The following is a 57,671-nucleotide window of genomic DNA, read 5'->3' as shown; positions in this document are numbered from 1 at the left end:
ACTCGAGCCGCCGCACGATGCCGGAGATCATCTGGTCGACCTTCTCCGGCTCGATCTTGCGCTTCTGCATGGCCAGCTGGATCGACCGGTTCAGCTTGTCACGATCGAAGCTGACCCGCCGCCCCGATTTCTTGAGCACGGTGAGCTCGCGCAGTTGCACGCGTTCGAAGGTCGTGAACCGGGCCGCGCAGGACGGGCACTGGCGGCGCCTGCGAATGGCATTCCCGTCCTCGGCAGGACGGGAATCTTTCACCTGGGTGTCGGGATGACCACAAAAAGGACAGCGCATCGGAGTAGCTTAGGCTAATTCCGGGTAGATGGGGAAGCGGGCCGTGAGAGCCTTCACCTGCTCGCGCACCTCGGCTTCCACCTCCGCATTGCCGTCCGGGTTGTCGACCAAGGCGTCGAGCACCCGCACCATCATCTCGCCGACCTGCTTGAACTCGGCCTCACCGAAACCCCGTGTCGTCGCCGCCGGCGAGCCGATGCGCAGGCCGGAAGTGACCGTCGGCTTCTCCGGGTCGAACGGAACGCCGTTCTTGTTGCAGGTGATATAGGCGCGCTCCAGAGCGGCCTCGGCGGCATTGCCCTTGAGCCCCTTGGGCCGCAGATCGACCAGGGCCAGATGGCTGTCTGTGCCACCCGAGACGATGGCATAGCCGCCATCGATCACGGCCTGGGCCATGGCCTGGCAGTTGGCGACGACCTGGCGCACGTAATCCTTGAACTCCGGCTGCAGCGCCTCACCGAAGGCCACCGCCTTGCCGGCAATGACGTGCATGAGCGGGCCGCCCTGCAGGCCCGGGAAGATGGCCGAGTTGAACTTCTTGCCGAGATCCGGGTCGTTGGTCAGGATCATGCCGCCGCGCGGACCGCGCAGCGTCTTGTGCGTCGTCGTCGTGCACACATGCGCGTGCGGCAGCGGATTGGGATAGACCCCTCCAGCGACCAGCCCGGCGAAGTGCGCCATGTCGACCAGGAGCAGCGCGCCGACGGAATCGGCGATGCTGCGGAACTCGGCGAAATCGATCTCGCGCGGATAGGCCGAACCGCCCGCGATGATCAGCGCCGGTTTCACCTCTTCGGCCTGCTTGCGCAGGGCATCGTAATCGATCCGCGCATCGTCTTCGCGGACACCGTAGGCGTGGGCCTCGAACCATTTGCCGGACATGTTGGGCCGGGCCCCGTGCGTCAGATGGCCACCGGCATCGAGCGACATGCCGAGAATCTTGTCACCCGGCTTGAGCAGGGCCAGGAACACACCCTGGTTGGCCTGGCTGCCGGAATTGGGTTGCACATTGGCATAGGCGGCGCCGAACAGGGCTTTGGCACGCTCGATGGCCAGGGTCTCGACCACGTCGACATGCTCGCAGCCACCATAGTAACGACGGCCCGGATACCCTTCCGCGTACTTGTTGGTCAGCGGCGAACCCTGTGCTTCCAGAACCGCCCGCGAAACTATGTTTTCCGACGCGATAAGTTCGATCTGGCTTTGCTGGCGCTCGATTTCATCGTGGATGGCTTTTGCGACATCGCGATCCGATTCGACAATCGACCGCGAGAAAAAGCCTGTCTGCTTTGCGGAAATTCCAGCCTGTTCGTCCGACATCATGCAACCCTTTACTGACTTGTTCGTTTGATACGGTGAGCCCCCCCAGGACACAAGCCGCCATCTGTCGCAGGGGCGGATGGACGGCTTGAGCGATATGGATCTGGTACTATTTGAAGACAAACCCACAACACTGCACCTGATCGGTTAAATTCTTGAAAGGCGCTTGATTTGACTGGTGCAACGGAATAACCGTTTGAACATAAGACTGCATTCTCCCCAGGGCAGTCGATCTCAACTTAGCGTTGGAAGGTCCCAAAATGGCAGACGACATGAACCAAGACATCGACAAGGAAGAACTGCTGCGCATGACCACGGATGTCGTGGCCTCATACCTGTCGCACAATTCTATGCCTGCCGATCATGTGCCCGAGCTGATCAAGTCGGTTCACACCACCATGCGGGAAGTGTCCGAAACCACGACCAAGCAGGAACCCAAGAGCAAGCCGGCTGTTCCGGTGTCCAAGTCCGTGCACGACGACTACATCGTCTGCCTGGAGGACGGCAAGAAGCTCAAGATGCTCAAGCGCTACCTGCGCTCACAATACGACATGTCGCCGGACGACTACCGCCGGAAATGGAACCTGCCCTCGGATTACCCGATGGTCGCCCCCGCGTATTCGCGCAAGCGTTCGCAGTTTGCCAAGGACATCGGTCTGGGCCGGGGCAAGAAGGACTAGGCCTTGCGCCCTAGACACGTATACCGCGGCCGGGTCCCTGACCCGGCCGTTTCTTTGTCTCGTCCGGGGCCTCGCTTTGGCCTTCCAGCTGGCTGAGCTTCCAGACGATCTTGGCCCGGGCCAATTGGTCGATGTCCCGGCGCGGGGTGTTTGAAGGCACCTGGAAGACCATCTCGATGCCGGTTTCGGCATCGACCGCAGCGACCCGCAGCGCGGGGCCGACATTGATGATCTCGATGTATATTTCACGACCCGCCATGGACGTTCCCTGACCCGCACACCTGGGGGCCCAAGGACTCAGGCCCGGGCCACACCGAGCTGTTCGCTGGCCCGCGACCAGACATCGTGCAGTGCGCTGATCAGGCTATCATACATGGCATCCGTGTGCAGCGGCGTCGGGGTGAAGCGCAGTCGCTCGGTACCGCGCGGCACGGTCGGGAAATTGATCGGCTGCACGTAGATGCCGTGATCCTCGAGCAACATGTCGGACAGGCGCTTGCACAGGACCGGATCGCCGACCTTGACCGGGACGATATGGGTTTCCGACGGCATCACCGGGAAGCCCTCCTCGGCCAGGCGCGCCTTGAGTGTCGCCGCCCGTTCCTGGTGCTTTTCGCGCAGCTGGTTGGCGGATTTGAGATATTCCACGCTGGCACGGGCGCCAGCCGCGAGGGCTGGCGGCAAGGCGGTGGTGAAAATGAAGCCCGGGGCCATGGAGCGGATGGCGTCGATGACGACGCTGTCCGCCGCGATATACCCGCCCATCACGCCAAAGGCCTTGCCCAGCGTGCCCTCGATGATGTCGACCCGGTCCATCAGGTCGTCGCGCTCGGTGATTCCCGCACCGCGCAGGCCGTACAGCCCGACCGCGTGCACTTCATCCAGATAGGTCAGGGCATTATACTTGTCGGCGAGGTCACAGACTTCGCGGATCGGCCCGATATCGCCGTCCATCGAATACACCGACTCGAAGGCGATGACCTTGGGGGCATCGGCGGGCGCCGCGGCCAGCAATTCTTCCAGGTGCTCGACATCATTGTGGCGCCAGACCCGCTTCTCGCAGCGCGCGCCCTTCACGCCCTCGATCATCGAGGCATGGTTCAGCGCGTCGGAGAAGATGATCACGCCCGGAAGGATCTTGCCCAGCGTCGCCAGAGTCGCCTCGTTGGCGATATAGCCGGACGTGAAGAGCAGAGCCTCTTCCTTCTGGTGCAGGTCGGCGAGCGAACGCTCCAGCTCGACATGATAATGCGTGGTGCCGGAAATATTGCGGGTGCCACCGGCACCGGAGCCGACATTGTCGATCGCGGACTTCATCGATTCCACGACGCATGGCAGCTGGCCCATGCCCAGGTAATCGTTCGAGCACCATACCGTGACATCGCGCACGGCGCCCTGCGGGGAGCGCCAGCGCGCGACCGGGAATTCACCCTTGCGGCGCAGCAGATCGGCGAACACCCGGTAGCGGCCCTCGGCCTTGACCCGCCGGACGGCGGCCTCGAAAGCATTGTGGTAATCCATCGGGAATGGCCCTTCGCCCGCAAGTTTCAACGCGTATTAGGACGACATATAGCGCGTTGCAAGCAGCTGGGCGAAGGGACGAAGCGCCGCACCGTCCCTCTTTTGGCAGTCACTTACATGCGGAAGCGGATATGGTCCGCCCAGAAACGCTCGATGCGGGCCAGCGACACATTCATCGTCGGCAACTGGCCTTCCTCGACCCCGCCAACCGGAGCCAGGGACTTGGCCTGGCGATCGAACAGCGCCTTGAGCTGCTGGCACACCGCATGGCCGCTCTCGGTCAGGCTGACCTTGACCGAACGGCGGTCGACCGCCGAACGCTCGTGGCGGATATAGCCGGCATCGACCAGCTTCTTGAGATTGTAGGACACGTTCGAGCCCAGATAGTGACCGCGCGTGCGCAGTTCGCCGGCGGTCAGCTCCTGGTCACCGATATTGAACAGGAGCAGGGCCTGCACCGAATTGAGGTTATCCAGACCTTCGCGGTCCAGCTCGTCCTTGACCACGTCGAGGAGCTGCCGGTGGAGACGCTCCACAAGCTGCAGCAGTTCGAGATAATCGCTTTGCGGCTCTGCGTCGGGCGCCATGTTTTCTGCCATCACCATGTTGTACTCCCCGTGCGACTCTGGGTCGATCTTTGGCGCGGAGTTTATGAGCAATCGGCTAAGAAGCCTTTAATTCGAGGTGAGTGAACCGTCGAGCAACTTGTAGATGCCGGAGAAGTCGGTCCCGCCCTGCCCCAGATTGTCGAACATGGCATACAGGGCCTCGGCTTGGGCACCCAGCGGCGTCGTTGCGCCGGAGGTCTGGGCGGCGTCCTGGGCCAGCTTCAGGTCCTTCAGCATCATCGCCGTGGCAAAGCCCGGCTTGTAGCCGTTATTGGCCGGCGTCGTCGGGATCGGACCCGGGACCGGGCAATAGCTGGTCATCGACCAGGACTGGCCGGATGCCTTGGACGAGATGTCGAAGAATTTCTGCTGGTCCAGGCCCAGCTTCTCGGCCAGGGCAAAGGCCTCGCAGGTGCCGATCATGGTGATTGCCAGCAGCATGTTGTTGCAGATCTTGGCCGCCTGCCCGGCGCCCAGATCCCCGCCGTGGATGACCGCCTTGCCCATCGCCTCGAGGATCGGCCGCGCCGCCTCGAAATCGGCCTCCGAGCCCCCCACCATGAAGGTCAGCGTGCCGCCCTGGGCCGCCGCGACGCCGCCGGACACCGGCGCGTCGACGAAGCTGAACCCCTTTTCGACCGCCTGGCCACCCACATGCCGGGCGCTGTCGACATCGATCGTCGAGCAATCAAGAAACAGCGTGCCCGCCTTGGCGTTCGGGAAGATCTCGTTTTCATAGACCGCGCGCACATGCTTGCCGGCCGGCAGCATGGTCACCACGGCGTCGACACCGCGCACGGCGTCGGCCGTCGAACCGGCTGCCTTGGCCCCGGCCTCGACCGCATGCTGGCAGGCCGCCTCGCTCAGGTCGAAGGCATGCACTTCGTGCCCCGCCCTGACCAGGTTGGCCGCCATGCCGGAACCCATGTTTCCCAGTCCGATGAATGCAATCTTCGCCATCGTCATCACTCCCCTGATCTCAACCGGTGCGACCTCAGCGGTCGAGAAAACTCATTTCGTGGTCCGCGTCCAGCGGCTCGAAGGCCGCCGCGATCTCCGCCTCGTCGACCTGGCTCAGATCCTTGGCGGACCAGACCGGCTTCATGTCCTTGTCGATGATCACCGAGCGCACGCCCTCGTAGAAATCCTCGCCCTTGAGGCACCAGGCCGACAGGCGCAAATCCTGGCGCATGACGTCCTCGAAAGACAGGTCCGCGCCCTTGCGCAGGGCCGCCAGCGTCAGCTTCAGCGAGGTCGGCGACTTGGTGTGTAGGATGTCGAGCTGCTTGGTCGACCAGGCATCGTCGGCGTCCGCGATGCGCTGCATCATGTCTTCCAGCACATCGCCCTCGAAGGCCGCGTCGATCAGGCCGCGTGTCACTGCCAGCGTGCTGTCGCCCGGATCGCCGGAATGCTCTTCAAGGATTACTTCCAGAGCGTCCTCGCCGGACAGGTCCGCCGTCTCCAGCGCCTTCACCAGCGCGTCATACTGCCCGGACGGGCAGTAATGCGTGGCCAGGCCCGCGGCGACACAGTCGGCAGCCTTCAGCCGCGCCCCGGTCAGTCCCATCCAGGTGCCGATCTCGCCGGCCAGGCGTGGCAGGAAATAGGCGCCGCCGACATCGGGGTGAAAGCCGATCCCGGTTTCCGGCATGGCAAACATCGTGCGGTCGCCGGCGACCCGGTGCGAACCGTGCACCGACACCCCGACCCCGCCGCCCATGGTGATGCCGTCGATCAGCGCCACATAGGGCTTGGCATAATGGTGGATCAGCGTGTTGAGCCGGTATTCGTCGCGCCAGAACAGCCAGGCCTCGTCATTGCCGGCCTTGCCGGACTGGTAGAGCTTGAGGATGTCGCCGCCGGCACAGAAGCCCTTCTCGCCGGCCCCGTCGACGACCACGGCGCGGACATCGTCATCGCCTTCCCACGCCTCGAGCGCCTCGATCATGGCCAGGCACATGCCGTGCGTCAGCGCGTTCAGCGCCTTGGGACGGTTGAGCGTGATCCGGCCGACCTGGCCAATCTTGCGGGCGATGATTTCCGGTTCGTCTGTCATTGGTCGGGCTCCCCTACTTCATCACGTCCTTGGCGATGATCACGCGCATGATCTCGTTGGTGCCTTCCAGGATCTGGTGCACCCGCAGGTCCCGCACGATGCGCTCGACCGGATAGTCCTTGAGATAGCCGTATCCGCCGTGCAGCTGCAGCGCCTGGTTGGCCACGTCGAAACAGGTGTCCGTGGCGAAGCGCTTGGCCATGGCACAGTATTTCGCCGCCGACGGGTCCTTGGCGTCGAGCGCGGCGGCGGCCCGGTACAGCATCAGGCGCGAGGCCTCGAGCTCGGTGGCCATGTCGGCCAGCTTGAACTGGCTGACCTGGAACTGGCCGATCTCGCGACCGAACTGCTTGCGCGTGCCGACATATTCCTTGGCCACCTCGAAGGCCTCGGTGGCACCGCCCAGCGAGCAGGCACCGATATTGATGCGGCCGCCATTGAGCCCGTTCATGGCCAGGGTGAAGCCCATGCCTTCCTCGGCCAGGCGATTGGCCACCGGCACCCGGCAGTCCTCGAAATTGACCACCCGCGTCGGCTGGGCATTCCAGCCCATCTTCTTCTCGTTGGCGCCAAACGACAGTCCCGGCGTATCCTTCTCCACGACCACGGTGGAAATGCCCTTCGGTCCATCCTCGCCGGTGCGACACATGACCACGTAATAATCCGACACGCCCGCCCCGGAGATGAAGGCCTTGGACCCGTTGAGCACGTAATGATCGCCGTCCCGCACCGCCTTGGTGCGCAGGCTGGCCGCGTCCGACCCGGAGCCCGGCTCGGTCAGGCAGTAGGACGCGATCTTGTCCATCGTCATCATGGCGGGCAGGAATTTCTGGCGCTGCTCGTCGCTGCCCCACTTGTCGATCATCCAGGCACACATGTTGTGGATCGACAGGAAGGCCGCCGTGGCGACGCAGCCGCGCGACAATTCCTCGAAGATGATCGCCGCGTCGAGCCGCGACAGCCCGGACCCGCCGACATCGTCGCGCGTGTAGATGCCGGCAAAGCCGAGCTCGGCCGCCTCGCGCATCACCTCGACGGGGAAGTGCTTGTCCTCGTCCCATTGCGCCGCATTCGGCTTCATGCGATCGGCAGCGAACTTGCGCGCCATGTCGCGGATCAGGGTCTGGTCTTCGGTGAGAGTGAAGTGCACCGCAGCGCTCCTGTTGCTAATTGCGTCCGTGGACGACAGATTCTGAAGTACCGGCCCGGTCTTCCACCGGAACAGCTTGGCCGGAGCCGTAGCGCGACCATACGCGCTCGGCAAGTCGGACATGACACTCTTCGCGCCAAGGACAAGGCTGACCCATGTTTCCATCGACCCGCCTGCGTCGCACCCGCCAAGCCGACTGGATCCGCCGACTGGTGCGCGAGAACAATCTCACGCCCAACGAGCTGGTCTGGTCGATCATCGTCTCCGACACCGCCGACCCGACCGAGCCGGTCATGTCGATGCCCGGCGTCGAGCGCCTGTCGCTCAAGGCCCTGGCCAAGGCCGCCAAGGAGGCCGAGAGCCTCGGCATCCCGGCGATCGCCCTGTTTCCGCACATCGACCCGGCCCGCAAGGACGAGACCGGCGCCGAGGCCAATAATCCCGACGGGCTGACCCCGCAGGCCATCAAGGTGATCAAGGACGCCGCACCGAATGTCGGGGTGATCTGCGACGTCGCCCTCGACCCGTTCACCACGCACGGCCATGACGGCGTGCTCGACGGCGACCGCATCGACAATGACGCCACCGTGGAACGCCTGATCGAACAGGCCCTGGTCCAGGTCGAGGCCGGCTGCGACGTGGTCGCGCCCTCCGACATGATGGACGGCCGCATCGGCGCCATCCGCGACGTGCTCGAGGCCGGCGGCCACACCGACACGCTGATCCTGTCCTACGCCGCCAAGTATGCCTCCGGCTTCTACGGCCCCTATCGCGACGCCATCGGCTCCGCCGCGGCCCTCAAGGGCGACAAGCAGACCTACCAGATGGACCCGGCCAACGCGCACGAGGCGCTGCGCGAGGTCGAGCTCGACATCGCCGAGGGCGCCGACCTCCTGATGGTCAAGCCCGGCCTGCCCTATCTCGACATCATCCGCACCCTGGCCGACACCTACCCCCTGCCCATCTTCGCCTTCCAGGTCTCCGGCGAATACGCCATGATCGAGGCCGCCGCCGCCAATGCCTGGATCGACGGCGACCGCGTGATGATGGAAAGCCTGACGGCGTTCAAGCGCGCCGGGGCGAGTGGGGTGCTGACATATTTTGCGCCGCGGGCGGCGCGGATTCTCAACGGCTGAGGGAGCGCAAGACCGGACGACCATTGGCAGGCTTCCCGCCTCCCCGCGACCTGTCCCCGCCGCAAGCCGGGTCATTGCTCCAAGCCCACGGAAACAACGCGCCCCGGCGCGGAGAGACCCATTGATCTCTTGTCAGCCAGCGGGCCTCAGGGGTTCAGCCGCGTCAAGGGTGCAACCGCGGAGCGGCGCCTCCGGCGCCCTTGACGCCCCTGGGGCGAAATCCCGGCAAGAGATGAATGGAGCGGTGCGGCGCGATCGCGCCAATTCATCGACGAACAGCCCATGTCCCCCGCCTTGAAGCTCCCCCTCTCCCCACCGGGGAGAGGGACCAAGGGTGAGGGGCGGCCGCGCCAGCGGCCCACCAAAGACTCCACCCCATCCTGTAGTAAAGCCGAACCAAAACCCCAACAAAAACCCAACTACCTTGCCTTCCCGCCCCGACTCCGCCTAGCGTCACGCCACGTGTTGTGAGTTGAGTACGCGTAATTCAAGTAATCAACATGGGGAGGGACAGACATGTCTGTCGACAAGATTGTATGGGCCGTCGCGGCACTCGCGGCCATCGCCTTTGCGTTTGTGAGTTTCGAATGGGCGGCCCTGGTGCTGGCCCTGCTCGGCCTGGCCAGCGGCTTCTTCATCAGGGGCGATCACCGCCGCGCCGTCATCCTCGCCGCCATCTTCCTGATCGCCGGCGGATCCGCTGCACTGGGCGCCATCCCGGCGGTCGGCGAATACCTCACGGCGATCTTCGCCAATTATGGCGCCGTGCTGGGAGCCGCCTCGCTCATGGTCATTGTCATGGCCACGCTCGAGCGCCTCGTCCCGGGCCTGCACGCCCCGGCCGCCCAGCCGGCCTGACCGAACGACCCATCAGGACTGCAAGCAAAGCCCCGGACTTCGGTCCGGGGCTTTTTCTGTGGGCAATACGGCCAAGTGCGAGGCCCTCGCCACCCAGAGCTGGCCTGCCTGGGCGAAGCGTGATTGGTTGAGCAAAGGGCAATCTGGCGGGGCCGACCGGATCGCTTCGACGACGACCTGAACAACCTTGCAACGGACCCCACTCGATGAAGAAACCCGACACCTCGACCGACCTGACCTTCACGCGCCGGATCGACGCGCCGCGCGCCCTGCTCTGGGAATGCTGGACGACGCCGGCGCACATCAGGCACTTCTTCGTGCCCAAACCCCACACCGTGTCCGAGTGCGAAATCGACCTGCGGCCCGGCGGCCGGTTCAACACGACCTTCCTCGTCGACGGCCAGGAGATGCGCAATGACGGCGTCTGCCTGGAAGTGATCGAGGGCCGCCGCCTCGTCTTCACCGACACCTATACGGAAGGCTGGAAGCCGGCCGCCGACCCGTTCATGACGGCGATCATCGACTTCGAAGATCACCCGGACGGCGGCACGACCTACACCGCGACGGCACGGCACCGCTCGCCGGAAGCGCGCCAGCGTCACGAGGATATGGGCTTCCACGACGGCTGGGGCATGGTCGCGACGCAGTTGGAGGATTATGCCCAGCGCCTCGCCGTCAGCGCTGGCCAGACCGGGTAGTCCGCTGCTCAGTCATTCAGCCTTATAGGCTCCAGCGTCCAGTTGAACATCATGGCACAGCCGCGCAGCACGAAGGCCAGGCCGGCCGCGCCGAGCGCCACCGCGCTGGTCGGCCAGCCCAGGGCGATGCCGCCGACATAGGCCGCCGCCCCGGCCATCGCCGCCAGCGCGTAGATCTCCTCGCGCAGGATCAGCGGCACGTCATTGACAATGATGTCGCGCAGCACGCCGCCGAAGGAGGCCGAGATCATCCCCATCAGGATGGCGATCGTCCAGTGCGCCCCGGCGCCCAGGCCGGCCACCGCGCCGAGCACGCAGAACACCGACAGGCCGGCCGCGTCGGCCCAGGCCAGGAAGGCGCGCCGCGTGGCGATCGATTGCGCCCAGGGCGAGGTGTAATAGCCCAGCACCGCCCCGATCACGGCAATCACCAGATAGGCCGGCTCGTCGACCCAGTAGACCGGGAGCCGACCGAGCAGGAGGTCGCGCAGCGTGCCGCCGCCCATGCCGGTGACCGCGCCGACAATGACCGCGCCGAACGGGTCGAGCTGCTTGCGCGCCGCCAGCATGCCGCCGGAATAGGCAAAGAAGCCGATGCCGGCGAAATCCAGGACGACGAAGAGCATGGCGACACTCATGCCGGCCTCACGGAGTTGAAACCGGGCTGACGACCGGCTGGGAGCTGAGGAAGACGGCGAGACTGGTCAGGGCGATGATCAGCGCCGCCCAGACCGCCAGGTTGATGTAGACCGAGCGCTTCGCCGAACGACGCTCCAGCCAGGTGCGCGGCCGGATGCCCTTGGTATAGAACACCAGCAGGGCCGCCAGGTTGACGCTGACCACATTGATGAACAGCAGCAGGCCGGCACGGAACGCCAGCGTGCCCTCTCCCGCGCCCAGCAGCAGCCCGGTCGCCGCCGCCGGCGGCAATAGCGCCACCGCCACCATCACCCCGACCAGGGTGGAGGACAGGCCGGTGGCAATCGACAGCGCTGCCGCCGCCCCGGAGGCCAGCGCCAGCGCCGCACTGTCCGGCCCCACCACGGTCCGGCTCGACAATTCGCCCGACCCCATGTCGGCCCCGAATCCTATTCCGATCAGCACCGATACGGAGAATCCCAGCAGCAGCCCGGCCAGCGCCGTGCGCGCCGAGCGCAGCATCAGGTCCAGGTCACCCAGCGCCGAGGCGAAGGCAAAGGCGAGGATCGGACCCAGCAGCGGGGCGATCACCATGGCCCCGATCACCACCGCGACATTGTCGGCCAGCAGGCCGAACACCGCCACGATGGTCGAGAGCACGGTCAGCAGCAGGAAGTCGCGGTGCAGCTTGGCGCCCGCCGCGACGTCGGCATAGACCTCTTCGCGCAGCGCCAGGAAGCGCCGCTTCTGGCTCGCCTCGATCACCTTCTCCGCCGGCTTGGGCAGGCTGGCCTCGACCGGCAGCACAATGAGGCGCCAGTCCGCCTCGCCCTCGAACAGGCCGGCCAGGGCGTCGATCGCGCTCTGCCCCTCGCCGTCCGGGAAAACCAGTCGCAGGACCCGGCGCCCGCGGGTGTTCGGCTCCGACAGGAAGACATCCAGCGGTTCGGAGCGCTGCACCGCAGTGAGCACGCGCTCGACCAGGGGCGAATCATTGAAGCTCAGCTCGATCAGGCGCATGGCACGGCCTCCGGGACGGGCCTATTCATCCGGCCGCTCCAGCCGGGCGATCAGGCTCGACGTGTCCCAGCGCGTCCCCCCCATGGCCTGCACATCACCGTAATACTGGTCGACCTGCGCGGTCATCGGCAGGCGCGCACCGCGGCGCCGCGCTTCTTCAAGTGCGATGCGAAGATCCTTGCGCATCCAGTCGACGGCAAAGCCGAAATCAAACTCACCTTCGACCATGGTCTGCCAGCGATTCTCCATCTGCCAGGACTGCGCCGCCCCCTTCGAAATGGCCCCGATCACCTTGGCCGGGTCGAGATCGGCCTGCTTGGCAAAGTGCAGCCCCTCGGCCAGCCCCTGGACCACGCCGGCAATGCAGATCTGGTTGACCATCTTGGCCAGCTGGCCCGACCCCGCCGGCCCGATCAGGCTGATCGCCTTGGCATAGGCCTGCATGACCGGCTCGGCGCGGGCAAACGTGTCCGCCTCGCCGCCGCACATCACCGTCAGCTGTCCGGCTTCCGCCCCGGCCTGGCCGCCCGATACCGGCGCATCGAGAAATCCGATGCCCAGATCGCGCGCATCAAGGTCCAGCTCGCGCGCCAGGTCGGCCGAGGCCGTGGTGTGGTCAATGAAAACCGCCCCCGCCCGCATCGCCGGCAGGGCGCGCTCGGCGACCGCGCGCACATCCGGATCATCGCCCAGGCAGGCCAGCACGAAATCCGCCTCGGCCACGGCCGCCTCGACCGTGTCAGCCAGCTCGCCGCCATGCGCCTCGCGCCACGCCTCGCCCTTGGCCGCCGTGCGATTCCACACAGTGACCGCGTGGCCGGCCGAGCGCACATGGCCGGCCATCGGGAACCCCATCACGCCGAGGCCGAGAAATGCAATGCGCGCCATGTGCCGTCTCCACTTTGCCTGAGGTCCTTGCTAGTCTCCCCGCGAACGGGGAGCAAGTCATCATGATCAAAACGGTTTTGCGTCTGGGCCTGGGCGGCCTGGCGATTGTCGCGGTGGTGGCAGCGGGCCTCGCCCTGATCATCGGCAACCGGCTTTATGCCTCGCTGCCCCAGACAACCGGCACGCTGGACATGCCCGGCCTGCAGGATGAAACCCTGATCATTCGCGACAGCCACGGCGTGCCCCACATTTTCGCCGAGCGCGACCGCGACGCCTTCTATGCCCTGGGGGTCGCCCACGCCCAGGACCGGCTGTGGCAGATGGAGATCACCCGCCGGGCCCTGCGCGGCCGGCTGGCCGAAATCCTTGGCGCCGATGCGCTGTCCAGCGACCGCCAGTTCCGCGCCCTCGGTCTCGGTCCGGCCGCCGACACCGCCTATGCCAATCTGCGCCCGGAGGTGCAGGCCGCACTGGGAGCCTATGCCGCCGGCATCAATGCGGTGATCGAGGCGCCCGGCTTCGTGCCGCCGCCGGAATTCCAGATCCTGATGTACACCCCGGAGCCGTGGCGCCCCTCCGACACCGTGGTCACATACAAGGCCATCGCCCTCGACCTGTTCGGCAATGCCTTCGAGGAAACCCGTGTCGCCGAGTTGCGCGCCCATCTGGGCGACCAGCGCGCCACGGAATTCCTCGGCCGCTATCCTGACGATGCCCCGCGCGCCCTGTCGGCCGCCGACATGAACCTGCCCACGGACCTGGCACCGACAGGCTCGACCTCTGACAGCCCCTCCATCGGCCCCGACGACACGGGCCGCGATGGTTCCAACAACTGGGTGCTGGGCGGGTCACGCACCCAGTCCGGCCATCCCATCCTCGCCAATGACCCGCATCTCGGCCTGCGCGCACCGGCGATCTGGTATCTCGCCCGACTGACCACACCGGACGGATCGGTGGTCGGGGCCACCCTGCCCGGCACGCCCTTCGTCACCCTCGGCCGCAATGACAACATCGCCTGGGGCTTCACCAATACCGGCCCCGATGTCGGCGATCTGCGCGCGGTCACCGAGGCCGACATCGTGTCGGAAACCGAGGAAACCATCGCCGTGCGCTTTGGCGAGGATGTCACCCTTACCCGCCGCATGACCCGGCACGGCCCGGTGCTCGATGAGGACCTTTTCAATGCCCGCATCGAGGGCGCCGAACTGGTCGCGCTGCAATGGATGCTCGACGAGAGCGATGACGGCACCACCGGCGTCGGCCTCGACATCATCCGGGCGCAAGGCTGGGATGATTTCGTCGGCGCCCTGCGCGACTTCGTGGCGCCGATGCAGAGCATGGTGTTCGCCTCCCGTGACGGCGATATCGGTCTCTACGCGCCCGGCCGCATCCCGGTGCGCGACGAGAATGGCGACTGGACGGCCACCCTGCCCTTTGACGCCCTGCCGCATGCCCGCAACCCCCGGCAGGGCTTCATCGCCACTGCCAACAACAAGATCGTGCCCGACGAGTATCCCCATTTCATCACCGCGGAATGGTATGGCGTGGCCCGCATCCGGCGCATCTATGAGGGCATCGAGGCGCGCAGTCGGCACAATCTGGACTCCATGGCCGAGCTGCAGGTCGACAGTGTCTCCAATATGGCCCAGCGCCTTCTGCCGGTCCTGCTCACCGCCCGCCCCGCCACCGAGGCGGGCGAGACCGCCCTGGCCCGTCTTGCCAACTGGGATGGCGACATGGCCACGGAGCACCCCGAGCCGCTGATCTATGCCGCCTGGATGCGCGAGCTTGCGCGGGCCGTCTATGCCGACGAGCTGGGCCCCCTGTTCAACACCTGGTATGCCGACCGCCGCCTGTTCATGTCCGACGTGCTGGAGGGCGCAGCTTCAGCCTGGTGCGACGACACCACAACGCCTGCCACCGAACTGTGCGTCGACCTGTTCGGACCGGCCCTCGACCGCGCCATGCAGATCACCATGGAGGCGCAGGGCGACGACATCGGCGCCTGGCGCTGGGGCGACGTGCATTATGCGGTGCACGAACACACACCGTTTTCGCAGTTTCCGGTCTTGGGCGACTGGTTCACCATCGAGACCCCGGTGCCGGGCGACGGCTCGACCGTCAATGTGGCCCACTTCTCCTACCGCACGCCGGGCTATGAGGCGGTGCACGGCGCTTCCTACCGCGCGCTCTATGATCTCGGCCAGCCCGACGCCTCGCGCTTCATGATCACCACCGGCCAGTCCGGCAATGTGCTGTCGCGCCATTACGATGACCTGGCCCCGCTGTGGGGCCGCGGCGAGTACATCGAGATCCCGTCCGGCTGGATGCCCGACACCGCGCCCGAGGACGCCCGTGTCCTGCGGCTTCAGCCGGGCCCGCCGAATGCGGAACGGTAGAAGACCAGGGCCGGGACATCGCGTGGCGTGGCGAAGCGCAGGACCTCACCGACAATGATGTCGTGGTCGCCGCCGCGGTGCACGGCGCTTTGGCGGCAGGTGAACTGCGCCACTGCACCGTCGATCAGCGGTGCCGCCTCGCCCGTCCATTCGGCGCGGCAGGCGGCCAGGTCGGCCTCCATGGCGCAGGCGTGCGCCAGGGCGGCCTGGTCGGCGGCCAGCACGTTGATGGCGTAGGTTTCGGCGTTGCGGAACAGCTTGTAGCGATCCGTGCCCAGTTCCACCGACCACAGGACCAGGGGTGGCTTCAGCGACACAGATGCAAACGAATTGATCGTCATTCCGACAGCCTGCCCCTCGACATGCGCGGTCACCACGGCGACGCCGGTCGGGTAGCGCCCCAGGGCGTCGCGAAGGGATCGGATGTCGGTCAATGGACTGCCTCTTGTGCGGATTTTCGAAACCGGACCTTAACGCTAACGGTCTACAGGAGGGAGGAGACAGGAAACAAGGCGGGACGACATGGCGGCCAAAGACCAGCCGATTGTCATCAAGAAAGTCGTCAAGGGCGGCGGCGGCGGACACCATGGCGGAGCCTGGAAAGTCGCCTATGCTGACTTCGTGACGGCGATGATGGCCTTCTTCCTCCTGATGTGGCTGATCAACACCACCACGCCGGAACAGAAACGCGGCATCGCCGACTATTTCGCCCCCGCCAGCGTCGCCCAGTCGACCTCCGGTTCGGGCGCCCCGCTGGCCGGCACCACCCCGGGCGATGACGGCGTCCAGGGATCCGGCGACAGCTCCCAGCGCCAACGTCTCGCACCGACCGCGCCTCCGATGAATGAGCAGGACCGCCAGCAGACCCCGTCCGGTTCGCCGGACGCGGCGGAAGGCGAACCGAGCGTGTCCACCTCCGCCCTGGCCGAGGCCCAGAACCGCCGCGACGCCGCCCAGTTGCACTCCGCTGCCATGTCGCTGCGCCAGGCCATGCAGGACATGCCGGAGCTGGCCGAACTGTCCAACCACATCCTGATCGACGAAACCCCGGAAGGCTTGCGCATCCAGCTCATCGACCAGGAAGGCCGTCCGATGTTCAATCCGGGTGATGTGCGTCCCAACGACCGGGCCGTGACCTTGCTGCGTGCTGTGGCCCGGATTGCCGAACGCCTGCCCAACCGTCTCTCGATTGCCGGCCACACGGACAGCGCCCCGTCCGCCGCGAGCGCTGGCGACTATACCAATTGGGAACTCTCGGCCGACCGGGCCAATGCCGCGCGGGCCTTGCTGCAGCAGTCGGGCATCGACAATGACCGGATCTACGAAGTGCGCGGCAAGGCCGGCTCGGAACCCCTCTACCCCGACGACCCGTACATGCCCGGCAACCGCCGCATTTCCATCGTCCTCCTGCGCGAAGCCCCGGTCCTGCCGGCCGGCCACCGGCTCTAGGAACGCTCGGCCACGGTCTGCCTGCGCCGACCCATTCATCTCCTGCCTGAGGCCCGCCGGCCGACAAGAGATCAATGGCGGTCCGCGCGCCCGGTGCGCGCCTCCGTCACTGAACCCGGCTGCCTTATCGCACGCATGGACCGCCAGGCACGCAGTCGGATTGAAAACCGCATCAACTCTTCCTCCGACATTTCGCGATACTCCATTTTCGACCCTGCCCGATCCTAACCCCGGTCAGGACCCGGTCGGATTATTCGCCCGTTGAAAATCTTAATCGCCTGTATTTATTGCTCAAAATTCTCAGATCGGCGGGGATAGAAAGAAATTTGTCCCCGTTTTCCGGCTTGCGCTCTGGAAGCCCACCTCCTGTTCCGGCCTTGATTTCTCCGCGCCAGCGCCCCGGCGCGCACCCCCACCGCAACTCGGGGCTTCGCAATCGCGCGCGCTGCATGCTAGCGTTCGGCAGACGGACTATCCGGATCCATAAATTCCAGAATTGGCAATGATTATAGAGACCTCGCTCGACGTATGGCAGATGTGGGCAATGCTGGGCGGGCTGGTCGTGGCCATCGTCCTGTATGCTTGGGACCGCCTGCCGCTGGAAATCGTCTCGGCCGGCATCGTCGCCGTGCTGATGATCTTCTTCCACTTCTTCCCGCTGGAGACCGACAACCCGTCGATCGCCGAACTCCTGGCCGGCTTCGCCAATCCGGCCCTGTTCACCATTCTCTGCCTGCTCATCGTCGGCCAAGGCATTTTCCAGACCGGGGCCATGGAAGGCCCGACGCAATTTCTCCTGTCCTCCTACGACCTGCACCCGCGGGCCACCATGGTGGCGATGTTCGCCTTCGTCTTCATCGTCTCGGCCTTCATCAACAACACGCCGGTCGTGGTCATGTTCGTGCCGATCCTGGTGGCCATTGCCAAGCGGATGGAAGCCAGCCCGTCCAAGCTGATGATACCGCTCAGCTATGTCTGCATCCTGGCCGGCATGACGACGCTCATCGGCTCGTCGACGAACCTGCTCGTCGCCGACGCCCTGCGCAACACGTCAGGCATCAACTTCACCTTCTTCACGCCGACCTGGCCCGGCCTCTACCTGGCCGCCGTCGGCATCGTCTACATCGTCCTCATCCTGCCCCGCCTGCTGCCCGACCGGGCCTCGATGGAAAGCGAGATCGCCGGCGGCAAGGGGCGGCAGTACATCGCCCAGCTGGAGGTCACCGCGGACCATCCGCTGATCGGCAAGAAACCGGTCGCCGGCATGTTCACCGACCTGCCCGACATGACCGTGCGCATGATCCAGCGCGGCGAGCACGCCCTGCTGCCGCCCTTCGACCAGGTGGCGCTGAAGTCCGGCGATCTGGTCATCGTCGCCGCCACCCGCCAGACCCTGACCGACCTCCTGTCCAAGCGCGCGGACTTCATGCGCGGCATGCTGGAAGCCTCGGGGCCCGGCGATAATCCGCCGCCCGGCGACAGCCTGATCATGACCGAGGCGGTGGTCTCGCCCGGTTCGCGCCTGATCGGCCGCACCATCCAGCAGATCGGCTTCCGCCACGCCACCGGCTGCATCGTGCTCGGCATCCAGCGCCGCAGCCGCATGATCCGTTCGCGCATGGGCGAGATCCGCCTCGAGGCCGGGGACACGCTTCTGCTGTTCGGTTCCAAGTCGGCCCAGCGGGCCCTGCGCTCGGACCGCGACCTCCTGCTGCTGGAATGGTCGACCACCTCGATCGCCGATCCCCGCCGGGCCCACGCCGCGCGGGTGATTTTCCTCGGCGTCGTACTCGGCGCCGCCAGCGGCGTTGTACCGATCGCCCTGGCCTCTTTCGTCGGCGCCGTGCTGATGATCGCCGCCGGCTGCCTCAACACCCGCCAGGCCGCGCGCGCCGTCGACATGAGGGTCTATCTGCTGATCGGCTCGGCCATCGCCCTCGGAACCGCCATGCAGGCCACGGGAGCGGCCGCCGTGATGGCCAGTGCCGTGGTCACGGTGTTCGCGCCCTACGGACCGGTGGCGCTGATGTCGGCCCTGTTCATCCTCATCGCCATTCTGACCAACGTGCTGTCCAACAGCGCCACGGCCGTGCTGTTCACGCCCATTGCCGTGCAGGCCGCCGACCAGATGGGCGCTGACCCGACAATGTTCGCCCTGACGGTGCTGTTCGCCGCCAACACCTGTTTCGCCACGCCGATCGGGTATCAGACCAACCTGCTGGTCATGGGTCCGGGGCATTACCGTTTCGCCGACTATCTGCGCGCCGGAGCGCCTCTGGTTGTCCTGTTCTGGCTGGCCTTCACGGCGTATCTGGTTATGCTCTACGGACTGGGCGGCGGCTGACCGGGCTCGCCCCGCCAGGATGCCATGATCTCGGAGCTCCCTTGACCCACCCGTTCGCCACGCGACAGATCCCCTTCTTCCTGACCGCGGCGGCGCCGTGCCCGTACCTGCCCGGCCGCTGGGAACGCAAGGTGTTCACCCGCCTCGAGCTGGGCGAAGGTCCGGCCCTCAATGACGCCCTCACCCATGCCGGTTTCCGGCGCAGCCAGACGGTGCTCTACCGGCCGGCGTGCGAGGGCTGTGATGCCTGCAAGTCGGTGCGCGTTGATGCCGCCCGCTTCGAGTGGAAGCGGCGCTGGCGCAAAATCACATCGCGCAATCGCGATCTCGCCGTATCCACCGACAGCGTGACGGCGACGCTGGAGCAATACGAGCTGATGACGCGCTATCTCGACAGCCGCCACGGCGATGGCGACATGGCGGGCATGTCCTTCGGCGAGTATGTGATGATGGTCGAGGACGGGGCCCAGCGTACCCATGTCGCCGAATACCGGGATACCGCCGGCAAGCTTGTCGCGGCGGCCCTGACCGATGTGCTGCGCGACGGCCTGTCGCTGATCTACAGCTATTTCGACCCCGACCAGGATCGTCGCAGCCTTGGCGCCTTCATGATCCTCGATGCGGTGCGCCAGGCCGAGGCGGCCGGCCTGCCCTTCGTCTATCTGGGCTACTGGATCGAGGACAGCCGCAAGATGGCGTACAAATCCCAGTTCTCGCCGCTGCAAGTTCTTTCACCCGCGGGCTGGCAGCCCCTCGCCGAACTGGGTAACGATGCGCGCGACGATGGGGACGACGACACGGCGTCCTGACACATACCGGGGGGAGACCAGCATGGATCGACGCACATTTCTGAGCGGCGGCGCCATCGCGGCGGCCACTGTGGCCACTGCGTGCGGCGAAACGGGCCAATCGACGGGCAGCGCCACACCGGCCGCGCCGAACATCAATCGCGGCGTCCGCCAGCTGCGTATGGTCACCACCTGGCCGGCCAATTTTCCCGGGCTCGGTACCGCCGCCAACACGGTGGCCGAACAGATCACCCGGATGTCGGCCGGACAGCTGGAAGTGCGCGTCTACGCCGCCGGCGAGATCGTCAGTGCCTTCGAGGCCTTCGACGCCGTCTCCGAAGGTACCGCCGACATGTATCACGGCGCCGAGTACTACTGGCAGGGCAAGTCACCCGCCTTCAACTTCTTCACCGCCGTCCCCTTCGGCATGACCGCGCACGAGATCATGGGCTGGGTCGAGTTCGGCGGTGGCCAGGCCTTGTGGGACGAGCTCGCCGGCCAGTTCAACATCAAGCCTTTCCAGGCCGGCAATACCGGTCACCAGATGGGCGGTTGGTTCAAGCGCGAAATCAATGCGCTGGAGGACTTCCGCGGGCTGCGCATGCGCATTCCGGGTCTCGGCGGCAATGTCCTGCGCGAGCTCGGCGGCGCCGCCGTCACCCTGTCCGGCGGTGAAATCTATCCGGCCCTGCAGTCCGGTGCCATCGACGCCACCGAATGGGTCGGCCCGTGGAACGACCTGTCCTTCGGCTTCTACCGCGAAGCGCCTTTCTATTACGGCCCTGGCTTCCACGAGCCGGGCGCCTGTCTCGGCGTCGGCATGAACCGCGCCGTCTGGGACGGCCTCGACAGCGATCACCAGGCCATTGTCCGCTCCGCCTGCCTGACCGCCAACAATCTGTCGCTGGCCGAATTCCAGTGGCAGAACGGTCAGGCCCTCGACGTGCTGACCCGAGAGCACGGCGTCCAGTTGCGCAGCTTCTCCGACGAGATCTGGAACCGCGTCGGCGAGGTCGCCGAACAGGTCGTCGCCGACACCGGCAATTCCGACGCCTTCACCCGCCGTGTCTACGAGAGCTATGTCGGCGCCCGCAACACCATGCGCGGCTGGGGCCGGATTTCCGAAATGCCCTACATGGCCCAGCGCGAACGCGTTCTGGGCGGCTGACCATGCGCCCCGGCGACCGCACGATCCTCGTCCTGCTCGCATTCGGCCTGGCCCTCGCCATCGTGGACGCGATCACCCAGGGCGGCGTCACCGCCTGGAGCCGCGAACACCTACCCGGCCTGGCCCTGCAGGCCGGCCACATCGCCGGCTGGATCGGCCTGGCCGCACTGCCGGTACTCGTCCTGCCCCTGCTGACGGGCGTCACCGGCCGCTTCGGCCGCCTGCCTGACCGCGTCTGGGACCTGCATCGCCGCGCCATCCAGGTCATCGACACGATCAGCCTGACCATTGGCGGCGCGGCGCGCTGGTTCGCCCTCGGCCTGGTCGTGGTCACCGTCGTCGTGGTCATCCAGCGCTATGTCTTCGGCTTCGCCTCGACAAAACTGCAGGAAAGCGTGATCTACATGCACGCCCTCCTGTTCCTGCTCGCCTCGGCCTCGACCCTGCTGGCCGACGGCCATGTCCGTGTCGACGTGTTCTATGCAAAGGCTGATGCGCGCGGCAAAGCCTGGACAAACCTGCTGGGGACCTATCTCGCCCTGATCCCGACCTGCCTGCTCATCCTGTGGGCCTCAACCGGTTATCTCACCTCGACCTGGCGCATCCTGGAGAGCTCCCGCGAAAGCGACGGCCTGGCCTTCGTCTACCTGCTGAAAACCTCCATCGCCCTGTTTGCGGTGATGATGATCCTGCAGGGTGTGGCCATGGCGGCCCGCGCCGTCCTGACCCTGGCTGGCCAGGCCTCCCCGCCGGGCCGCGGCTCGCTCGAGGCGGAGATCTGACATGGGCCTGCTGATCGATCTCCTACCCTTCCTGATGTTCGCCGCCGCCTTCGCGGCGCTGCTGCGCGGCTATCCGGTCGCCTTCACCCTGGCCGGCGTGGCCCTCGGCTTCGCCTTCATCGGGCTCGGCCTCGGCGTGTTCGACCCGATCCATTTCCGCGCCTTCCCACAGCGCATCTACGGCAATCTCATGGAAATGGACCGGCAGATCCTGGTCGCCGTGCCGCTCTTTGTCTTCATGGGCGTGATGCTGGAAAAATCCCGCATCGCGGAAGAATTGCTCGAAGCCATGGGCGCCCTGTTCGGCTCGCTGCGCGGCGGGCTGGGCATTTCCGTGGTCCTCGTCGGCGCCCTGCTCGCGGCCTCGACCGGCATTGTCGGGGCCACCGTGGTGACCATGGGTCTTCTGTCCCTGCCAACCATGCTCAAGCGCGGCTATGACCCGTCGCTGGCCGCCGGGTCGATCGCCGCCGCCGGCACACTGGGCCAGATCATTCCGCCCTCCATCGTCCTCGTCCTGCTCGGCGACCAGATTTCCAACGCCTACCAGGAAGCCCAGCGTGCCCAGGGCATTTTCTCGCCGGACATCGTCTCGGTCGGCGACCTGTTCGCCGGCGCGCTGATTCCCGGCCTCGGCCTGGTCCTGCTCTATGTCGGCTATCAGATCTTCATCGCCATCACCCGGCCGCACCACGCGCCCGCCGCACCCCAGTCGGACGGCGCCACCGACTGGGGCAAGCTGCTGCATGCCCTGCTACCGCCGCTGGCCCTGATCATCGCCGTGCTCGGTTCCATCCTCACCGGCCTGGCCACGCCGACCGAGGCGGCTGGCGTCGGCGCCGTCGGGGCGACCTTCATCGCCGGCGCCCGCAATGCCGGACAGGTGGGCAATCCAGCCTGGGGCAAATGGCTGTGCTATCTCGGCCTGGCGGCGCTGATCGGACTGATCGCCACCGTCGTGCTGGCCAATATCGGCCAGGAACGCCGCCTCTACATCGCCGATCTCGACGGCACCTGGCAGCTGATCGCCTGGGTCCTGGTCGTCATGTCCGTGGCCGGGGCGACGCACAGCCTGGTGCGCCTCAAGCGGTCCGGCGTGCTCGACGACGTGATGACCGCCACCGCCGGCATCTCCGCCATGGTCTTCGTCATCCTCATCGGCGCCGCCCTGTTCTCGCTCATCTTCCGTGAGCTCGGCGGCGACGCGGCCGTGCATCAGGCCCTGGAAAGCGTGCCCGGCGGCGTCTGGGGCGCCCTCGCCGTGGTCATGCTGGTGATGTTCCTGCTCGGCTTCTTCCTCGACTTCATCGAGATCACCTTCGTAGTCGTGCCCATCGTCGCCCCGATCCTGCTGATCATGGGCGTCGACCCGGTCTGGCTCGGCGTGCTGATGGCGATGAATTTGCAGACCTCCTTCCTGACCCCGCCCTTCGGCTTCGCCCTGTTCTACCTGCGCGGCGTCGCACCGCCGGAAGTCACGACGACAGCCATCTATCGCGGCGCCATTCCTTTCGTCATTATCCAGCTCCTCGCCATCCTCGCCGTGGCCGCCATCCCGGCCCTCGCCACGGCCCTGCCGGAGTGGCTCTATGGCTGAACCGCCGACCCGAAAGCTGTCGCTCGAACGCGGTTTCATCGCCGCACTGGCGCTGATCATTTCGGCCATTTTTGTTTGGATGGTACGCGATTACCTCGCCGCGCTTTTCCTCGCCGGCGTCGTCGCCTTTTTCCTTCGCGACACCGAGAACTGGCTGTCCGCGAAGCTCGGTGGTCGCCGCCAGCTGTCCGCCGCCATCCTGGTCAGCGCGACCATCCTGGCCTTCGTCGTCCCGGCCGTCATCGTCCTGGGGATGGTGGTCGAGCAGGCCGCCGACGTCACCGAGCGGGTCTCGCCGTGGGTCGAGCGCCAGGTCGACCTGATCCGCGAAAACGGGCTCGACGGCCTGCCCGTCTGGCTGCCCTTCCGCGAGCAGATCATCGAATACCAGACAGCGATCACAGCCCAGCTCGGCGACATGACAGGCACGGTGGGCGGCCTCCTTGTCGACGGCCTGCAGCGCGGCACAGGCGGTGCCCTCAAGGCGGTGCTCAATATCTTCATCCTGGTCTACGCCCTGTTCTTCTTCCTGCTCATCGGCCCGTCGACGGTGGAACGCTCCGTCGATCTGCTGCCGATGTCGGTGGAACAGCGTCGCCTGCTCTCCGAGCGCGTTCAGTCGACCATCAAGGCGACGGTCAAGGGCACCTTCGTCATCGCCGTCATACAGGGCGTGCTGACCGGGGTCGGTCTGGCTGTGGCCGGTGTTCCAGGCGCGATCTTCTGGGGTGCCGTGGCGGCCCTCCTGTCGATCATCCCGATGATCGGAACGCCAATCGTCTGGCTACCGGCGGCCATCTGGCTCTACGTTTCCGGCGACGTCGCACAGGCCATCGGGCTGGGTCTTTGGGGCGCCATCGTGGTCGGCACCTCGGACAATCTCCTGCGCCCCGTCCTCGTCGGCAAGGACGCCAAGATGTCCGACCTCATGGTGCTGATCTCGACCCTGGGCGGGCTGTCCCTGTTCGGCGCCGTCGGCATCATCATCGGCCCGGTCATCGCCGCCCTGTTCTCGTCCATCTGGTTCATCTTCGGCGAGGCCTTCGCCGGGATACTGGATGTCGACCGGGACGAGGCATGACCGCGCCCGGATGACGATCGAACCTGTCAACCTGCTGCAGGTCATCCTCGCCTCGGTGGCCGCCCTAAGCGCTTTGCTGACCATCCACCGACAGCGCCTGCGCGCCCTCACCGCGCTGATGCTGCTGGCCTGCCTGTGGATGGTCTTCAACTACCTTGAGGAAACCACCGGCTTTCGCGACATCCACCTCGTCACCCCGGCCTTCCGCCTGGCCTATCCGCCGCTCTTCTTCCTCCTGACGCGGGGCCTGATCTTCGCCGGCGCGTCGCTCAGCTGGCGCGACTGGCCGCACGCCCTGCCCTTTCTGACCGGTCTGGCCATGACCACCACTGCGCTCGACTGGGTAGAGGCCGCCGCCCGCTTGTCAGTCATCGCCTACGCCCTTGCTGTCGTCTGGCTGCTGGTCCGCTACCAGCGCACCATCCGCACGACCCGCTCCGACGCCGAGACCATCGGCCTGCGCTGGATGTACGCGGCCCTCGCCGTCTATCTCGCCGATGAGGCCTTCGACATTGCCCGCATGGACCTGCCGGGCCTGCACACGGCCTGGCCGTGGCTGGCGACGCCCGACGCCTATTTTGCCTCCCTGTTCGGCTCCCTCATTCTGACCATTGGCCTGGTTTATCTCGCCATCCGTCACCACGCCCTGTTTGATGGTCTCGTTCCAGGATCGCTGGACACCGCCACCGCGCCGCCGGACGGTACCACCGATGCCGCCGAGCCGGATTTCCGGCAACTCGACCTGCTGGTGCGCCGGGAGGCCCTCTACACCGAACCCCGCCTGACCCTGGCCGAGGTTGCGGTTGCGACCGGCCTGACGCCCCGCCAAGCCTCGACGGCGATCCGCAATGCCACCGGTCGCACGTTCAACGCCTATATCAATGCCCTACGCGTCGAAGACGTGTGCGGCATGATGGCCGGCGCCCACGACCAGCAGGGAGCCGACACCGTCCTCGACATGGCCTACACCGCCGGTTTCAGCTCGAAGTCAGTGTTCAATGCGTGGTTCAAGCGCGAGACGGGGCACACCCCGTCCGGTTACCGCGCCAGCCTCGCCGGCTGACCTCGCCGGTCCCGGCAGAAATCCGGACGTCCCGATTCACGAATCCGGACGACGGTCAGTCGTGCCGCGCGCAAGAGACGGGCTTTGGTTTCCGGAGATCCCGTCTTGTTCAATCGCCTTGCCGTCGTCATGGCTGTCTTCGCTCTCGGCGCCTGCAGTGCTCCGAGCGCCTTGTCCCGCCCCGTCAGCGCTCCGCCCGTCCTGATCCGTGATGTCCATGTTCTCGACATCGAGACCGGGTCCCTGTCACCGCGAACCTCGGTCCGGGTCGAGGCCGGCGTCATTGCCGCCATCGGCGGGTCGGAGATTCCAGACCCGGCCAATACCCGCATCGTCGACGCCCAGGGCGGGGTGCTCATGCCCGGCCTCGTCGACATGCATGTTCACGTGTTCGACGAGGTCGACCTCGCGGCAAACCTCGCCTACGGCGTCACCACGCTGCGCAACCTTGGCGGCCTCCCCTTTCATCGCTCCATGGCCGAGCGCATCGAGCGCGGTCACCTGCTCGGCCCGCGCCTGGTCACGACCGGAGCCATCCTCAACCAACGCGACGGCCGCAATGTCAACATCCTGCAGACGCTTGTCCACTCTCCTGACGCCGCCCGCCGGGCGGTCCGCCGCCAACACCGGGCCGGCCATCGCCACCTCAAACTCTACTCCAACCTCTCGCGCGAAAATTTCGCCGTCATCCGCGAGGAAGCCGACCGGCTTGGCATGACCCTGTCCGGCCACCCGATCGAGGGCAGCCCTGACGACCCGCTGGGACTGGCGGACACGCTGGCGGCGGATTTCGTCACAATCGAACACATGGAATCGCTGGTCTGGTTTGCCCTGCAGGACGACCGCGACCTGGCTCGCGGCCAGGCGCTCGCCGAGACTCTCGCCGCTCATCAGGCTCGCCTCACCCCGACCCTCATCGTGCACCACAATCTGGCCCGCATCGTCGAGACCCGCGGCGCGCATCTCGATCGACCGGGCATGGACAGTTTCAACCCGGTCGTCCGCTGGTCCGAGCAGGGCAGCTATGATTACTGGGCCGGCCATTCCTCCGACGAGCGCAGCCGCATGCAGGCCTTCTATGTCGAACTCACCGGGCTGATGCACGCTGCCGGGGTCGAGATCGTGGTAGGCACCGATGCCGGCGTCATGGCCACACCGCACGGCATATCCGTTTCGGAAGAAATCGAACTCCTCGTCGCGGCGGGTCTGACCCCGCTCGAGGCCCTGCAGGCCGCTACCCTCAACCCGGCCCGTGCGCTGGATCTGGAGACCGAAATCGGCCGTGTGGCTGCGGGCTATCGGGCCGACCTTGTCCTGCTCGACGGCAACCCGATCGAGCACCTGTCGACCCTGCGTCGCCCCGTGGCGGTAGCGCGCGACGGGGTCTGGCTCGATGCGGGCCGATTGTCCGAACTGCGCGAGGCGTCCGCCCAGCCGAGCCGTCTCCGGACCGGCTGGCGCGTCCTCAACCACCTCCTGCAGCGGTGAGGGCAATACTGGCCTCCATCACACTTCCGGCACTGCCGAGCGGCGCACCCGCCGCCGCCCGCCCGCATGCTCGACCAGCGCCGCGATGCGCTTCTCGATCGGCGGGTGGGTGGCGAACACGCCCATGAAGCCGGTCTTCGGATTCTCCAGCATCATCTCTCGCACTTCAGCCGGTGCCTTCTGCATCTCGGCCCGACCGGAAATCTTCTCCAGTGCCGAGATCATCGCGTCGGGATTGCGGGTCAGCTCAATGGCGCCGGCATCGGCCATGTATTCGCGTCGCCTCGACAGGGCAAAGCGGATCATGATCGACAGCAAATAGGCGACCACGATGAGCGCCACTGCGAGCAGGATCAGCATGCCACCATTGCGCGATCCAGAGCGTCCGCGGCCGCCCGCGCGCAAACCGCCCCACATCAAATTGCGGAACATCATCTCGGCGGCGAACGAGATGATCCCGGCGAAGATCACAGCGATTACCAGCAAGCGCACATCCTTGTGCCGGATATGCGACAGCTCGTGCGCCAGCACGGCTTCCAGCTCATCGCGCTCGAGGCGCTCGATGAGTCCACGGGTCACCGCGATCTGGTAGTTCTTCTCGCTCAGCCCGGAGGCATAGGCGTTGAGCACGCCGCTCTCGATCACCGCCAGCTTGGGTATTGCCATGCCGCGCGAAATACATAGGTTTTCCAGCAGGTTGTAGAGATCCGGCTCCTGCTTGCGCGTCACCGACCTGGCCCCTGTAGCGGCATTGATCATCGACTGGTGAAACAGCCAGGCAATGCCGAACCAGAGGCCGGCCCCGACCGTGCCGAACAGCGCGATGCGCGGCAGGAGTTGGGCTGCCGCCGCCATTGAATCCAGCAGCGTCGGTTCGCCGACCGTAACGCCCTTGGCCGCCTGTCGGGCCACATACTCGCCTTCGCCGCCAATAGCGATCCAGACCAGAGCCACGGCATAGCCGATCAGCGTCAGCAGGACCGGAAATCCGGCCAGCAACAGCACTGATTTGAGATTATTGTTCCAGATATGGGTGCGCAGGCCGGTCGCGCTGAGAAACGCCATTTAGGCCTCCGTTCCAGCCTAGAACTGCACCTTGGGCGCCCCGCGCTCACTCTCCGCGACCTCGAAATAGTCACGATGCTTGAAGCCGAAGGAATTGGCGATCAGCACGGCCGGAAACTGCTCTGTCGCCGTATTGTACTCATTGACCGCATTGTTGAAGAAGCGACGCGCCGCCGCGATCTTGTTTTCCAGATCGGCCAGCTCGCGCTGCAGGGCGAGAAAGTTTTCGTTCGCCTTGAGATCGGGATAGGCCTCGGACAGCGCAAACAGCTGGCGCAGGGCGCCGGACAGCAAGTTCTCCGCCGCCGCCAGGTCCTTCATCGACGTCGCGTCGACGGCCTGTTGGCGCGCCTTCACGACATTCTCCAGCGTTTCCTTCTCGTGCGAGGCATAGCCCTTCACGGTCTCGACCAGGTTGGGCACCAGGTCATGACGCTGCTTGAGCTGCACGTCGATATCGCCCCAGGCCTGACCGACGGTCTGCCGCAAGGCCACGAGGCGGTTGTAGATCAGGACCAGGATCAGACCGAAGCCGATCACCAGAATGAGAAGAATGACGCCGACGTCCATGAATGCTCTCCCTGCCCGGCCCATCCGGGGCACCAGTCCGCAGACTAGGCCAATTCGCCTACGGTTGAAGTGGGAAAATCCGATGGAGAAAACCGGGTCGCGATAGGAAAGAACAACCAAGGCGACGGTCAATCCGCTCGGGAGCCCCCTTACTGCGCTGCTTAACTTGTACCAAAGGAAACGACAGCGAGCCGGCTAAGTGCCCTATTCTGCCTTCGCCTGCGAAGCCAGGAATTCCGACCCACGGGGCGCGAAGCGCAGCGAGCGCGGGAAGCCGCGCGGCGCCATCTTGCCGGCCTGAGCGCGCTTGGCGGTCCACAGTTTCCAGTCATCCAGCGAGAAGCGACGCCCGGCCCCGTCAAGCCAGGTCAGGCCCTCTTCCGAGGAGAAGGTCGTGGCATCGGCCAGGCGGGCGCCCTTGCCGCCCATCAGCTTGACGCCCTTGCCACGCGACATCTGCGGGATCTCGTCGAGCGGGAAGACCAGGAGTTTCTTGTGCTCGCCGATCAGCGCGCACATGTCGCCCATGGCCGGGATGCACAGCAGTGCCTCGTCGCCCTCGGCGACATTGAGGATCTGCTTGCCGCCCTTCTTCATGGCGACACAGTCCTTTTCCTGGACCCGAAAGCCTGTATTGCCGGTCGAGGCGACCAGCAGGGTGCGCTCGGGATCATACTTGAACAGGCCGATCGGGGCCGCGTCCTCCGGCAGGTCGACATGCAGGCGCACCGGCTCGCCATGGCCGCGTCCACCCGGCAGCTTGGATGCTTCCAGCGTGTAGAACTTGCCGTCGGTGGCGAACATCAGCAGCTTGTCAGTGGTCTCGCACTTGACCGCGAAGGCCGAGCGGTCGCCCTCCTTGAACTTGAGTTCGGTGACGTCATTGATGTGTCCCTTGAGGGCCCGCACCCAGCCGCGCTCCGACAGCACGGCGGTGATCGGTTCGCGCACCACGAAAGCCTCGACGGAAACCTCGCCGGAGATATCCGGTGCCTCGCCGAACACGGTCCGGCGCTTACCCAGCGGCGTCGTTTCGGCATAGTATTCGCCGACCGATGCGACCTCGCCCTTGACCTTGTCCCACTGCAGCGCCGTCGAGCCGATGAGCGCCTTGAGCTCCTCGCGCTCGCCGCGCAGCCGGTCGTCCTCTTTGCGGATTTCCAGCTCTTCCAGCTTGCGCAGGGCGCGCAGGCGCATGTTCAGGATGGCCTCGGCCTGGCGCTCGGACAGCTCGAACGTGGCCATTAGCTTGGCCTTGGGTTCGTCCTCGAAGCGGATGATGCGGATGACCTCGTCCAGGTCGGCATAGACGATCAGGTAGCCGGCCAGCACTTCCAGCCGGTCCTCGACCTTGGCCAGCCGGGTCTCGGCCCGTCGCACCACGACCTCGCGGCGGTGGTCGAGCCAGGTCTGCAATGCCGATTTCAGCCCCACCACGCCCGGAGTGCCGTTGGGATCGAGGACATTGAGATTGAGCGAGATACGGGTTTCCAAGTCGGTCAGCTTGAACAGGCTTTCCATCAGCATGTCGGCATCGACCAGCTTCGACTTCGGCTCCAGCACCAGGCGAATATCCTCGGCGCTCTCGTCGAGCACGTCGTCCAGCAGGGGCAGTTTCTTGGCGTCCATCAGCGTGGCGATACGCTCGACCAGCTTGGACTTCTGCACCAGATAGGGAATCTCGGTGACCACGATGCGCCACATGCCGCGCCCGATGTCTTCCTTCTCCCACTTCGCCCGCACCCGGAAGCCGCCGCGCCCGCTCTCGTAGGCCTCGCGGATCGCCTCGGGGCCTTCCACCATCGTGCCACCGGTCGGGAAATCCGGCCCCTGGACGTGGCCGAGAAGGTCATCGGTCGTCGCCTCGGGATTGTCGATCAGCACCGCCGCCGCGGCGCACAGCTCGGCCACATTGTGGGGCGGGATCGAAGTCGCCATGCCGACCGCGATGCCCGTCGAACCGTTGGCCAGAAGGTTCGGGAAGGCCCCCGGAAGCACCAAGGGCTCGCGCTCCGACCCGTCATAGGTCTCCTCGAAATCCACCGTGCCGTGCTCGATGTCCTGCAGCAGCAATTCCGCTGCATGGGTCAGACGGGCCTCGGTGTATCGCATGGCCGCGGCGCCATCGCCGTCGACATTGCCAAAATTGCCCTGGCCTTCGACCAGGGGATAGCGCGACGCGAAATCCTGGGCCAGGCGAACCAGCGCCTCGTAAACCGACTGGTCGCCGTGCGGGTGGTACTTACCGATCACGTCACCCACCACGCGGGCTGATTTCTTGAATGCCTGATCGGGGTTGAGCTTCAGTTCGCGCATGGCGTAGAGCAAGCGCCGGTGCACCGGCTTCAGACCATCGCGGGCGTCCGGCAAGGCACGCTGGGTGATGGTCGAGAGGGCGTAGGCCAGGTAACGCCGCGACAGCGCCTCCTCGAACTTCTCCTCGACAATGTGCCCGCCATCGGGATCGAAATGCTCACCCATGAGTTCCGCGCCTTCCTGATTCGATGCGAACCAGTATAGGTCGCCGATTCGAGGCGCGCAGGGGCGCAGCGCAGCACCGGGCGGCAGGGCAACGCCCCAGGACGACTCCCGGATGTCTAGCGCTGGCGGCCTAGGCCCTCTAGAGTGTGGCGATGACAGCTGAAATCCGCTTTCTCGGTGCGGCCGGAACCGTGACCGGCTCGAAATATCTAGTCCGCACCGACACCACCCAATGGCTTGTCGATTGCGGCATGTTCCAGGGCGAACGGGAGCTGCGCGAGCGCAACTGGCTACCGTTTCCGGTATCACCCCATTCCGTCGATGGCGTACTGCTGACACATGCCCACATCGACCATTCCGGCTACCTACCGGTACTGGTGCGGGAGGGTTTTACCGGCCCGGTCCTGGCCAGCGCGGCGACCACCGACCTGTGTGCCATTCTGCTGCGCGATAGTGGATATCTGCACGAACGCGAGGCGGAGCTGGCCAACCGCTATGGCCACACACGCCACCGCCCCGCCAAGCCGCTTTATACGGAGCGCGAAGCCCGCGACTGCCTGGAGCAATTCGAGAAGGTCCCGTTCGGCGAGTCCCGAACACTGGCCGGCGGGCTGTCGGCCCGGTTTTTCCGGGCCGGTCACATACTCGGCGCGGCAATCATCGAGCTCACCCTGCCGGATGACCGCCGTATCGTCTTTTCCGGCGACCTCGGTCGGCCGAACTCAGAGACCCTGCCTGACCCCCACGCCGTCGAGGAGGCCGATTTCCTCGTCGTGGAATCGACCTATGGCAATCGCCGCCACGAGGACATCTCCGCGTCCGACCGGTTGGCCCGAGTGATCAATGAGACGGTCCAACGCGGCGGCACCGTGCTGGTCCCGGCCTTCGCCGTCGGGCGCACCCAAACCCTGCTCTACCTGATCCACCGGCTCAAGAAAGAGGGTCGCATCGCCGATGTCCCGGTCTTCCTCGACAGCCCGATGGCCATCAATGCCAGCGAACTGATGTGCCAGCATATTGGCGACCAGAAGCTGAACCCGGAGGAATGCCGCCTCGCCTGCAGCGCCGCCACCTTCACGCGCGACACCGACCAGTCCAAGGCTCTGACCCTCAACCCCCTGCCCAAGGTGATCATTTCGGCGAGCGGGATGGCGACGGGCGGCCGCATTCTTCACCATCTCAAGCAATACGCCCCGGATCGCCGGAACACCCTGCTGTTCACCGGGTTCCAGGCCGCCGGTACCCGGGGAGAAAAAATCGTCGGCGGAGCGCGAGAAGTCCGGATCCATGGCAATAACGTCACGATCGCGGCAGAAGTCGTGCAGCTCGACATGCTGTCTGCTCACGCCGATGCCGACGAGATCATAGACTGGCTCGGCCATTTCCGTCAGGCGCCCCGCTTGACCTTCGTCACCCACGGCGAACCCGATGCCAGCGCAGCCCTCGCCGAGCGCATTAGGGGGACGCTCGGCTGGACGTGCCAGGTGCCGGCACTGGATGATCGCGTTGCTCTCGAATGAATAACGCTCCGGACAAGCTCGGGTCCGCGTCGAAGCCCGTCCGGTCCAATCGCTCATCGCCGCTCGCCCCCCGTTTCCGACCCTCATTGCCACCGACCCGATCGGATCTGACGAGGCCAAGCCATCAAACTCGGCCTGGCAGGCCCTCGAGCCCGCGGATGGCAAGGCTTAAACGCCTCAATCCCGACCTTGCCACGCTACGACATGTCGTCGAGCAGGCCAGTGGCTGGCCTGAAGCAGCTGCGCCTCTCTCAACCGCGCGCGAAAAGGAAGGCCGCCGCAGTGCGGCGACCGTAACATGGGTGACGACCCGCAACATCTTCAAGCACGCCAGTCATGCGATCGACCTCACCGCAAGACTGTGGCCAAGTCTCGCCAAGATGACGCGGAGCTAGACCTCCGCCTTGTTCAGATCGTATGCCGCCACGCTGGCTAGGCTCACGATATCGCTCGGAGACGCCCCCAGGCGGGCAATCTGCACCGGCTTCTCCAGTCCCACCATCATCGGCCCGATCACCGTCGCTCCGCCGGCCGCCTTTAACAGGCGCACCGCGATCGAGGCGGAATGTACCGCCGGCATGATCAGCACATTGGCTGGCTCGGTCAGGCGCGAGAATGGATAGAGCGCGTGGTGTTCGGGGTCGAGCGCCACATCGGCTGCCATCTCGCCCTCATACTCAAAATCGACCCCCAGCTCGTCGAGCAGCGCGACCGCGTCCTGGATCTTGGTGGTGCGCTCGCCCGGCGGATTGCCGAAGGATGAATAGGACAGGAAGGCCAGATGGGGCGTCAGACCATAGCGCTTGGCCGCGCCGGCACTGGCAATAGCGATCTCGGCCAAGGCTCGCGCGTCGGGGAATTCGGTCACCGAGACATCACTGATCAACAGTGTCCGTCCGCGGGTCACCGCAGCCGTGATACCCACCGCGCGGCCGCCCTCGACCGGGTCGAGCACCAGTTCGACATCGCGCAGCGCCACATTGGCGTGCCGCGTCACGCCGGTGACCATGCCGTCGGCGTGCCCCATCTTGAGCATGCAGGCGGAGAATACATTGCGGTCATTGTTAACGCGCCGCTGCACGTCGCGCCTCAGATAGCCCTTGCGCTGCAGGCGTTCGTACAGGAAGTCCGCGTATTCGGCATTGTAGTCCGACAGGCGGGCATTGATCACTTCAAGCGAGCCGGGCGGAATGCCGAGCTCCCTCATGTTCGCCTCGACGACGTTCTCGCGCGCCACCAGCACCGCCTTGCCGAGCCCCTGGGACTGAAAGGCATGCGCGGCGCGGATCACCGACGGCTCTTCACCCTCGGCAAACACGATGGTCTTGTCCGGTGCCGCGCGCACCGCCGAGGCGACGCGCTGCTGCAGCGCCGCCGTCGGGTCGAGCCGCCGCGCCAGCGCCTGGCGATAGACGAGACCGTCCTCGATCGGCCGTCGTGCCACACCGGTATCGATGGCCGCCTGGGCGACGAAGGGCGGCACGAAAGAGATAAGGCGCGGATCAAAGGGAGTCGGGATGATGTATTCACGCCCGTATTGCAGCCGATCGACCTTGTAGGCCCGCGCCACCTCGTCAGGCACATCCTCACGCGCCAGCGCCGCCAGGGCTTCCGCCGCGGCGATCTTCATCTCTTCATTGATGGTCCGCGCGCGCACGTCGAGGGCCCCGCGGAAAATATAGGGGAAACCGAGGACGTTGTTGACCTGGTTGGGATAATCGGACCGGCCCGTGGCCATGATAACGTCGTCGCGGACCTGCTTGACCTCTTCCGGAGTAATCTCGGGGGTCGGATTGGCCATGGCGAAGACGATCGGGTTCGGGGCCAACGCGGCGATGATGTCCTTGGTGAACACGCCGGCTGCCGACAGGCCGAGCAGGACGTCCGCACCTTCCGCCGCTTCCAGCAGAGTGCGCTTGTCGGTCGGTATGGCGTGCTTCATCAGCCGCTCATGGCCACCCGGACGGCCCTCATAGACCACGCCCTCAATGTCCACGACGATGGTGTTCTCCGACCGCACGCCCATGCGCTCGATCAGTTCCAGCACCGACAGCCCGGCAGCCCCGGCGCCACACAACACCACTTTCAGGTCCTCGAACTTGCGCCCCGTCAGGTCGCAGGCATTGATCAGCCCCGCGGCAGCGATGATCGCCGTGCCGTGCTGGTCGTCATGGAAGACAGGGATGTCGAGCTCCTCGCGCAGACGGGTCTCGATCTCGAAGCATTCCGGGGCCTTGATGTCCTCGAGATTGATGCCTCCGAACGTATTGCCGAAGCCGCGCACACATTCGATGAACTGGTCCGGGTCAGTGTAGTCGACCTCGACATCCACGGCATCCAGGTCGGCGAAGCGCTTGAACAGCACCGCCTTGCCTTCCATCACGGGCTTGGACGCGGCCGGCCCGAGGTTTCCGAGGCCAAGAATTGCGGTGCCGTTGGACACTACCGCGACCATATTGCCCTTCGAGGTGTAATCATAAACAGCGTCCGGGTCCTGCGCGATCATGCGAACGGGGGCCGCCACGCCAGGCGAATAGGCAAGCGCCAGATCGCGCTGGGTCGCCATCGGTTTGGTCGCCGCGACCCCGAGCTTGCCCGGCGTGGGCTGGGCGTGGAACTCCAACGCGTCGATATCGAGTTGGCTTTCAGGGGTATAGGTCTTGTCGGTCGGCATGCATCACCTCGGCCGGAGCACCCGGACAGGCCGGGTCAAAGGGTTGGGCCGAACATGACGTGTGCCGGGCGGCGCGCCAAGTCCCCGGCGCGGAAAGCCTCAGTCCGCTTGCAGGGCAGCCAGGGACGCAGCCCGCTGCCGCGCTGCTTCGCAGCGTTGCAGCGCCGCTTGCAGCGCCGGCACCAGATCCTCCGCCACCAGCCCCCGACCCAGGTTGAGAGCCGCATCACCATGCAACCAGACCGCAGCGCTGGCGGCTTCGAAGGGGGCCATGCCCTGCGCCACCAGCCCTCCGATCAGGCCGGCCAGGACATCGCCACTGCCCGCGGTCGCCAGGTCGGGGCTGGCATGAGTATTGACCCGGGCAAGCCGGCCCGGCGCCGCAATCACGCTGTCCGGACCCTTGAGCACGACCACGCAGCCGGCCCTCTCCGCCGCGGCCTCGGCGCGCGCAATCTTGTGACCCTCAAGCTCGCCGAACAGGCGCTGGAATTCGCCCTCATGCGGGGTCAGGACATCATCCGCGCGCAAAGCATCGAATAGCTGCTCCGGCACGTCAGTGAATGCGCTTAGCGCGTCGGCATCGAGTACCAGACCAGCAGATGTCGCGAGCGCCGCCATCACCTGCTCCCGAACCCGCTCCGCTGCCTCTGGTCCGGCGCCGAGCCCGAGACCCGGGCCGACGACGGCAGCATCAGCCTGCATGGCTTCGAGGAATTCATCCGGCCTGTCGCAGCGCTTGACCATGACCGCGGTTTCCTGGGCCGCGTTGACGAGCACTGCACCCGGCGGGCTGGCCAGCATCACCAGCCCTGCCCCGGCCCGTAACCCGGCCCGCGCGGCCAGCCGTGCGGCACCGGTCGAACTGGCCGGCCCGGAAAAGACGGCCAGCCGTCCGCGAGCATGCTTGTGCGTCGTCCTCCCCGGTCGCGGCAGCGCCTCGCGCCAGAGCTCCGGCGCGTTCAGCTCGGCCAGCGGATCCACCGACGCGCGCCAGCTGTCGGGAATGCCGATATCCGCCACGATCACTTCGCCGCACAACCCGGCTGCCGGCTGCAGCACATGCGCCGGTTTGCGGCGATGAAAGGTCACCGTCAGCTCGGCCGGGGCGCACAACCCCGTTGAGTCGGTTTCTGCATCCCCCCGCAGGCCGGACGGCAGGTCGATTGCCACACACGGCATTCCGGCCTCCCGGATTACTCTAACCAGCCGGGCGGGATCGCCCTCCAGGGGCCTGTTGAGGCCGGCTCCGAACAGGGCATCGATGACCAGGGCGTGCCGCGCTGGCTGTGCCGCCTCGGCCGCCTGCACCGGACCGTTCCAAGCGTCCAGTGCCTGGCGGGCATCACCTTCCAATTGGTGCGCCTGTCCGAGCAGGGCCACATGGACCGGCCAGCCCGCAGCGCGCAGCTGCGCCGCGCAAACCAACCCGTCACCGCCGTTATTGCCTGGCCCGCACAAGACCAGCGTGTCGCGCGCAGCCCAGCGTTTGATGATCGCATCAGCCACGGCCGCGCCGGCGTGCTGCATCAGGCGCCAGCCACTGACACCGTGCGATTCGGCGTGGGCATCACAGGCACCGACAGCCGCGGTCGACAGGATCTCCCCGCCGCACTCTGCTCCATGATGTGGCACATTTGCTCCATTATATGGCAAAACCCGCATTCTTCAGTACCGCGGGGCCGACCCGTCTTGCCTGGATGCCGCCCCTTCGTAAGGTCCGGGCAACAAGTCGAGGAGTCGATGATGAAGAAAATCGAAGCGATCATAAAGCCGTTCAAGCTCGATGACGTGAAAGAAGCGCTCCAGGACATCGGCGTTCAGGGCCTGACCGTGATCGAAGCCAAGGGCTTTGGTCGCCAGAAGGGCCACACCGAGCTCTATCGCGGTGCCGAATACGTCGTCGACTTCCTGCCGAAGATCAAGATCGAGCTGGTCGTAGCCTCCGACCGCGTCGACGCTGCCATCGAAGCCATCAAGTCAGCCGCCCAGACCGGCCGCATCGGCGACGGCAAGATCTTTGTCAGCCCCGTTGAAAGTGTCATTCGCATCCGCACCGGTGAAACCGGATCGGACGCCCTGTAGTTACCTAAGCCACCCGCCCTCTCTCCCACACCCTGACCGGAGCCGGACATGTCAGACGAAATCCTCAAACGTCTCAAGGACGAAGATATCAGCTATGTCGATCTGCGCTTTACTGACCCGCGCGGCAAGCTGCAGCACATGACCTACCACCGTGACGAGGTGAACGAGGATTTCTTCGAGGACGGGATCATGTTCGACGGGTCATCGATCGCCGGCTGGAAGGCGATCAACGAGTCCGACATGGTCCTCAAGGCTGACGCCTCCTATGCCGAGATCGACCCGTTCTACGAGCAGCCCACCCTGATGCTCCTGTGCGACATTCTCGAGCCGGGCACGGGCGAAGCCTATAATCGCGACCCGCGCACCACCGCCAAGAAGGCCGAGGCCTTCCTCAAGTCCACCGGGATCGGCGACACGGCCTATATCGGACCGGAAGCGGAATTCTTCGTGTTTGACGACGTGCGCTGGAACACCCGGCAGGAGCACACCTCCTACCAGCTCGACAGCGAGGAAGGCCCGTGGAATTCGGGCACGGGCTTCGAGGGAGGCAACAAGGGTCACCGGCCCGGTCCGAAAGGCGGCTACTTCCCGGTCAATCCGATTGACAGTGGCCAGGACATGCGCACGGAAATGCTCGCCGTCATGGAGGAGCTGGGCCTGCAGCCGGAAAAACACCACCATGAAGTGGCACCGGCGCAGCACGAACTGGGCATGCGTTTCTCGACCCTGACCACCATGGCCGACCGCATGCAGCTGTATAAATACACCGTGCACATGGTCGCACATGCGTATGGCAAGTCCGCCACCTTCATGCCCAAGCCCATCTGGCACGACAACGGCACGGGCATGCACGTACACCAGTCGATCTGGAAGGACGGCAATCCGGTGTTCTCCGGCGATCGTTATGCCGACCTGTCGGAGACCTGCCTCCATTACATTGGCGGCATCATCAAGCACGCCCGCGCCATCAACGCCTTCGCCAATGCCTCGACGAACAGCTACAAGCGCCTCGTTCCCGGCTTCGAGGCACCGGTCCTGCTGGCCTATTCCGCCCGCAACCGCTCTGCCTCGATCCGCATCCCGTGGGTGTCCTCGCCGAAGGCGAAGCGTCTCGAGACCCGCTTCCCGGATCCGGCGGGTAATCCCTATCTGACCTTCGCCGCCCTGCTCATGGCCGGTCTTGACGGCATCGAGAACCGCATCGACCCCGGCGACCCGATGGACAAGGACCTCTACGACCTGCCACCGGAAGAACTCAAGGACATCCCGACTGTATGCCGCTCCCTGCGCGAAGCCCTCGAATCGCTCGACGAGGACCGGGCTTTCCTGAAACGGGGCGGGGTCATGGATGACGACCAGATCGACAGCTACATCGACCTCAAGATGGAAGAGGTGCAGCGCTTTGAGATGCATCCTCACCCGGTCGAGTTTGACATGTATTACTCCTGCTGAGGCAGGCCCTCCGCACTGACGGACCTCCTGACACGACGGCCGGGCCTGCGCCCGGCCGTCTGCATTTGTGGCGCAGCGCATCTGCACGGTCGACGCGCGGCCCCGCATTCGCTACTAATTCCGCCATCCATCGGCTAATCCCCGTCGGGAATCCTGTCAGGAGTTCGTATGCGTCGCCGTTTCATGCTCGCCAGCGCCCTTGTCTCAATGACAATCGCTGCCCCTCTCGCCCATGCCGATCGCGAGATCACCACCGAGGTGAACGGCCCGATCGAAACCTCGACGGCCGGTTCGGGCGGCGGAGCCGACAACATTGTCATTACGTCAACCGGACGGGTAACGGTCACAGGCGGCGGAACCGGCATTCGCCTGAACAGCGACAACTCGGTCACCAATAGCGGTGAGATTAATGGTACTTCCGATAATGACGGCGCCCGCGGCGTCCACATTATCAGCGGCAATAGCGGCACTTTCCGCAATGACGGCGCGATCAACCTGAGCCATGAGACCGCCGCCGTCGACGATGACGGCGACGGTCGCACCGACGGTCCGCTGGCCAATGGCGGCGACCGTGTCGCCATTCTGGTTGACGGCACCCAGGTCTTCTCGGGTGATATCCTGCTTTCAACCAGCGGCTCCATCACCGTGGTCGGCAATGATTCAGCCGGCCTGCGCGTCCTGACAGGCGTTGACGGCGACATCAACGCTTCCAACCGTTTCACAATTCGCGGTAACAACAGCCGCGCCGTCGACATCAATGCTCCGGTCACCGGCGACGTCATCATTGGCGGCTCGATGGCCTCGCAGGGCGAAGGATCTGAAGGCGTCGGCATCCGCGGCGATGTTGGCGGCGGCGTACGCTTCACCAATTCCATGCTGGTCTCCGGCTACCGTTTCCCGGGCCGTCCGATGCAATCCATGCGCGACACCCTTGATGCCGAGGACCGGGCCCAGAGCGGGTCGGCCATCGTGCTCAACGGCAATGTGGGCAATGGCGTGTACATCGCCGGTCCCAACGACGTGAACACGACCGAGCCCACGGCGAACATCACCGTTCGCGGCAGCGCCCCGACCTTCCACGTGTTCGCCGACGCATCGTCCGGTGATATCGTTCTCGGCGAGGTCGTCCTGCCCGCCATTGCCGATGACCCCAACACCGAAGCCGATGAGAGCCGTGCCGAACAGTTCCTCGGCTACAGCCTGGTCAATCGCGGCGAGCTTGTGGCCTCCGGCGAACTCGACGGCGTGGCCGCGACATCCTTCCGCATGGAAGGCCGCGACGGCCAAACCGCAACCTTGAGCGACGGCTTCACCAATGAAGGCGACCTGCGCGCTGCCAGCTGGGAAGCTGCGGCGTCCACGGCCATCCTCGGTGACGGGGCTATCATTCCAACCTGGCACAATACCGGCCTGATGCTGGCCGCCTCGTCCGGCACTGCCGGCATCGCCCAGGGCCTTGTTATCGAGGCTGGCGGCGCCCTGTCCGAATTGGTCAACGAAGGTCAGATGTTGGCCAACGCGACACTGGGCGGCTCTTCCTACGTCGTCATTGACCGGTCCGGAACCCTGACGTCCATCAGCAATTCAGGGCTTATCGGTGCCAATTACACCCCGCCGACCGACCCGGCCAACGCAGTCGCCTACGAAACCGTCGCGATCGACCTGAGAGGCGGCAATAGCGATGCCACAATTCGCCAGTTCCGTGCGAGCGACGCCGAGGAAGAATGGGTCGTCGCCATCCGCGGTGACATCTACATGGGCGGCGGCGCTGACTCCCTCCTCGTTGAAAGCGGTGAGATCAGGGGCGACCTGGACTTCGGTCTCGGCGCCGACCGTCTGATGATTTCGGGCGGCGCCCTCGTCTCCGGCAATCTCAATGACAGCGACGGCGATCTTCTTATCGACGTCGCCGATGGCGAACTTCGCGTCGGCTCGGAGACCAACACGACCATCCGCGAGGCGATCTTCCGTGACGGTTCGGTGCTGCGCTTCCAAATCGACGAGGATACCGGTGCCGCGGCACGCCTCGACGCCACCGGCACGGTGACCTTCCAGGAAGGCTCCCGCGTTCAGGCAACCTTGGCCAACCTGATCGGCGATGGCGCCAGCCTCGTTGTCCTGACTGCCAATGACCTCGTGATCGCCGAAACGCTCGACATTCTACAGGATACGTCGGCGCCCTATCTTTACGAATCGTCCCTCGACTTCGATCCCAATGATTCCAATGCCCTGGTCCTGACACTTCGGCGTCGTGATGCGACCGAGCTGGGCATGAACTCGAACCAGGCCGCGGCCTATGATGCGGCTTATGAAGGCTGGCGCCAGAACGCTGAGCTCGGCGCGGCCTTCGCCTCACTGATGTCCGAGGACGAGTTCTTCACGGCCTACGACCAGCTGCTTCCGGAATATGCGTCCAGCGCCATCCAGTTCGCACTGGCCAGCAATGACAGCGCCATCGGCGCGCTGGCCAACCGCCTCGAGGCGGTTCGGCGCAGCCCGGACGAGACCGGCGGCCTGTGGATCCAGGAATTCGGTTATTTTGCGGACCGTGCCGGCACCGCCTTCGGGCCAGGCTATCGCGGCTACGGCATCGGCGTCGCCGCCGGCTTCGACCGTCCGATCGGACCGTTCTATTCGGTCGGCCTCAACTTTACCGGGGCAGCCAGCGAGATCGAGGAGAGTGACGGCTTCGACGACCCGATGACCGCCCTCACCGGCCAGCTCGGCCTGTATGCCGGCGCCGAGCTTCCGGGCAATCTCCTGTTCGACGTCTATGGCGGCATTGGCTACGACCATTTCGAGCACAATCGCTCGATCCTGATCGGTGACTTCGAAGCCAATCCGACCGCCACCTGGTCTGGCTATCACGTTACCGGCGCGGCCCGTCTGGCCCGCAATTTCGAGTTCGGCAGTCGCTATTTTGTGCGTCCGGCACTGACCATCGACTATCTCAGCCTGTTCGAGGACAGCTATGTGGAGAGCGGCGGCGGTGCCGGCATCGACCTGGCTGTCGACGAACGCGACAGCTCGAGCCTGTCGAGCTCAGCCCTGCTCACCTTCGGGGCGCGTTTCGAGAATTCCCAGTCCTGGTGGTCGCCGCACGCCCGTGTCGGTTTCCGCAGCGAATTCACTGACGCCGACACGGAAACCACGGCCCAGTTCGTCGGCTATGACGACACCTTCACCCTGCGATCGCAGCAGATCCCGGGCAGCGGCTTCATCTTCGGTCTCGGCCTGACCGCTGGTTCTGGCTATTCGACCTTCTCGCTGGCCTATGATGCGGACGTGCGCGAAGACTTCATCCGTCACACGGCCCGGCTGGTCATGCGCATGGTCTTCTAGGCCGGCGACCAGACGCATTCGGGACTGCGGCAACCGCCGGTTAACCGTCTCCTGCGAGGCTTGCGCGTATGACACGTGCAAGCCTCGTTTCGTTTTGCGCCCTTCTGGGCCTTGCTGCCTGCGGCCACACACCGCCGCCGGATCAGGTCGAGGATGCCTGCCTGATCCTCGAGGACAACCGGTCGTGGTGGCGTGCCCTGCGCCGCACCGAGGAGCGCTGGGACGTGCCCCCCGGCGTCCAGCTGGCCATCCTGCGCCGCGAGTCCAGCTTCACGGCCAATGCCCGCCCGGCGCGGCGGCGCCTGCTCGGGATTATCCCGGCCGGCCGCCCGTCCAGCGCCTACGGCTATGCCCAGGCCCTCGATTCAACGTGGGACTGGTATCGCGAAGACACCGGCCGGCGCGGTGCCGATCGTGACGATTTCGCCGACGCTGTCGATTTCATTGGCTGGTACGCTGACAAGAGCCGCCGCCTCAGCGGCGTCGAGCCAAGCCAGGCCCGAGACCTCTACCTGACCTATCACGAGGGTCATGGCGGCTATAATCGCGGCACCTATCGCAACCGCTCATGGCTCCTTGGTGCGGCGGACCAAGTGGCACGCGATGCGCGTCGCTATGATCAGCAGATCGAGCGCTGCGAACGCCGCCTCTCACGGCGATTCTGGCTGCTTTGAATCTCCCATAAGCGCTCCGACTCGTGCATGGTGCGCACATGTCTTCTGAGCAGTCTCCCACCGACCTTTTTTCCGGTGCCCCGGCGCCGACGCCTGCCAAGGCCCCGGCCCCCGGCTATTCAGCCGCCCACATCGAAGTTCTTGAAGGCCTCGAGGCCGTGCGCCGCCGCCCCGGCATGTATATCGGCGGCACGGACGAACGTGCCTACCACCACCTGTTCGCCGAAATCCTCGACAACTCGATGGACGAAGCCGTGGCAGGCTGGGCCGACCGCATCGAAGTCGTGATCGACGAAGACGGCTTCATCACTGTGACCGATAATGGCCGCGGCATCCCGGTCGATCCGCACCCGAAATATCCCGACAAGTCAGCCCTGGAAGTTGTGCTCACCGTGCTCCATGCCGGTGGCAAGTTCTCTGACAGCGCCTACAAGACCTCCGGCGGCCTGCACGGCGTCGGCATCTCGGTCGTCAACGCCTTGTCCGAGGTCCTGGAAGTGGAAGTTGCCCGCGAGAAGACACTCTGGCGCCAATCCTACTCGCGCGGTCTGCCGCTCGGACCGATCGAGAAAGTCGGCCCGGCGCCGAACCGCCGCGGCACCAAACTGCGCTTCCTGCCTGATCGCGAGATTTTCGGCGACAAGGCTCGCGTCAAGCCGGCCCGCGTCTATGCCATGGCCCGCTCAAAGGCCTTCTTGCGCCGCGGCGTCAAGATCCAGTGGCGCTGCGCGGAAAGCCTTGTTGAGGGCAGCGAGACGCCCGCCGATGACATCCTGTGCTTTCCCGGGGGCCTCGCGGACCGGATGTCGGAGATGTCCGCCAAATGCGCCCTGGTCACCTCGGAAATCTTCTCCGGAAAGGTGGAACGCGAGGACGGCGGCGGCGGCGTCGAGTGGGCGGTGACCTGGTCGGCCAATGGCTATGGCAGCGAAGCGGACGGCTTCTGCCAGTCCTACTGCAACACCGTGCCCACGCCGCAGGGTGGCACGCACGAACAGGGTCTGCGCGCGGCGCTGACCAAGGGCCTGCGCGCCTATGCCGAGCATTCAAATGCCAAGAAGGCGGCCCAGATCACCCCTGACGACGTTATGGGTGGAGCTGGTGCCCTGGTCTCGGTGTTCATCACGGAACCGGAGTTCCAGGGTCAGACCAAGGATCGGCTGGCCACACCTGACGCGGCGCGCCTGGTCGAAACGGCTGTGCGCGACCAGTTCGACCACTGGCTCGCCGGCTCGCCCAAGGAAGCGGCCAAGCTGGTCGAGTTCGCCATAGAGCGGGCCGACGACCGCATGCGCCGCCGCAAGGAAAAGAACGTAAAGCGACAGACCGCTTCTCGGCGACTGCGCCTGCCCGGCAAGCTGGCCGACTGTTCGCGCAGCGGCGCGGAAGGGACCGAACTCTTTATCGTCGAGGGCGACTCCGCCGGCGGCTCTGCCAAGCAGGCCCGCTCGCGCCAGACCCAGGCCATCCTGCCGCTGCGCGGCAAGATTCTCAACGTGGCCTCCGCCAGCACCGACAAGATTGCCGCCAACCAAGAGATCTCGGACCTGCTGCAGGCGCTTGGTGTTCTCACGGGGTCAAAGTTCAAGCTCGACGAATTGCGCTATGAGCGCATCGTCATCATGACCGACGCCGATGTCGACGGCGCTCACATTGCGGCGCTGCTGATCACCTTTTTCTACAAGGCGATGCCAGAGCTCATCCATTCCGGCCGCCTGTTTCTGGCCCAACCGCCACTATACCGCCTGACCCAGGGCGGGCGCACGCTCTATGCTCGCGACGAAGTCCACCGCGATCAGCTGCTCGAGGATGAGTTCAAGGCCAGCGCCAAAGTCGAGATCGGCCGCTTCAAGGGTCTTGGCGAGATGACTCCATCCCAGCTCAAGGAAACCACGATGGACCCGGGCAAGCGCACGCTGGCGCGGGTGACCATTGCGGAAGGCGACCTGCCGAGCCTGGAAGCCCTGGTGGAAACGCTGATGGGCAAGAAGCCGGAGGCGCGCTTCCAGTTCATCCAGGAGAATGCTCCCTTCCTCGATGACGACGCCCTTGATCTGTAACTCGTTAGCCATCCCGCTGACTGGCCGTTTGCTTCCCCCGAATTTGGAGTAGGATACGCTCCAACGAGTAGAGAGCCGTGCTGACCATTGGGGGATGGCATGAACTATATCTACAGCCATATGAATCCGGGCGAGCGCCCGCATGCCTGGGCGGATGTGCTGCCGGTGGGCGTCTATGCATGCGACGCCAACGGGCACATCATGGAGTTCAACGCCAAGGCCGGTGAACTCTGGGGCCGAAAGCCGGCTACCAACGAGCCCGATGAGCGCTTCTGCGGTTCGCATCGGCTCTACACGCTGGACGGCAGCCCGTTGCCGCATGCAGACACCCCGATGGCCAAGGCACTGGCCACGGATAGGCCCTTTCGCGATGAACGCGTAGTCATCGAGCGCCCGGATGGCACGCGCATCATCGCGCTGGTCAATATCGACCCCCTACACGATGACAAGGGCGAGCTGGTCGGGGCGGTCAATTGCTTCCAGGACATCACGGAGCTCGAGAATGCGCGCTCTCAGATGGCCGAAGAACGACAGGTATTCAAAGAGATACTGAACGCGCTTCCAGCAGCGGTGTACACGACTGATGCCGATGGCAACCTCACCTTCTTCAACGAGGCTGCTTCGGACTTCGCCGGCAAGCAACCGAGGCTCGGCGATGATCGCTGGTGCGTCACTGAAAAACTTCGCACGCCCGACGGTGAGGATCTGGCCTTCGAAGACTGCCCGATGGGAGTTGCCCTGCGCGAACAGAGGCCGCTGCGTGGGGCCGAGGCCGTTGCGGTACGGCCCGATGGCAGCGAAGCGCCCTTCCTGGCCTACCCGACGCCCCTGTTCAATGCCGACGGCAGCCTGCGTGGTGCCGTCAACATGCTGATCGACATCTCCGACCTAAAACGGGCCGAGGACGAGCAGCGCCTGCTCCTGCACGAGCTCAGCCACAGGGTGAAGAACACACTTGCCGTGGTCCAGTCGGTGGCCCGCCAGACCCTGCACCACGCCGCCACCCCGGATGACTTCGTCACCAGCTTTACCGGCCGCGTGGAAGCCCTCGCGGCGGCCCACTCGCTTCTCACGCGTTCAAACTGGCGCGGTGTGCGCTTCAGCGACCTGGTCACCGGCCAGCTCGCCTTGCGCGACGATGAGCACAACCGCATCACCCTGGACGGCCCGGAATTCGAAATCGGCCCCCAGCATTCCATCAGCCTGTCTCTGGTGCTCCATGAACTGGGTGCCAATGCTCGCAAGTATGGGGCCCTGTCGAGCGCCGAGGGCCGCGTGCAAGTTACCTGGTCGGTCGATGACGTGAAACCGCCCCGCCTGTCGCTGACCTGGCGCGAAACCGGCGGCCCGACGGTGCGGCAGCCCGAAAGGCGCGGTTTCGGCAGCGTGCTGATCGAGCAAGGCCTGCGCGGCAAAGGCGGCGATGCCCAGCTCCATTTCAATCCCGAAGGTGTAACCTGCCAGCTCGACCTGCCACTGACCCCGGAAGGCGAGTTTGCCCTCGCCCCCGCCGACCTGAAACCACGGTCGGCGTCCCGTTCCAGCGATGAGACCAGCCTGCCCGGCCTGCGCGTCCTCCTGTTCGAGGACGAGGCCATCGTCCTGCTCGACCTGGAAGGCGTGGTCAGTGAAGCCGGCATGACCGTCACCGGGTCCGCCTCAGACATTGCCAGCGCGCTGGAACTGGCACGCTCCGGACACGGCGATGTCGCCCTGCTGGATGCCAATCTGCACGGCCACCCGGTCGACGGGGTCGCCGATGCACTGGCCGCGCGCGGCATACCATTCGCCTTTGCCACGGGATATGGCCGTGATGCCCTGCCCCGCCAGCACCGGTCCGCGCCGGTCCTGTCCAAGCCGTTCAACCGTGAGGACGTGCTTGATACCCTGATGTTGCTTTTTGAAAATTCAGAAACTTAAATAGATTTATTCAACCGGTCTCTCATCATCGAGCAGGTCTTGGTTCTCCTTTGACCGCCGTTCGGTTTCGACCTTTTCTTCGATATGCGTCTCGGGTGCCACATCGAAGGCCGCGTCCGTTGCCTTTGCGCGGCGGCGCCGTTTGGGCCGCTCCTGACCGACTGCGGGCTGGGGCGAAACGGGTCGCACCTGCCCCGTTGCTCCCAGCCCCAGATCCGGCACTTCATCGATGCGCAGGCGGTAAATCGGCTCGGGAAGCGAGAAGCCTTCCTCCTCGAGCACCAGTTTGGTGGCACGGATCGCCAGGCTGCGGGCCTTGTGAAAATCGCTCTTGTCCTGATCGATCCAACCGGAGAAACGCAGCACGATATTGCTGTCGCCGACTTCCTCGATGATGGCTCCGGGCTCCGGTTCGGCGAGCACGAAATCCAGCTTTCCCATCGCCGCCAGACCGACATCAATGGCCTCGATCGGGTCGTCTTCGGCATCCACGCCAAGCACGAAATCGAAGCGTCGCTCAGGATTGCGGCTGTAATTGAGGATGACCGCCTTGAACACGTCCGCATTGGGGATGCGCAGATGATTGCCCTGCAATGTCATGAGAATGGTCGCCCGAGAGGTGAGGCGCACCACCTTCCCCTCATGCTCGTTGATGACGACATGCTCATTGGCGCGGAACGGCTGGCGCAACGACAACATGATGGAAGCAATGTAATTCTCGATGCTGTCACGAACCGCAAAGCCAATGGCGATCCCGACCAGTCCCGCGCCTCCCGCCAGCGTGCCGAGCAGAGCGACTGCGCCCAGCATGCTCAGGGCGGTGACGATGCCGATGGTGAAGAAGAAAACCCGGACAAGTTGCTGCAACAAGCTGGCGATAAACGGGTTGGGCGCCAGTCGCCCCCAGAGCCTGTCTACCGAAGCCAGCAAGAAGCCGGTCCCGGCAATGATGACGAACACCGCCAGGGCGATCAGATAGACCGGCCAGGCCCGGACGATGCGGTTGAAATTGGCCGCCATATTGTCGATCACAGGCGAAACACTGCTCTCGACGTCGAGCGCCCGCTCGAGCTCGTTCTCAACCGTCACCACGCCAGCCAGCCGACTGGCCAGGCGCTCCGCCCGGGCAATCGCGACTTCTGTCGGCACCTCACCGCTGAGCGTCACCACGCCCTCGGCGACCGCGACCTCGACATTGGTGAGACTGTCAATTTCGGCGAATATCCCGCGGATACGCTCGGCCAGTTCGGCGTCCTGTTCCGGGGTTGAGAGGCGCTCGATCTCGCGCGCCTCGAGCGGATCCGGATTGTCTCCGCCGGGCGGCTGAGCCTCAACTGACGCAAGGCTGAGAAGGGACAGGACGAGAATGACGGCGGGCAGTGTCAGCCGCAGCGATGGGGTCATGTGCCGAAATCCTTTGGCCAATCCGCTTCGGGCCAGCTTACCGTCGCTTACCTGTAGACCTCAAGGCGGCTCGCTTCATGACAAATCCGCAAGGTTCAGCCAATCCCGGCCCTTGCATTTGACGCCCGGCAGTGAAGCGCGTTCAATCAGCAAATTCGCCTGTCAGGTGCGTCCGCAGGTGCCAGAAGGGGAAGTCCAAATCATGAAATCAAAGGCCTGGATGCCAGCCGCCCTGCTCTGCGTGGGGCTTGGACTGGCTGGCTGCGATCGCAATTCCGAGAGCGCCGAATCGGCAGACGGGGATACCGGCGAAGATCGCGTCGTCCGTCACGATACCGATCCCTATCCGTCCACGTATACGCCGCGACCAAGCGAGGTCACCCTGATCCAGGGCGCCACCGTGCTCGACGGTCGCGGCAATGTCATCGAAAGCGGTGACTTGCTGATGGCCGATGGCCGGATCCAGGCGGTCGGCAGCGGCCTTGAAGCGCCCGAAGACGCCACGGTGATCGACGGAACCGGACGTTACGTGACCCCGGGCATCATCGACATTCACTCCCACCTGGGCGCCTACCCCTCCCCAGGCGTGCGGGCCCACTCCGACGGCAACGAGGCAACCCAACCGGTGACCGCGGAAGTCTGGGTGGAGCACAGCGTCTGGCCCCAGGATCCGGGCTTCGACCTGGCCATTGCCGGTGGCGTGACGACGCTGCATGTGCTGCCGGGCTCGGCCAATCTGTTCGGCGGCCGCGGCATCACCCTGCGCAATGTCGCCGGTCGCACGGTCCAGGAAATGAAATTCCCGGGCGCCCCCTACACGCTCAAGATGGCCTGCGGCGAGAATCCGTCGCGCGTCTATGGCGGCCGCGGCCAGTCTCCGGCGACCGACATGGGCAATATGGCCGGCTACCGCGCCGCCTGGCAGGAAGCTTCCGACTACCGCGATGACTGGCACGAGTACTGGGAGGCCGCCGAGGACGGTGACGAAGACGCCTCGCCGCCAACCCGCGACCTCGAACTGGATACGCTCATGGGTGTTCTGGAAGGCGATATCCGCGTCCAGATGCACTGCTACCGCGCCGACCAGATGGCCCAGATCCTCGATATGTCAGAGGAGTTTGGCTATCAGGTCTCGACCTTCCATCACGCGGTCGAAGCGTACAAGGTCCCCGATCTGCTGGCCGAGCACGACGTGTGCGCGGCCGTCTGGGCGGACTGGGGCGGCTTCAAGATGGAAGCCTATGACTCGGTTCGCGAGAACCTTGCCCTGACGCACGCAAACGGGGCCTGCGCCATGATCCACTCTGATGATGCCAACGGCATCCAGCGCCTCAACCAGGAAATCGCCAAGGCGCTTGCCGACGGCCAACGTTTGGGTCTCGAGATCTCCGAGGCGGAAGCCTGGTCCTGGGTTTCGTCCAACCCGGCCCGCGCGCTCGGCATTGACGACCAGACCGGAGCTCTCGCCGAGGGCCTGCGCGCCGACGTGGTGTTGTGGTCGGGCAATCCGTTCTCGACCTACACGCTCGCCGACCAGGTCTGGGTCGACGGCGCTTTGGCTTTCGATCGACGCGATTCCAGCCAGCAACCCCGCCGTGACTTCATGATCGGCCAGCCCGGACAGGGAGATGACCAATGAGACATCTGATTTCCGCTCTGGCGCTGGGAGCCATGTTCACCGCACCCCTGGCTGCCCAGACCTATGCCGTGACCAATGGTCAGGTCATCACCAACACCACCAGCGGTCGTGTCGATAACGGAACGGTGCTCGTGCGCGACGGCACCATAGTCGCGGTCGGCGCGAATGTGGTCATTCCCGAAGAGGCCGAGATCATCGACGCCGATGGCGGCTGGATCACGCCGGGACTGTTCGCCGCTTATGCCCAGATCGGCCTCATCGAAGTGGGACTGGAAAGCTCGACCCGCGACAATGCGGCGGAGGACTCGCCCTACTCTGTCAGCCTTGACGTCGCCGACGGCTTCAATCCGGCGGGCACGCACATTGCCGCGACCCGCATCGAAGGCATCACGCGAGCCGCGATCTATCCCTCGACCGGGCACAATATCTTTGCTGGCCAGGGTGCGCTGGTCAGCACCACCGGCGAGTCCGATTCGCTGATCCAGGGCGGTATGTTTGTCTATGCCGACCTGAGCGAATCGGGTGCCGGAACGGCCGGCGGATCGCGTCCGGCCGCCTGGGCTTTCCTCGACGCCGCCATGAATGACGCGCGGGGCTATCCGGGTCGCTTCGCCGGTGTGGAACGGGGCGACGCGCTCAACCGCGTCGACGCGGCGGCCTTGGTTCCTGTGGCTCGCGGCAGGGTCCCGCTGGTGCTGCACCTGAACCGCGCGGCCGACATCCGCCGGGCCCTGCGCTTCCAGCAGGAACATGCCCCGGCGCAGATCATCATCGAGGGCGGCGCGGAAGCCTGGCTTGAGGCAGACGCACTGGCCGAGGCCGGAGTGCCGGTCCTGATCGACCCCCTGGAAGACCTGCCGTCCTCCTTCGACGCCATCGCGTCCAGCCTGGAGAACGCCCGGCGCCTGCACGAGGCCGGCGTTACCGTGGCTTACACCACGCGTACCGCGGACGGCTATTTCCAGGCCCGCCTGCTGGCCCAGCACGCCGGCAATGCGGTGGCCCGCGGCGTCGGCTGGGACGAGGCCTTCCGCTCGATCTCGCTTACCCCGGCACAGGTCTATGGTGTGGGTGACCGCTATGGCGCCCTGGCACCTGGCTATGTCGGAGATGTGGTAGTCTGGGACGGCGACCCGCTGGAAGTCATGACGGGCGCCGTGGCTATGCTCATCGATGGTCAACCGACCTCGATGGAATCACGCCAGACCCGGCTCGCAAACCGTTACCGCAATATCACGGATGGGACGCCATTCGCCTATCGCGACTAGCCAATCAGCCCCGGTGCGTTGACTTGGCGCGCCGGGGCCGTATTTTGCGCCCACTTGAGCGGCCGCGCCCCAACGGCGCGGCCGTGTTGCTTGTTGTTTAAACACAAGGACGCCATGACGTTCGCTGAACTGGGCCTAAGCCCGAAACTGCTCGATGCCATCAATGACGCCGGCTACACCGAGCCGACACCGATTCAGGCCGGGGCCATCCCGCCGGCACTGGCCGGGCGGGATGTGCTTGGCATCGCCCAGACGGGGACCGGCAAGACGGCTTCCTTCACCCTGCCCCTGATCGAGCGCCTGTCGCGCGGCCGGGCGCGCGCCCGCATGCCACGCTCCCTGATCATTGCGCCGACACGAGAGCTGGCGGCCCAGGTGGCGGAAAATTTCGAGACCTATTCCAAGGGCCAGAAGCTGACCATGGCGCTGCTGATCGGCGGCGTGGCCTTCAAGCCCCAGGAAGAGATTCTCAACCGCGGCGCCGACGTGCTGATTGCCACGCCCGGTCGCCTGCTCGACCATTTCGAGCGCGGCAAGATCCTGATGACCGGCGTCCAGTTCCTCATTGTCGACGAAGCCGACCGCATGCTGGACATGGGCTTCATCCCGGATCTCGAACGCATCTTCAACATGGTGCCGCCGCGCCGTCAGGTCCTGTTCTTCTCGGCCACCATGCCGAAGGAGATCAAGAGCCTGGTCGACCGCTTCCTGACCGATCCGGTGCGCGTGGAAGTGGCCCGCCCGGCAACCACCGGGGCCAATATCAAGCAGTACCTGGTGCACCTGAAGACCAATACCGCCAAGGACAAGCGCGCCGCCCTGCGGGCCGCGATGAACCGCGACGGGGTCAAGAACGGCATCATCTTCTCAAACCGCAAGCGTGACGTCGACCTGGTCGCCCGCTCACTGCAGCGCCACGGTTTTTCCGCCGCGCCGATCCACGGCGATCTCGACCAGTCCGCCCGCACCAAGACGCTCAACGACTTCAAGTCGGATACGCTGCGTTTCCTGGTCGCCAGCGATGTCGCCGCCCGCGGTCTCGACATTCCCGATGTCAGCCACGTTTTCAACTATGACGTGCCCCATCATGCCGACGATTATGTCCACCGGATCGGTCGTACCGGCCGCGCCGGCAAGAGCGGAGAGGCCGTCACCTTCGTCACGCCGGGCGACGACAAGTCCCTCGCCGCCGTCCTCAGCCTGATCAAGCAGGACGTCGAGGAACTCAAGCTGGACGGCCTGTCCGGTGACAGCGGCGGTAAAGCCGAAACTTCCGACAGCGCCGCCAGCAAGCCACGCAAGCGCCCTGCCCGCGGCGGCCGCAAGGTCGCAGCCGACTCCTCCGAGCAAGACGGGGCGCCGAAATCGGCACCAGCAAAAGCCGAAACCCCGGCGGAGGCCCCATCGGCGGCAGACAAGCCCACGTCGGACAAGCCCAAGGCCGAGAAGCCGAAATCCGATCGCAACCGCAAGCCCAGAGATCCGGGGCACACCCCGTCCCAGGCTGCCGAATCCGCCAAGCCGGCCCGCTCGGACAATCGGCGCGGACGTGACGGACAGCAGGTCGTCGGTTTCGGCGACCACGTACCGGATTTCATGCAATCCAGCTGATCCAGCGGTCGGGGTCCGCATCGGACCCCGACCTCAACCTTCGCGCGCAATCAGCAGCAAAAGATTTCGCGGGGTGCGCGAAAAACGAACTCGCTTTTACCCAATCTTTCTGTTTCACGGATAGCGTGTCTCCTGTCGCAACGTCAAAACGGCGTTTGACAGGGTATGAGGGTGTCCAGGTGAACGGTCGACTGTTTGGCAAAGAGGGGCGGGAACTGGCGCACAAGGCGCTGGGTTTCATGGAGCAATTCGACATTGCGCCAACCCCTGAAAACTACGCGGTGTGGAGTTGTTTCGCCGCCGAAACCAATCCGGAACTGTGCGACAGCCTGCGCGGGCTGATCGAGACCGGTGCCGAATTCACCGAAACCGTCAATGCCGACCTGTTTGAGCAATATTTCCAGTGGAAGGCGGTCCATGACGCGATCATGGACAGCGGTGGCGCCATGTGCCGCCAGCTTGGCGCGGTCAAGGAAACGCTGGAAGCCGCTGAACGCGACACGGCCGCCTATGGCGAGGCTCTCTCCGGTGCCAGCACCACACTGAGATCGGCTCCCGATGCCGACGGCATGAAATCACTCGTCGAATCCCTCGTTTCCGCCACGGCGCGCATGCAGAAGCGCAGCCAGGATCTCGAGGAACGCCTGCAGCAGACCTCCAACGAGGTCACCCAGTTGCGTTCCAATCTGGAGAAGGTCCGCGAAGAGGCAATGACCGACGCCCTCACCGGTATCGCCAACCGCAAGCGTTTTGACGAAAGCCTGCGTCGCGCCCGCCGCGACGCCGAGAATACCGGCAAGCCCCTCAGCCTGGTCCTGTGCGACATCGATCACTTCAAGCGCTTCAATGACACTTGGGGCCACCAGACCGGTGACCAGATCATCCGCTTCGTCGCCGGCTGCCTGACCCGTCACGCCGCCGACGATCACCTGGTGGCGCGTTATGGCGGCGAGGAGTTCGGAATTGTCATGCCCAACACGGATGTGATGACCGCCGAGCAGATCAGCGAGAAAATCCGTCGCACCGTCCAGTCCAAGAAACTCTTGCGCAAATCAACCAATGAGGATCTTGGCAATATCACCCTGTCGCTCGGGGTCGCCGTCTTTGATGGTCGGGAATCCGTGGAAGAGCTGATCGAACGCTCCGATTCGTACCTTTACAAGTCGAAGACTGAAGGTCGCAATCGCACCACAGGTGACGGCAAGGCCAAGCAACGCAACGCCGCCTGATCCGATCATGATCCGAATTCTAGCTGGATGCCGGTGGTCGGGTTTCAATGAAACTCGGCCGCTCTGACCATTTGCCGACCAGCCGGGCCAGCTTCGGCCGGTTGTCACGCCAGCCGCTCTCGGGGAAACGGAAGTCCAGGTAGGACAGGGCCACCGCCATGGTCAGCGGGCCCAGCGCCATCCAGTCATCCACCTCGTCGACAATTGTCTCCAGCTGATCAACGGCACGCATGATGGCGCGCTCGCGGCGCTGTATCCAGTAATCGGACTGGATATCCTCGTCGCGGACCATCTCGACGCGCCGCGCCACGGCAAGGTCCAGAAGTCCGCTGCCGAGCGCTTCCAGGCGCTTGTCCGCCAGGTCACGAGGCCAGGGATTTCCGGCCTGCTCCATCAGGTAGTCGGCGATCAGGCCGCTTTCGGTCAGTGCCTCGCCATCATCCAGTACCAGGCACGGTACCCGGCCCAGCGGATTGGCGCGCAGCAATTCCTCGTCATCCTCGAACGGATGCGACTCAACCTCGTCAACCAGGTCCAGGAGCCCAGTCTCACGCACCAGGATCCGGCATTTGCGCGAGTACGGGGACGTGGTGGAGAGGATGAGCTTCATGACGTCAGCCCTCGCGGACCGGAACGATGGTCACGCTCTCCCCGCATCCACATGCATCGGTCTGGTTGGGATTGTTGAACACGAACTTGGAATGCAGGGCCGTGGTCTCGTAATCGATCTGGGTGCCGAGCAGGAACAGCAGGGCCTTGGACTCCAGCACGATCTCGACGCCCTTGTCCTCGACCCGCTCATCAAGCGCCCCGGGGGCCTCGACATAGTCCATCTCGTATTCCATGCCGGCACAGCCGCCATTCTTGACGCCGACGCGCAGGAATCCGGCGCCACGCTTGTCCATGATCGACTTGACGCGCGCTGCCGCAGCGTCGGTCAGGGTCACGGCCTTGGGTCTGGGTCTGGCACTCATGGCTTTATCCTAGAACATGTTGAGGGCAAGGCGGGCCTCGTCCGACATCCGGTCCGGCGTCCACGGAGGTTCGAAGGTCAGCGTGACCTCGGCGCGCTCGACGCCCTCGACGGTCTCGACCGCATCCTTGACCCAGCCCGGCATTTCGCCGGCTACCGGGCAACCCGGCGCGGTCAGCGACATGTCGACCTTGAGCGTCCGGTCGTCTTCGAGATCGACCTTGTAGATCAGGCCTAGCTCATAGATATCCACCGGGATTTCCGGGTCGTAGACAGACTTGAGCGCCGTTACCACGTCATCGGTGATGCGCGCGAGCTCGTCAGCCGGAATGGCGCTGGCCGGTTTGGGTGCTGCGTCCTCGACCACCTCCGGCGCCGGATTGGCAGGCGCCAGCGGGGCGGTGAGGTCGATCAGGTCGCGCTCTTTGCGTTCGGTCATCTCGGTCATATCTGTCATCTCAGCCCCTAGATGAGGAAGCTGCGGGCCTTTTTCAATGCGTCGACGAAGGCGTCAGCCTCGTCGAGCGTGTTGTAAACAGCGAAGCTGGCGCGCGCGGTGGAGTTGACCCCCATGCGGGCCATCAGCGGCTGGGCGCAATGATGCCCGGCTCGCACCGCGACGCCGTACTTGTCGAGGATCTGGGCAATGTCATGCGCGTGGGCACCCTCTATGTCGAAGGAAATGATGGCGCCCTTGTCCTGGGCGGTACCGATCACGCGCAGCCCCTCGATTTCTGCCAACCCGGCCATGGCCCGGTCCATCAGGGCACGTTCGTGCTCAAGGATGGCCATGCGGTCATGGCGTTCCAGCCAACGGATGGCCGCGCCCAGCCCGATGACATCGGCAATGGCCGGGGTTCCGGCTTCGAACTTGTGCGGCACATCGGCGAAAGTGACTGCATCTTCGGTGACTTCCGAGATCATCTCGCCACCGCCGAGGAAGGGCGGCAGGCGCTCCAGCCAGTCGCCCTTGGCGTAGAACACGCCCACTCCGGACGGGCCGTACAGCTTGTGCCCCGTGAAGGCGAAGAAGTCACAATCGATGTCCTGCAGGTCGACCGGGAGGTGGACCGCAGACTGCGACCCGTCGAGCATCACCGGGACATCTGCCGCATGTGCCAGTTCAACGATCCGTTTGGCGTCATTGATGGTGCCCAGCACGTTGGACATGTGGCTGATGGCGACCAGCTTGGTTCGGTCGCCGATCAAATCTGCCAAGTGTTGATAATCCAGCTCGCCGGTATCGGTCACACGTGTCCAGCGGAGGATCAGGCCCTTGCGGTCCGCCAGCAGGCGCCAGGGCACGATATTGGAATGGTGCTCCATCTGCGACAGGATGATCTCGTCGCCTTCTTTCAACAGCTGGCCGAAACTGTGGGACAGCAGGTTCACCGCCTCTGTGGTGCCGCGCGTGAACACGATCTCGCGGGTCGACCGGGCATTTAGAAAGCGCCGAACATCGTCGCGCGCCAGTTCGAATGCCTCGGTCGTCTCATTGGCCAGCGTATGCAGGCCACGATGCACATTAGCGTAGGACGCCCGGTATACCCCGGCGACGCTCTCGATCACGAATTCCGGCTTCTGCGCCGAGGCCGCGCTGTCCAGATAGACCAGCGGATTGCCGTTGATCTCACGCTGCAGGATCGGAAACTCGGCCCGAATTGCGGCGATGTCCAACGGCGTTTCGATCTTCGACTGAATGGTCATGTGAGCGCCTCCAGGCGGTCGCGCAGCAAGGCCTTGAGCGTGTCGCGGAGGTCCGCGTCACGCACCGCATCGAGCGGTTCAGCCAGATAGCTCTCGATCAGCAGGGCCCGCGCCTTGGCTTCCGGCAGGCCTCTCTGCCGCATGTAGAAAAGGGCCGTTTCATCAAGTGTTCCAAGCGCATTGCCGTGGGCGCACTGGACGTCGTCGGCATAAATCTCGAGTTCCGGCTTGGCATCGATCTCGGCCCGCTCGTCCAGCATCAGCGCCCGGTGCGTCATGCGCGCATCGGTCTGCTGCGCCGCCCGCTCGACCGCGAACTTGCCTTGGAACACGCCGCGCGCGTGCGCCATGGCGGCGCCCTTGACCAGCTGTCGGGTGACGCCGCCCGGGCCGGTATGGGTGACCGTCGAAGTGAAGTCGGCCTGCCGCCCCTCGGCAAGCAGGTAGACCCCGCCGAGAGACACCTCGGCGCCCTCGCCGGGATGCGTCACATGCGTTTCCTGCCGTGACAGCTTGCCTCCGAAGGACAGCGTGGTCTGGTTGAGCCGTGCCCCCGGCGCCAGCACCAGCCTCGTCCGGATCGCCGCCACCGCGTCATCCGGCGTTTCCGGCAGCACCACGCGCTCCAGGGAAGCGCCCTCGCCCAGCGTGTACTCGATGCGTACGGTGGCGAAGGCGCCGGCCTCGAGGGCCTGACGCTCCACGATGCGCGCGCTGGCCCCGGCCGGCACCTGAATCTCGATCGCCGCAACCGACACGCCCGCCGTCGCGGTGAGGTCGAGCGCGTGAGCGCCGCCATCGGTCAGGGTGACCGCTGCAGGCGCCGGCATGCCGTCAAGAACGAAACCCGCCTCACCGCGCGTTGAGATGTCCTGCGTCGCTCGCCGAAGGTCGGACCATTTCCAGGCTTCGGCTCGGCGCGTCGGCAGGCCGCGTTCGAGGACGGCCCGGGGGGGGGGGGGGGGGGAGGGG

At 65.2% G+C, this 57,671-nt stretch carries 49 protein-coding genes (1 of these 49 only partly in view); 26 read left to right on the top strand and 23 right to left on the bottom strand.

Annotated elements, in window-relative coordinates; genetic code table 11:
• Both nrdR and glyA read right to left on the bottom strand, forming a co-directional pair.
• Window positions 1–289 carry the 5' portion of a transcriptional regulator NrdR gene (nrdR, locus tag ACXYMR_RS07880; protein WP_458942305.1) on the bottom strand. It extends 209 nt beyond the left edge of the window, so only the first 289 of its 498 coding nucleotides appear in the window; it begins with the start codon at window positions 287–289; its stop codon lies beyond the left edge, outside the window.
• A 9-nt stretch (window positions 290–298) separates the two neighbouring features.
• Window positions 299–1,612 (bottom strand): serine hydroxymethyltransferase, encoded by a 1,314-nt coding sequence (gene glyA, locus ACXYMR_RS07875; RefSeq protein ID WP_458942304.1) that lies wholly within the window; start codon window positions 1,610–1,612, stop codon window positions 299–301.
• A 257-nt stretch (window positions 1,613–1,869) separates the two neighbouring features.
• Between glyA and ACXYMR_RS07870 the strand changes: the two genes are divergently transcribed.
• Window positions 1,870–2,289 carry a Ros/MucR family transcriptional regulator gene (locus ACXYMR_RS07870; RefSeq protein WP_458942303.1) on the top strand — a complete coding sequence of 140 codons (420 nt, stop codon included), beginning with the start codon at window positions 1,870–1,872 and terminating at the stop codon, window positions 2,287–2,289.
• Between the two features lie 10 nt (window positions 2,290–2,299).
• Here the strand turns inward: ACXYMR_RS07870 and ACXYMR_RS07865 are convergent, their stop codons facing one another.
• From ACXYMR_RS07865 to ACXYMR_RS07840, 6 genes are all read right to left on the bottom strand, one after another.
• Window positions 2,300–2,548, bottom strand: coding sequence for a DUF6898 family protein (locus ACXYMR_RS07865; protein ID WP_458942302.1), 249 nt, complete (start codon window positions 2,546–2,548; stop codon window positions 2,300–2,302).
• Window positions 2,549–2,586: 38 nt separating this feature from the next.
• Window positions 2,587–3,810 carry a 5-aminolevulinate synthase gene (gene hemA / locus ACXYMR_RS07860; protein ID WP_458942301.1) on the bottom strand — a complete coding sequence of 408 codons (1,224 nt, stop codon included), beginning with the start codon at window positions 3,808–3,810 and terminating at the stop codon, window positions 2,587–2,589.
• Window positions 3,811–3,923: 113 nt separating this feature from the next.
• On the bottom strand, window positions 3,924–4,415 hold the full coding sequence (gene ldtR / locus ACXYMR_RS07855) for a transcriptional regulator LdtR (protein WP_458942300.1): 492 nt from the start codon (window positions 4,413–4,415) through the stop codon (window positions 3,924–3,926).
• A gap of 69 nt (window positions 4,416–4,484) precedes the next feature.
• Window positions 4,485–5,378 (bottom strand): 3-hydroxyisobutyrate dehydrogenase, encoded by an 894-nt coding sequence (gene mmsB / locus ACXYMR_RS07850; protein ID WP_458942299.1) that lies wholly within the window; start codon window positions 5,376–5,378, stop codon window positions 4,485–4,487.
• 34 nt (window positions 5,379–5,412) lie between these two features.
• Complete coding sequence (locus ACXYMR_RS07845; protein WP_458942298.1) at window positions 5,413–6,477, bottom strand: enoyl-CoA hydratase/isomerase family protein; 1,065 nt, start codon at window positions 6,475–6,477, stop codon at window positions 5,413–5,415.
• Window positions 6,478–6,490: 13 nt separating this feature from the next.
• Window positions 6,491–7,627: an isobutyryl-CoA dehydrogenase gene (locus ACXYMR_RS07840; RefSeq protein WP_458942297.1), complete on the bottom strand. Its 1,137-nt coding sequence runs from the start codon at window positions 7,625–7,627 to the stop codon at window positions 6,491–6,493.
• 155 nt (window positions 7,628–7,782) lie between these two features.
• On the opposite strand from ACXYMR_RS07840, the gene hemB reads away from it, so the two are divergent.
• The 3 genes from hemB to ACXYMR_RS07825 all read left to right on the top strand — a co-directional run bounded on the left by hemB (window position 7,783) and on the right by ACXYMR_RS07825 (window position 10,319).
• Window positions 7,783–8,763, top strand: a complete 981-nt coding sequence (gene hemB, locus ACXYMR_RS07835; protein ID WP_458942296.1) for a porphobilinogen synthase — start codon at window positions 7,783–7,785, stop codon at window positions 8,761–8,763.
• Window positions 8,764–9,279: 516 nt separating this feature from the next.
• Window positions 9,280–9,621 carry a hypothetical protein gene (locus ACXYMR_RS07830; protein WP_458942295.1) on the top strand — a complete coding sequence of 114 codons (342 nt, stop codon included), beginning with the start codon at window positions 9,280–9,282 and terminating at the stop codon, window positions 9,619–9,621.
• Window positions 9,622–9,827: 206 nt separating this feature from the next.
• Window positions 9,828–10,319, top strand: coding sequence for an SRPBCC family protein (locus ACXYMR_RS07825; protein WP_458942294.1), 492 nt, complete (start codon window positions 9,828–9,830; stop codon window positions 10,317–10,319).
• 8 nt (window positions 10,320–10,327) lie between these two features.
• Here ACXYMR_RS07825 and ACXYMR_RS07820 read toward each other — a convergent pair whose 3' ends face one another.
• Genes ACXYMR_RS07820 through ACXYMR_RS07810 form a run of 3 tightly spaced genes read right to left on the bottom strand, consistent with a single transcriptional unit; the run spans window position 10,328 to window position 12,866 of the window.
• The gene (locus ACXYMR_RS07820) at window positions 10,328–10,957 is read right to left on the bottom strand and encodes a trimeric intracellular cation channel family protein (protein ID WP_458942293.1); all 630 of its coding nucleotides are present in this window, start codon (window positions 10,955–10,957) and stop codon (window positions 10,328–10,330) included.
• Window positions 10,958–10,964: 7 nt separating this feature from the next.
• The gene (locus ACXYMR_RS07815) at window positions 10,965–11,978 is read right to left on the bottom strand and encodes a TIGR00341 family protein (RefSeq protein WP_458942292.1); all 1,014 of its coding nucleotides are present in this window, start codon (window positions 11,976–11,978) and stop codon (window positions 10,965–10,967) included.
• Between the two features lie 21 nt (window positions 11,979–11,999).
• A complete protein-coding gene (locus ACXYMR_RS07810) occupies window positions 12,000–12,866 on the bottom strand; it encodes an NAD(P)-dependent oxidoreductase (RefSeq protein WP_458942291.1) in 867 nt (288 codons plus the stop codon).
• A gap of 62 nt (window positions 12,867–12,928) precedes the next feature.
• On the opposite strand from ACXYMR_RS07810, the gene ACXYMR_RS07805 reads away from it, so the two are divergent.
• On the top strand, window positions 12,929–15,265 hold the full coding sequence (locus tag ACXYMR_RS07805; protein WP_458942290.1) for a penicillin acylase family protein: 2,337 nt from the start codon (window positions 12,929–12,931) through the stop codon (window positions 15,263–15,265).
• Here the strand turns inward: ACXYMR_RS07805 and ACXYMR_RS07800 are convergent.
• Window positions 15,235–15,699 carry a flavin reductase family protein gene (locus tag ACXYMR_RS07800; RefSeq protein ID WP_458942289.1) on the bottom strand — a complete coding sequence of 155 codons (465 nt, stop codon included), beginning with the start codon at window positions 15,697–15,699 and terminating at the stop codon, window positions 15,235–15,237. The genes ACXYMR_RS07805 and ACXYMR_RS07800 overlap by 31 nt on opposite strands.
• An 88-nt stretch (window positions 15,700–15,787) precedes the next feature.
• Here ACXYMR_RS07800 and ACXYMR_RS07795 point away from each other — a divergent pair, with 88 nt between their 5' ends.
• From ACXYMR_RS07795 to ACXYMR_RS07755, 9 genes are all read left to right on the top strand, one after another.
• Window positions 15,788–16,714, top strand: coding sequence for a flagellar motor protein MotB (locus ACXYMR_RS07795; protein ID WP_458942288.1), 927 nt, complete (start codon window positions 15,788–15,790; stop codon window positions 16,712–16,714).
• 502 nt (window positions 16,715–17,216) lie between these two features.
• Window positions 17,217–19,058: an SLC13 family permease gene (locus tag ACXYMR_RS07790; protein WP_458942287.1), complete on the top strand. Its 1,842-nt coding sequence runs from the start codon at window positions 17,217–17,219 to the stop codon at window positions 19,056–19,058.
• Between the two features lie 41 nt (window positions 19,059–19,099).
• Window positions 19,100–19,867, top strand: coding sequence for an arginyltransferase (locus ACXYMR_RS07785; protein WP_458942286.1), 768 nt, complete (start codon window positions 19,100–19,102; stop codon window positions 19,865–19,867).
• Between the two features lie 22 nt (window positions 19,868–19,889).
• Entirely contained in the window at window positions 19,890–21,014 is a 1,125-nt protein-coding gene (locus ACXYMR_RS07780) for a TRAP transporter substrate-binding protein (RefSeq protein WP_458942285.1), read from the top strand.
• Between the two features lie 2 nt (window positions 21,015–21,016).
• Window positions 21,017–21,796, top strand: coding sequence for a TRAP transporter small permease subunit (locus ACXYMR_RS07775; protein WP_458942284.1), 780 nt, complete (start codon window positions 21,017–21,019; stop codon window positions 21,794–21,796).
• Window position 21,797: 1 nt separating this feature from the next.
• Window positions 21,798–23,393: a TRAP transporter large permease gene (locus ACXYMR_RS07770; RefSeq protein ID WP_458942283.1), complete on the top strand. Its 1,596-nt coding sequence runs from the start codon at window positions 21,798–21,800 to the stop codon at window positions 23,391–23,393.
• Window positions 23,386–24,474 (top strand): AI-2E family transporter, encoded by a 1,089-nt coding sequence (locus ACXYMR_RS07765; protein ID WP_458942281.1) that lies wholly within the window; start codon window positions 23,386–23,388, stop codon window positions 24,472–24,474. Before ACXYMR_RS07770 ends, ACXYMR_RS07765 begins: the two co-directional genes overlap by 8 nt.
• Window positions 24,475–24,484: 10 nt before the next feature.
• Window positions 24,485–25,537: a helix-turn-helix domain-containing protein gene (locus ACXYMR_RS07760; RefSeq protein ID WP_458942279.1), complete on the top strand. Its 1,053-nt coding sequence runs from the start codon at window positions 24,485–24,487 to the stop codon at window positions 25,535–25,537.
• A gap of 105 nt (window positions 25,538–25,642) precedes the next feature.
• The gene (locus ACXYMR_RS07755) at window positions 25,643–27,025 is read left to right on the top strand and encodes an amidohydrolase family protein (RefSeq protein WP_458942278.1); all 1,383 of its coding nucleotides are present in this window, start codon (window positions 25,643–25,645) and stop codon (window positions 27,023–27,025) included.
• An 18-nt stretch (window positions 27,026–27,043) separates the two neighbouring features.
• Here the strand turns inward: ACXYMR_RS07755 and ACXYMR_RS07750 are convergent, their stop codons facing one another.
• From ACXYMR_RS07750 to parC, 3 genes are all read right to left on the bottom strand, one after another.
• The gene (locus ACXYMR_RS07750) at window positions 27,044–28,090 is read right to left on the bottom strand and encodes a M48 family metallopeptidase (RefSeq protein WP_458942276.1); all 1,047 of its coding nucleotides are present in this window, start codon (window positions 28,088–28,090) and stop codon (window positions 27,044–27,046) included.
• Window positions 28,091–28,108: 18 nt separating this feature from the next.
• A complete protein-coding gene (locus tag ACXYMR_RS07745; protein WP_458942275.1) occupies window positions 28,109–28,660 on the bottom strand; it encodes a LemA family protein in 552 nt (183 codons plus the stop codon).
• A 204-nt stretch (window positions 28,661–28,864) separates the two neighbouring features.
• The gene (gene parC / locus ACXYMR_RS07740; protein ID WP_458942273.1) at window positions 28,865–31,141 is read right to left on the bottom strand and encodes a DNA topoisomerase IV subunit A; all 2,277 of its coding nucleotides are present in this window, start codon (window positions 31,139–31,141) and stop codon (window positions 28,865–28,867) included.
• A 152-nt stretch (window positions 31,142–31,293) separates the two neighbouring features.
• Between parC and ACXYMR_RS07735 the strand changes: the two genes are divergently transcribed.
• Both ACXYMR_RS07735 and ACXYMR_RS07730 read left to right on the top strand, forming a co-directional pair.
• Window positions 31,294–32,661, top strand: coding sequence for an MBL fold metallo-hydrolase RNA specificity domain-containing protein (locus ACXYMR_RS07735; protein WP_458942271.1), 1,368 nt, complete (start codon window positions 31,294–31,296; stop codon window positions 32,659–32,661).
• A 158-nt stretch (window positions 32,662–32,819) separates the two neighbouring features.
• A complete protein-coding gene (locus ACXYMR_RS07730) occupies window positions 32,820–33,056 on the top strand; it encodes a hypothetical protein (RefSeq protein WP_458942269.1) in 237 nt (78 codons plus the stop codon).
• Here ACXYMR_RS07730 and ACXYMR_RS07725 read toward each other — a convergent pair.
• Window positions 33,053–35,335 carry an NADP-dependent malic enzyme gene (locus tag ACXYMR_RS07725; protein ID WP_458942267.1) on the bottom strand — a complete coding sequence of 761 codons (2,283 nt, stop codon included), beginning with the start codon at window positions 35,333–35,335 and terminating at the stop codon, window positions 33,053–33,055. The genes ACXYMR_RS07730 and ACXYMR_RS07725 overlap by 4 nt on opposite strands.
• Before the next feature lie 99 nt (window positions 35,336–35,434).
• Window positions 35,435–36,970, bottom strand: coding sequence for an NAD(P)H-hydrate dehydratase (locus ACXYMR_RS07720; protein ID WP_458942266.1), 1,536 nt, complete (start codon window positions 36,968–36,970; stop codon window positions 35,435–35,437).
• A 111-nt stretch (window positions 36,971–37,081) separates the two neighbouring features.
• Here ACXYMR_RS07720 and ACXYMR_RS07715 point away from each other — a divergent pair, with 111 nt between their 5' ends.
• The 6 genes from ACXYMR_RS07715 to ACXYMR_RS07690 all read left to right on the top strand — a co-directional run bounded on the left by ACXYMR_RS07715 (window position 37,082) and on the right by ACXYMR_RS07690 (window position 46,868).
• Window positions 37,082–37,420, top strand: coding sequence for a P-II family nitrogen regulator (locus tag ACXYMR_RS07715; protein WP_458942264.1), 339 nt, complete (start codon window positions 37,082–37,084; stop codon window positions 37,418–37,420).
• A gap of 48 nt (window positions 37,421–37,468) precedes the next feature.
• Entirely contained in the window at window positions 37,469–38,872 is a 1,404-nt protein-coding gene (glnA, locus tag ACXYMR_RS07710; RefSeq protein WP_458942263.1) for a type I glutamate--ammonia ligase, read from the top strand.
• 168 nt (window positions 38,873–39,040) lie between these two features.
• Window positions 39,041–42,214: an autotransporter family protein gene (locus tag ACXYMR_RS07705; RefSeq protein ID WP_458942261.1), complete on the top strand. Its 3,174-nt coding sequence runs from the start codon at window positions 39,041–39,043 to the stop codon at window positions 42,212–42,214.
• Between the two features lie 68 nt (window positions 42,215–42,282).
• On the top strand, window positions 42,283–42,888 hold the full coding sequence (locus ACXYMR_RS07700; protein ID WP_458942260.1) for a transglycosylase SLT domain-containing protein: 606 nt from the start codon (window positions 42,283–42,285) through the stop codon (window positions 42,886–42,888).
• Between the two features lie 38 nt (window positions 42,889–42,926).
• Window positions 42,927–44,948, top strand: coding sequence for a DNA topoisomerase IV subunit B (gene parE, locus ACXYMR_RS07695; RefSeq protein ID WP_458942258.1), 2,022 nt, complete (start codon window positions 42,927–42,929; stop codon window positions 44,946–44,948).
• 99 nt (window positions 44,949–45,047) lie between these two features.
• Entirely contained in the window at window positions 45,048–46,868 is a 1,821-nt protein-coding gene (locus tag ACXYMR_RS07690; RefSeq protein WP_458942257.1) for an HWE histidine kinase domain-containing protein, read from the top strand.
• A 6-nt stretch (window positions 46,869–46,874) separates the two neighbouring features.
• Here ACXYMR_RS07690 and ACXYMR_RS07685 read toward each other — a convergent pair whose 3' ends face one another.
• Window positions 46,875–48,272 carry a mechanosensitive ion channel family protein gene (locus ACXYMR_RS07685; protein WP_458942255.1) on the bottom strand — a complete coding sequence of 466 codons (1,398 nt, stop codon included), beginning with the start codon at window positions 48,270–48,272 and terminating at the stop codon, window positions 46,875–46,877.
• Between the two features lie 202 nt (window positions 48,273–48,474).
• On the opposite strand from ACXYMR_RS07685, the gene ACXYMR_RS07680 reads away from it, so the two are divergent.
• From ACXYMR_RS07680 to ACXYMR_RS07665, 4 genes are all read left to right on the top strand, one after another.
• The gene (locus ACXYMR_RS07680; RefSeq protein ID WP_458942253.1) at window positions 48,475–49,911 is read left to right on the top strand and encodes an amidohydrolase; all 1,437 of its coding nucleotides are present in this window, start codon (window positions 48,475–48,477) and stop codon (window positions 49,909–49,911) included.
• Window positions 49,908–51,179: an amidohydrolase family protein gene (locus tag ACXYMR_RS07675; RefSeq protein ID WP_458942251.1), complete on the top strand. Its 1,272-nt coding sequence runs from the start codon at window positions 49,908–49,910 to the stop codon at window positions 51,177–51,179. Before ACXYMR_RS07680 ends, ACXYMR_RS07675 begins: the two co-directional genes overlap by 4 nt.
• Before the next feature lie 114 nt (window positions 51,180–51,293).
• Window positions 51,294–52,790 (top strand): DEAD/DEAH box helicase, encoded by a 1,497-nt coding sequence (locus tag ACXYMR_RS07670; protein ID WP_458942250.1) that lies wholly within the window; start codon window positions 51,294–51,296, stop codon window positions 52,788–52,790.
• Between the two features lie 179 nt (window positions 52,791–52,969).
• Window positions 52,970–54,019 (top strand): GGDEF domain-containing protein, encoded by a 1,050-nt coding sequence (locus ACXYMR_RS07665; RefSeq protein WP_458942248.1) that lies wholly within the window; start codon window positions 52,970–52,972, stop codon window positions 54,017–54,019.
• Between the two features lie 19 nt (window positions 54,020–54,038).
• On the opposite strand, the gene ACXYMR_RS07660 is transcribed toward ACXYMR_RS07665, so the two are convergent.
• The 5 genes from ACXYMR_RS07660 to sufD form a co-directional block, all read right to left on the bottom strand.
• Window positions 54,039–54,629: a glutathione S-transferase N-terminal domain-containing protein gene (locus ACXYMR_RS07660; RefSeq protein WP_458942246.1), complete on the bottom strand. Its 591-nt coding sequence runs from the start codon at window positions 54,627–54,629 to the stop codon at window positions 54,039–54,041.
• Window positions 54,630–54,633: 4 nt separating this feature from the next.
• Window positions 54,634–54,993: a HesB/IscA family protein gene (locus ACXYMR_RS07655; protein WP_458942245.1), complete on the bottom strand. Its 360-nt coding sequence runs from the start codon at window positions 54,991–54,993 to the stop codon at window positions 54,634–54,636.
• Between the two features lie 9 nt (window positions 54,994–55,002).
• Complete coding sequence (locus ACXYMR_RS07650; RefSeq protein ID WP_458942243.1) at window positions 55,003–55,449, bottom strand: SUF system Fe-S cluster assembly protein; 447 nt, start codon at window positions 55,447–55,449, stop codon at window positions 55,003–55,005.
• An 8-nt stretch (window positions 55,450–55,457) separates the two neighbouring features.
• Complete coding sequence (locus tag ACXYMR_RS07645) at window positions 55,458–56,699, bottom strand: cysteine desulfurase (RefSeq protein WP_458942242.1); 1,242 nt, start codon at window positions 56,697–56,699, stop codon at window positions 55,458–55,460.
• Window positions 56,696–57,671 (bottom strand): Fe-S cluster assembly protein SufD (gene sufD, locus ACXYMR_RS07640; protein WP_458942240.1); only part of this gene is annotated, 976 nt, incomplete at its 5' end. The genes sufD and ACXYMR_RS07645, both read right to left, overlap by 4 nt.

The sequence above is a fragment of the Maricaulis sp. CAU 1757 genome (genome assembly GCF_054482675.1).
This window is presented reverse-complemented; position numbering and strand designations above follow the sequence as displayed.

Bases quoted from the DNA above. Each gene is read 5' to 3' on its own strand.
- glyA (WP_458942304.1), bottom strand. From the start codon at position 1,612: ATGATGTCGGACGAACAGGCTGGAATTTCCGCAAAGCAGACAGGCTTT.
- ACXYMR_RS07870 (WP_458942303.1), top strand. From the start codon at position 1,870: ATGGCAGACGACATGAACCAAGACATCGACAAGGAAGAACTGCTGCGC.
- ACXYMR_RS07865 (WP_458942302.1), bottom strand. From the start codon at position 2,548: ATGGCGGGTCGTGAAATATACATCGAGATCATCAATGTCGGCCCCGCG.
- hemA (WP_458942301.1), bottom strand. From the start codon at position 3,810: ATGGATTACCACAATGCTTTCGAGGCCGCCGTCCGGCGGGTCAAGGCC.
- ldtR (WP_458942300.1), bottom strand. From the start codon at position 4,415: ATGGTGATGGCAGAAAACATGGCGCCCGACGCAGAGCCGCAAAGCGAT.
- mmsB (WP_458942299.1), bottom strand. From the start codon at position 5,378: ATGGCGAAGATTGCATTCATCGGACTGGGAAACATGGGTTCCGGCATG.
- ACXYMR_RS07845 (WP_458942298.1), bottom strand. From the start codon at position 6,477: ATGACAGACGAACCGGAAATCATCGCCCGCAAGATTGGCCAGGTCGGC.
- hemB (WP_458942296.1), top strand. From the start codon at position 7,783: ATGTTTCCATCGACCCGCCTGCGTCGCACCCGCCAAGCCGACTGGATC.
- ACXYMR_RS07830 (WP_458942295.1), top strand. From the start codon at position 9,280: ATGTCTGTCGACAAGATTGTATGGGCCGTCGCGGCACTCGCGGCCATC.
- ACXYMR_RS07825 (WP_458942294.1), top strand. From the start codon at position 9,828: ATGAAGAAACCCGACACCTCGACCGACCTGACCTTCACGCGCCGGATC.
- ACXYMR_RS07820 (WP_458942293.1), bottom strand. From the start codon at position 10,957: ATGAGTGTCGCCATGCTCTTCGTCGTCCTGGATTTCGCCGGCATCGGC.
- ACXYMR_RS07815 (WP_458942292.1), bottom strand. From the start codon at position 11,978: ATGCGCCTGATCGAGCTGAGCTTCAATGATTCGCCCCTGGTCGAGCGC.
- ACXYMR_RS07810 (WP_458942291.1), bottom strand. From the start codon at position 12,866: ATGGCGCGCATTGCATTTCTCGGCCTCGGCGTGATGGGGTTCCCGATG.
- ACXYMR_RS07805 (WP_458942290.1), top strand. From the start codon at position 12,929: ATGATCAAAACGGTTTTGCGTCTGGGCCTGGGCGGCCTGGCGATTGTC.
- ACXYMR_RS07795 (WP_458942288.1), top strand. From the start codon at position 15,788: ATGGCGGCCAAAGACCAGCCGATTGTCATCAAGAAAGTCGTCAAGGGC.
- ACXYMR_RS07790 (WP_458942287.1), top strand. From the start codon at position 17,217: ATGATTATAGAGACCTCGCTCGACGTATGGCAGATGTGGGCAATGCTG.
- ACXYMR_RS07780 (WP_458942285.1), top strand. From the start codon at position 19,890: ATGGATCGACGCACATTTCTGAGCGGCGGCGCCATCGCGGCGGCCACT.
- ACXYMR_RS07775 (WP_458942284.1), top strand. From the start codon at position 21,017: ATGCGCCCCGGCGACCGCACGATCCTCGTCCTGCTCGCATTCGGCCTG.
- ACXYMR_RS07770 (WP_458942283.1), top strand. From the start codon at position 21,798: ATGGGCCTGCTGATCGATCTCCTACCCTTCCTGATGTTCGCCGCCGCC.
- ACXYMR_RS07765 (WP_458942281.1), top strand. From the start codon at position 23,386: ATGGCTGAACCGCCGACCCGAAAGCTGTCGCTCGAACGCGGTTTCATC.
- ACXYMR_RS07760 (WP_458942279.1), top strand. From the start codon at position 24,485: ATGACGATCGAACCTGTCAACCTGCTGCAGGTCATCCTCGCCTCGGTG.
- ACXYMR_RS07750 (WP_458942276.1), bottom strand. From the start codon at position 28,090: ATGGCGTTTCTCAGCGCGACCGGCCTGCGCACCCATATCTGGAACAAT.
- ACXYMR_RS07745 (WP_458942275.1), bottom strand. From the start codon at position 28,660: ATGGACGTCGGCGTCATTCTTCTCATTCTGGTGATCGGCTTCGGTCTG.
- parC (WP_458942273.1), bottom strand. From the start codon at position 31,141: ATGGGTGAGCATTTCGATCCCGATGGCGGGCACATTGTCGAGGAGAAG.
- ACXYMR_RS07735 (WP_458942271.1), top strand. From the start codon at position 31,294: ATGACAGCTGAAATCCGCTTTCTCGGTGCGGCCGGAACCGTGACCGGC.
- ACXYMR_RS07730 (WP_458942269.1), top strand. From the start codon at position 32,820: ATGGCAAGGCTTAAACGCCTCAATCCCGACCTTGCCACGCTACGACAT.
- ACXYMR_RS07725 (WP_458942267.1), bottom strand. From the start codon at position 35,335: ATGCCGACCGACAAGACCTATACCCCTGAAAGCCAACTCGATATCGAC.
- ACXYMR_RS07715 (WP_458942264.1), top strand. From the start codon at position 37,082: ATGAAGAAAATCGAAGCGATCATAAAGCCGTTCAAGCTCGATGACGTG.
- glnA (WP_458942263.1), top strand. From the start codon at position 37,469: ATGTCAGACGAAATCCTCAAACGTCTCAAGGACGAAGATATCAGCTAT.
- ACXYMR_RS07705 (WP_458942261.1), top strand. From the start codon at position 39,041: ATGCGTCGCCGTTTCATGCTCGCCAGCGCCCTTGTCTCAATGACAATC.
- ACXYMR_RS07700 (WP_458942260.1), top strand. From the start codon at position 42,283: ATGACACGTGCAAGCCTCGTTTCGTTTTGCGCCCTTCTGGGCCTTGCT.
- parE (WP_458942258.1), top strand. From the start codon at position 42,927: ATGTCTTCTGAGCAGTCTCCCACCGACCTTTTTTCCGGTGCCCCGGCG.
- ACXYMR_RS07690 (WP_458942257.1), top strand. From the start codon at position 45,048: ATGAACTATATCTACAGCCATATGAATCCGGGCGAGCGCCCGCATGCC.
- ACXYMR_RS07685 (WP_458942255.1), bottom strand. From the start codon at position 48,272: ATGACCCCATCGCTGCGGCTGACACTGCCCGCCGTCATTCTCGTCCTG.
- ACXYMR_RS07680 (WP_458942253.1), top strand. From the start codon at position 48,475: ATGAAATCAAAGGCCTGGATGCCAGCCGCCCTGCTCTGCGTGGGGCTT.
- ACXYMR_RS07675 (WP_458942251.1), top strand. From the start codon at position 49,908: ATGAGACATCTGATTTCCGCTCTGGCGCTGGGAGCCATGTTCACCGCA.
- ACXYMR_RS07670 (WP_458942250.1), top strand. From the start codon at position 51,294: ATGACGTTCGCTGAACTGGGCCTAAGCCCGAAACTGCTCGATGCCATC.
- ACXYMR_RS07660 (WP_458942246.1), bottom strand. From the start codon at position 54,629: ATGAAGCTCATCCTCTCCACCACGTCCCCGTACTCGCGCAAATGCCGG.
- ACXYMR_RS07655 (WP_458942245.1), bottom strand. From the start codon at position 54,993: ATGAGTGCCAGACCCAGACCCAAGGCCGTGACCCTGACCGACGCTGCG.
- ACXYMR_RS07650 (WP_458942243.1), bottom strand. From the start codon at position 55,449: ATGACAGATATGACCGAGATGACCGAACGCAAAGAGCGCGACCTGATC.
- ACXYMR_RS07645 (WP_458942242.1), bottom strand. From the start codon at position 56,699: ATGACCATTCAGTCGAAGATCGAAACGCCGTTGGACATCGCCGCAATT.